General features: G+C 63.5%; 63 protein-coding genes and 2 tRNA genes (2 of these 65 only partly in view). 44 read left to right on the top strand and 21 right to left on the bottom strand.

Features of this window, described 5'->3' with window-relative positions; genetic code table 11:
• Window positions 1-196: the start of an acyl-CoA carboxylase subunit beta gene (locus Har1131_RS13845; protein WP_014039710.1), read on the bottom strand. 1,355 nt of this gene lie to the left of the window's left edge; the window shows 196 of its 1,551 coding nt (coding positions 1-196); the start codon lies at window positions 194-196; its stop codon lies beyond the left edge, outside the window.
• 141 nt (window positions 197-337) lie between these two features.
• Between Har1131_RS13845 and Har1131_RS13840 the strand changes: the two genes are divergently transcribed.
• Window positions 338-961, top strand: coding sequence for a uracil-DNA glycosylase family protein (locus Har1131_RS13840; protein WP_014039711.1), 624 nt, complete (start codon window positions 338-340; stop codon window positions 959-961).
• A 46-nt stretch (window positions 962-1,007) separates the two neighbouring features.
• On the opposite strand, the gene Har1131_RS13835 is transcribed toward Har1131_RS13840, so the two are convergent.
• Window positions 1,008-1,799 (bottom strand): winged helix-turn-helix domain-containing protein, encoded by a 792-nt coding sequence (locus tag Har1131_RS13835; RefSeq protein WP_014039712.1) that lies wholly within the window; start codon window positions 1,797-1,799, stop codon window positions 1,008-1,010.
• A gap of 224 nt (window positions 1,800-2,023) precedes the next feature.
• Here Har1131_RS13835 and Har1131_RS13830 point away from each other — a divergent pair, with 224 nt between their 5' ends.
• Window positions 2,024-3,004: a DMT family transporter gene (locus Har1131_RS13830; protein ID WP_050037653.1), complete on the top strand. Its 981-nt coding sequence runs from the start codon at window positions 2,024-2,026 to the stop codon at window positions 3,002-3,004.
• Window positions 3,005-3,520: 516 nt separating this feature from the next.
• Here the strand turns inward: Har1131_RS13830 and Har1131_RS13820 are convergent.
• Entirely contained in the window at window positions 3,521-4,858 is a 1,338-nt protein-coding gene (locus Har1131_RS13820) for a sodium-dependent transporter (protein ID WP_014039714.1), read from the bottom strand.
• Between the two features lie 315 nt (window positions 4,859-5,173).
• Between Har1131_RS13820 and Har1131_RS13815 the strand changes: the two genes are divergently transcribed.
• The gene (locus Har1131_RS13815) at window positions 5,174-5,470 is read left to right on the top strand and encodes a hypothetical protein (protein WP_008310451.1); all 297 of its coding nucleotides are present in this window, start codon (window positions 5,174-5,176) and stop codon (window positions 5,468-5,470) included.
• Window positions 5,471-5,625: 155 nt separating this feature from the next.
• Here Har1131_RS13815 and Har1131_RS13810 read toward each other — a convergent pair whose 3' ends face one another.
• Window positions 5,626-6,336, bottom strand: a complete 711-nt coding sequence (locus Har1131_RS13810; RefSeq protein ID WP_151146871.1) for an SDR family oxidoreductase — start codon at window positions 6,334-6,336, stop codon at window positions 5,626-5,628.
• A gap of 94 nt (window positions 6,337-6,430) precedes the next feature.
• Window positions 6,431-7,390: an NADPH:quinone reductase gene (locus Har1131_RS13805; protein WP_151146868.1), complete on the bottom strand. Its 960-nt coding sequence runs from the start codon at window positions 7,388-7,390 to the stop codon at window positions 6,431-6,433.
• 401 nt (window positions 7,391-7,791) lie between these two features.
• Between Har1131_RS13805 and Har1131_RS13800 the strand changes: the two genes are divergently transcribed.
• On the top strand, window positions 7,792-9,993 hold the full coding sequence (locus tag Har1131_RS13800; protein WP_151147297.1) for a methyl-accepting chemotaxis protein: 2,202 nt from the start codon (window positions 7,792-7,794) through the stop codon (window positions 9,991-9,993).
• Between the two features lie 2 nt (window positions 9,994-9,995).
• Window positions 9,996-10,706 (top strand): sensory rhodopsin II, encoded by a 711-nt coding sequence (sop2, locus tag Har1131_RS13795; RefSeq protein ID WP_151102988.1) that lies wholly within the window; start codon window positions 9,996-9,998, stop codon window positions 10,704-10,706.
• 330 nt (window positions 10,707-11,036) lie between these two features.
• Here the strand turns inward: sop2 and Har1131_RS13790 are convergent, their stop codons facing one another.
• Window positions 11,037-11,369, bottom strand: a complete 333-nt coding sequence (locus tag Har1131_RS13790) for a hypothetical protein (RefSeq protein ID WP_014039719.1) — start codon at window positions 11,367-11,369, stop codon at window positions 11,037-11,039.
• Window positions 11,370-11,512: 143 nt separating this feature from the next.
• Window positions 11,513-12,472 carry a transcription initiation factor IIB family protein gene (locus Har1131_RS13785; RefSeq protein ID WP_008310442.1) on the bottom strand — a complete coding sequence of 320 codons (960 nt, stop codon included), beginning with the start codon at window positions 12,470-12,472 and terminating at the stop codon, window positions 11,513-11,515.
• A 265-nt stretch (window positions 12,473-12,737) separates the two neighbouring features.
• On the opposite strand from Har1131_RS13785, the gene Har1131_RS13780 reads away from it, so the two are divergent.
• A complete protein-coding gene (locus tag Har1131_RS13780) occupies window positions 12,738-13,262 on the top strand; it encodes a hypothetical protein (protein WP_014039720.1) in 525 nt (174 codons plus the stop codon).
• Window positions 13,259-13,984 carry an RNA methyltransferase gene (locus Har1131_RS13775; protein ID WP_005535666.1) on the top strand — a complete coding sequence of 242 codons (726 nt, stop codon included), beginning with the start codon at window positions 13,259-13,261 and terminating at the stop codon, window positions 13,982-13,984. Before Har1131_RS13780 ends, Har1131_RS13775 begins: the two co-directional genes overlap by 4 nt.
• Window positions 13,985-13,987: 3 nt before the next feature.
• Here Har1131_RS13775 and Har1131_RS13770 read toward each other — a convergent pair whose 3' ends face one another.
• Window positions 13,988-16,462, bottom strand: coding sequence for a bacterio-opsin activator domain-containing protein (locus tag Har1131_RS13770; RefSeq protein WP_050037658.1), 2,475 nt, complete (start codon window positions 16,460-16,462; stop codon window positions 13,988-13,990).
• A gap of 300 nt (window positions 16,463-16,762) precedes the next feature.
• Between Har1131_RS13770 and Har1131_RS13765 the strand changes: the two genes are divergently transcribed.
• Both Har1131_RS13765 and Har1131_RS13760 read left to right on the top strand, forming a co-directional pair.
• Entirely contained in the window at window positions 16,763-17,251 is a 489-nt protein-coding gene (locus Har1131_RS13765) for an HTH domain-containing protein (RefSeq protein ID WP_050006915.1), read from the top strand.
• Between the two features lie 61 nt (window positions 17,252-17,312).
• The gene (locus tag Har1131_RS13760) at window positions 17,313-17,732 is read left to right on the top strand and encodes a hypothetical protein (protein WP_050037659.1); all 420 of its coding nucleotides are present in this window, start codon (window positions 17,313-17,315) and stop codon (window positions 17,730-17,732) included.
• Here Har1131_RS13760 and gatE read toward each other — a convergent pair.
• Window positions 17,729-19,600, bottom strand: a complete 1,872-nt coding sequence (gene gatE / locus Har1131_RS13755; RefSeq protein WP_050037660.1) for a Glu-tRNA(Gln) amidotransferase subunit GatE — start codon at window positions 19,598-19,600, stop codon at window positions 17,729-17,731. The two genes, Har1131_RS13760 and gatE, sit on opposite strands and share 4 nt — an antisense overlap.
• Window positions 19,601-19,688: 88 nt before the next feature.
• On the opposite strand from gatE, the gene Har1131_RS13750 reads away from it, so the two are divergent.
• Window positions 19,689-20,483, top strand: coding sequence for a hypothetical protein (locus Har1131_RS13750; RefSeq protein WP_050037661.1), 795 nt, complete (start codon window positions 19,689-19,691; stop codon window positions 20,481-20,483).
• A 34-nt stretch (window positions 20,484-20,517) separates the two neighbouring features.
• Here the strand turns inward: Har1131_RS13750 and Har1131_RS13745 are convergent, their stop codons facing one another.
• The gene (locus tag Har1131_RS13745) at window positions 20,518-20,814 is read right to left on the bottom strand and encodes a hypothetical protein (RefSeq protein WP_044951716.1); all 297 of its coding nucleotides are present in this window, start codon (window positions 20,812-20,814) and stop codon (window positions 20,518-20,520) included.
• A gap of 157 nt (window positions 20,815-20,971) precedes the next feature.
• Between Har1131_RS13745 and Har1131_RS13740 the strand changes: the two genes are divergently transcribed.
• On the top strand, window positions 20,972-21,472 hold the full coding sequence (locus tag Har1131_RS13740) for a GNAT family N-acetyltransferase (protein WP_064288312.1): 501 nt from the start codon (window positions 20,972-20,974) through the stop codon (window positions 21,470-21,472).
• Window positions 21,473-21,794: 322 nt separating this feature from the next.
• On the opposite strand, the gene Har1131_RS13735 is transcribed toward Har1131_RS13740, so the two are convergent.
• Complete coding sequence (locus Har1131_RS13735; RefSeq protein WP_014039729.1) at window positions 21,795-23,201, bottom strand: class II fumarate hydratase; 1,407 nt, start codon at window positions 23,199-23,201, stop codon at window positions 21,795-21,797.
• Between the two features lie 566 nt (window positions 23,202-23,767).
• On the opposite strand from Har1131_RS13735, the gene Har1131_RS13730 reads away from it, so the two are divergent.
• The 3 genes from Har1131_RS13730 to Har1131_RS13720 are packed head-to-tail and all read left to right on the top strand — an operon-like array spanning window position 23,768 to window position 26,915.
• On the top strand, window positions 23,768-24,832 hold the full coding sequence (locus tag Har1131_RS13730) for a carbohydrate ABC transporter permease (RefSeq protein ID WP_014039730.1): 1,065 nt from the start codon (window positions 23,768-23,770) through the stop codon (window positions 24,830-24,832).
• Complete coding sequence (locus Har1131_RS13725) at window positions 24,829-25,758, top strand: carbohydrate ABC transporter permease (RefSeq protein WP_014039731.1); 930 nt, start codon at window positions 24,829-24,831, stop codon at window positions 25,756-25,758. Before Har1131_RS13730 ends, Har1131_RS13725 begins: the two co-directional genes overlap by 4 nt.
• A gap of 17 nt (window positions 25,759-25,775) precedes the next feature.
• On the top strand, window positions 25,776-26,915 hold the full coding sequence (locus Har1131_RS13720; protein WP_050037663.1) for an ABC transporter ATP-binding protein: 1,140 nt from the start codon (window positions 25,776-25,778) through the stop codon (window positions 26,913-26,915).
• A gap of 58 nt (window positions 26,916-26,973) precedes the next feature.
• Here Har1131_RS13720 and fen read toward each other — a convergent pair whose 3' ends face one another.
• Entirely contained in the window at window positions 26,974-27,954 is a 981-nt protein-coding gene (fen, locus tag Har1131_RS13715; RefSeq protein ID WP_014039733.1) for a flap endonuclease-1, read from the bottom strand.
• A gap of 80 nt (window positions 27,955-28,034) precedes the next feature.
• Entirely contained in the window at window positions 28,035-28,592 is a 558-nt protein-coding gene (locus Har1131_RS13710) for a GNAT family N-acetyltransferase (protein ID WP_014039734.1), read from the bottom strand.
• 110 nt (window positions 28,593-28,702) lie between these two features.
• On the opposite strand from Har1131_RS13710, the gene Har1131_RS13705 reads away from it, so the two are divergent.
• Complete coding sequence (locus Har1131_RS13705) at window positions 28,703-29,116, top strand: DUF3054 domain-containing protein (RefSeq protein WP_014039735.1); 414 nt, start codon at window positions 28,703-28,705, stop codon at window positions 29,114-29,116.
• A 35-nt stretch (window positions 29,117-29,151) separates the two neighbouring features.
• Here the strand turns inward: Har1131_RS13705 and Har1131_RS21825 are convergent, their stop codons facing one another.
• Complete coding sequence (locus Har1131_RS21825) at window positions 29,152-29,319, bottom strand: hypothetical protein (protein ID WP_014039736.1); 168 nt, start codon at window positions 29,317-29,319, stop codon at window positions 29,152-29,154.
• Between the two features lie 478 nt (window positions 29,320-29,797).
• On the opposite strand from Har1131_RS21825, the gene Har1131_RS13700 reads away from it, so the two are divergent.
• Complete coding sequence (locus tag Har1131_RS13700; protein ID WP_014039737.1) at window positions 29,798-30,031, top strand: hypothetical protein; 234 nt, start codon at window positions 29,798-29,800, stop codon at window positions 30,029-30,031.
• 107 nt (window positions 30,032-30,138) lie between these two features.
• On the top strand, window positions 30,139-31,146 hold the full coding sequence (locus tag Har1131_RS13695; protein ID WP_014039738.1) for an ornithine cyclodeaminase family protein: 1,008 nt from the start codon (window positions 30,139-30,141) through the stop codon (window positions 31,144-31,146).
• A gap of 14 nt (window positions 31,147-31,160) precedes the next feature.
• On the opposite strand, the gene Har1131_RS13690 is transcribed toward Har1131_RS13695, so the two are convergent.
• The 3 genes from Har1131_RS13690 to srp19 all read right to left on the bottom strand — a co-directional run bounded on the left by Har1131_RS13690 (window position 31,161) and on the right by srp19 (window position 32,851).
• Window positions 31,161-32,273, bottom strand: a complete 1,113-nt coding sequence (locus Har1131_RS13690) for a presenilin family intramembrane aspartyl protease PSH (RefSeq protein WP_146417515.1) — start codon at window positions 32,271-32,273, stop codon at window positions 31,161-31,163.
• Between the two features lie 75 nt (window positions 32,274-32,348).
• Window positions 32,349-32,576 (bottom strand): H/ACA ribonucleoprotein complex subunit GAR1, encoded by a 228-nt coding sequence (locus Har1131_RS13685; RefSeq protein WP_014039740.1) that lies wholly within the window; start codon window positions 32,574-32,576, stop codon window positions 32,349-32,351.
• Window positions 32,573-32,851 (bottom strand): signal recognition particle subunit SRP19, encoded by a 279-nt coding sequence (gene srp19 / locus Har1131_RS13680; RefSeq protein WP_004593581.1) that lies wholly within the window; start codon window positions 32,849-32,851, stop codon window positions 32,573-32,575. Before srp19 ends, Har1131_RS13685 begins: the two co-directional genes overlap by 4 nt.
• 122 nt (window positions 32,852-32,973) lie before the next feature.
• On the opposite strand from srp19, the gene Har1131_RS13675 reads away from it, so the two are divergent.
• Complete coding sequence (locus Har1131_RS13675; RefSeq protein ID WP_014039742.1) at window positions 32,974-33,744, top strand: CAP domain-containing protein; 771 nt, start codon at window positions 32,974-32,976, stop codon at window positions 33,742-33,744.
• Between the two features lie 889 nt (window positions 33,745-34,633).
• On the opposite strand, the gene coxB is transcribed toward Har1131_RS13675, so the two are convergent.
• Window positions 34,634-35,398: a cytochrome c oxidase subunit II gene (gene coxB, locus Har1131_RS13670; protein WP_151103001.1), complete on the bottom strand. Its 765-nt coding sequence runs from the start codon at window positions 35,396-35,398 to the stop codon at window positions 34,634-34,636.
• A 142-nt stretch (window positions 35,399-35,540) separates the two neighbouring features.
• On the opposite strand from coxB, the gene Har1131_RS13665 reads away from it, so the two are divergent.
• The 5 genes from Har1131_RS13665 (at window position 35,541) to Har1131_RS13645 (ending at window position 39,846) form a co-directional block, all read left to right on the top strand.
• Window positions 35,541-36,929: a heme o synthase gene (locus Har1131_RS13665; protein ID WP_050037667.1), complete on the top strand. Its 1,389-nt coding sequence runs from the start codon at window positions 35,541-35,543 to the stop codon at window positions 36,927-36,929.
• Window positions 36,926-37,627: a hypothetical protein gene (locus Har1131_RS13660; protein WP_050037668.1), complete on the top strand. Its 702-nt coding sequence runs from the start codon at window positions 36,926-36,928 to the stop codon at window positions 37,625-37,627. The genes Har1131_RS13665 and Har1131_RS13660 overlap by 4 nt, the downstream gene beginning before the upstream one ends.
• Before the next feature lie 31 nt (window positions 37,628-37,658).
• Complete coding sequence (locus Har1131_RS13655) at window positions 37,659-37,898, top strand: SelT/SelW/SelH family protein (RefSeq protein ID WP_050037669.1); 240 nt, start codon at window positions 37,659-37,661, stop codon at window positions 37,896-37,898.
• Window positions 37,899-38,167: 269 nt separating this feature from the next.
• A complete protein-coding gene (locus Har1131_RS13650; protein ID WP_050037670.1) occupies window positions 38,168-39,109 on the top strand; it encodes an ABC transporter ATP-binding protein in 942 nt (313 codons plus the stop codon).
• Window positions 39,106-39,846, top strand: a complete 741-nt coding sequence (locus Har1131_RS13645) for an ABC transporter permease (RefSeq protein WP_050037671.1) — start codon at window positions 39,106-39,108, stop codon at window positions 39,844-39,846. Before Har1131_RS13650 ends, Har1131_RS13645 begins: the two co-directional genes overlap by 4 nt.
• 16 nt (window positions 39,847-39,862) lie before the next feature.
• Here Har1131_RS13645 and Har1131_RS13640 read toward each other — a convergent pair whose 3' ends face one another.
• Window positions 39,863-40,402 carry a dual specificity protein phosphatase family protein gene (locus Har1131_RS13640; RefSeq protein ID WP_023843156.1) on the bottom strand — a complete coding sequence of 180 codons (540 nt, stop codon included), beginning with the start codon at window positions 40,400-40,402 and terminating at the stop codon, window positions 39,863-39,865.
• A 161-nt stretch (window positions 40,403-40,563) separates the two neighbouring features.
• Between Har1131_RS13640 and cofD the strand changes: the two genes are divergently transcribed.
• The 5 genes from cofD to Har1131_RS13615 all read left to right on the top strand — a co-directional run bounded on the left by cofD (window position 40,564) and on the right by Har1131_RS13615 (window position 44,143).
• Window positions 40,564-41,556, top strand: a complete 993-nt coding sequence (gene cofD, locus Har1131_RS13635; protein WP_050037672.1) for a 2-phospho-L-lactate transferase — start codon at window positions 40,564-40,566, stop codon at window positions 41,554-41,556.
• Window positions 41,556-42,302 carry a tRNA-dihydrouridine synthase gene (locus Har1131_RS13630; protein WP_050037673.1) on the top strand — a complete coding sequence of 249 codons (747 nt, stop codon included), beginning with the start codon at window positions 41,556-41,558 and terminating at the stop codon, window positions 42,300-42,302. The genes cofD and Har1131_RS13630 overlap by 1 nt, the downstream gene beginning before the upstream one ends.
• Entirely contained in the window at window positions 42,275-43,138 is an 864-nt protein-coding gene (locus Har1131_RS13625) for a triphosphoribosyl-dephospho-CoA synthase (protein WP_151146865.1), read from the top strand. The genes Har1131_RS13630 and Har1131_RS13625 overlap by 28 nt, the downstream gene beginning before the upstream one ends.
• A complete protein-coding gene (locus tag Har1131_RS13620) occupies window positions 43,135-43,761 on the top strand; it encodes a DUF447 domain-containing protein (protein WP_014039753.1) in 627 nt (208 codons plus the stop codon). Before Har1131_RS13625 ends, Har1131_RS13620 begins: the two co-directional genes overlap by 4 nt.
• Before the next feature lie 190 nt (window positions 43,762-43,951).
• Entirely contained in the window at window positions 43,952-44,143 is a 192-nt protein-coding gene (locus tag Har1131_RS13615; protein ID WP_004516807.1) for a 30S ribosomal protein S17e, read from the top strand.
• Window positions 44,144-44,205: 62 nt separating this feature from the next.
• Here the strand turns inward: Har1131_RS13615 and Har1131_RS13610 are convergent, their stop codons facing one another.
• Both Har1131_RS13610 and Har1131_RS13605 read right to left on the bottom strand, forming a co-directional pair.
• Entirely contained in the window at window positions 44,206-45,267 is a 1,062-nt protein-coding gene (locus Har1131_RS13610; RefSeq protein ID WP_146417511.1) for an Mrp/NBP35 family ATP-binding protein, read from the bottom strand.
• A 128-nt stretch (window positions 45,268-45,395) separates the two neighbouring features.
• Window positions 45,396-45,695: a hypothetical protein gene (locus Har1131_RS13605; protein ID WP_050037675.1), complete on the bottom strand. Its 300-nt coding sequence runs from the start codon at window positions 45,693-45,695 to the stop codon at window positions 45,396-45,398.
• A gap of 218 nt (window positions 45,696-45,913) precedes the next feature.
• On the opposite strand from Har1131_RS13605, the gene Har1131_RS13600 reads away from it, so the two are divergent.
• From Har1131_RS13600 to Har1131_RS13525, 16 genes are all read left to right on the top strand, one after another.
• Window positions 45,914-45,998 (top strand) — tRNA-Ser (locus tag Har1131_RS13600).
• A 21-nt stretch (window positions 45,999-46,019) separates the two neighbouring features.
• Window positions 46,020-46,553, top strand: coding sequence for a 30S ribosomal protein S13 (locus Har1131_RS13595; protein ID WP_008310371.1), 534 nt, complete (start codon window positions 46,020-46,022; stop codon window positions 46,551-46,553).
• A complete protein-coding gene (locus tag Har1131_RS13590; protein ID WP_004593562.1) occupies window positions 46,553-47,068 on the top strand; it encodes a 30S ribosomal protein S4 in 516 nt (171 codons plus the stop codon). Before Har1131_RS13595 ends, Har1131_RS13590 begins: the two co-directional genes overlap by 1 nt.
• Complete coding sequence (locus Har1131_RS13585; RefSeq protein WP_004516802.1) at window positions 47,065-47,454, top strand: 30S ribosomal protein S11; 390 nt, start codon at window positions 47,065-47,067, stop codon at window positions 47,452-47,454. Before Har1131_RS13590 ends, Har1131_RS13585 begins: the two co-directional genes overlap by 4 nt.
• Window positions 47,455-47,457: 3 nt before the next feature.
• Window positions 47,458-48,237 carry a DNA-directed RNA polymerase subunit D gene (locus Har1131_RS13580; RefSeq protein ID WP_004963344.1) on the top strand — a complete coding sequence of 260 codons (780 nt, stop codon included), beginning with the start codon at window positions 47,458-47,460 and terminating at the stop codon, window positions 48,235-48,237.
• Window positions 48,238-48,341: 104 nt separating this feature from the next.
• Window positions 48,342-48,426, top strand: a tRNA-Leu gene (locus tag Har1131_RS13575).
• Between the two features lie 24 nt (window positions 48,427-48,450).
• Window positions 48,451-48,801, top strand: a complete 351-nt coding sequence (locus Har1131_RS13570; protein WP_004516800.1) for a 50S ribosomal protein L18e — start codon at window positions 48,451-48,453, stop codon at window positions 48,799-48,801.
• Window positions 48,798-49,235 carry a 50S ribosomal protein L13 gene (locus Har1131_RS13565; protein WP_008310363.1) on the top strand — a complete coding sequence of 146 codons (438 nt, stop codon included), beginning with the start codon at window positions 48,798-48,800 and terminating at the stop codon, window positions 49,233-49,235. Before Har1131_RS13570 ends, Har1131_RS13565 begins: the two co-directional genes overlap by 4 nt.
• Window positions 49,229-49,627: a 30S ribosomal protein S9 gene (locus Har1131_RS13560; protein ID WP_004516798.1), complete on the top strand. Its 399-nt coding sequence runs from the start codon at window positions 49,229-49,231 to the stop codon at window positions 49,625-49,627. The genes Har1131_RS13565 and Har1131_RS13560 overlap by 7 nt, the downstream gene beginning before the upstream one ends.
• A gap of 12 nt (window positions 49,628-49,639) precedes the next feature.
• Window positions 49,640-49,840, top strand: coding sequence for a DNA-directed RNA polymerase subunit N (locus tag Har1131_RS13555; RefSeq protein WP_023843157.1), 201 nt, complete (start codon window positions 49,640-49,642; stop codon window positions 49,838-49,840).
• The gene (locus Har1131_RS13550) at window positions 49,837-50,010 is read left to right on the top strand and encodes a DNA-directed RNA polymerase subunit K (RefSeq protein ID WP_004516796.1); all 174 of its coding nucleotides are present in this window, start codon (window positions 49,837-49,839) and stop codon (window positions 50,008-50,010) included. Before Har1131_RS13555 ends, Har1131_RS13550 begins: the two co-directional genes overlap by 4 nt.
• A gap of 2 nt (window positions 50,011-50,012) precedes the next feature.
• On the top strand, window positions 50,013-51,218 hold the full coding sequence (gene eno, locus Har1131_RS13545) for a phosphopyruvate hydratase (protein ID WP_050037676.1): 1,206 nt from the start codon (window positions 50,013-50,015) through the stop codon (window positions 51,216-51,218).
• Window positions 51,215-52,036, top strand: a complete 822-nt coding sequence (rpsB, locus tag Har1131_RS13540) for a 30S ribosomal protein S2 (RefSeq protein ID WP_050037677.1) — start codon at window positions 51,215-51,217, stop codon at window positions 52,034-52,036. Before eno ends, rpsB begins: the two co-directional genes overlap by 4 nt.
• A 100-nt stretch (window positions 52,037-52,136) precedes the next feature.
• Complete coding sequence (locus tag Har1131_RS13535) at window positions 52,137-52,520, top strand: DUF5518 domain-containing protein (RefSeq protein ID WP_014039759.1); 384 nt, start codon at window positions 52,137-52,139, stop codon at window positions 52,518-52,520.
• Window positions 52,521-52,578: 58 nt separating this feature from the next.
• Window positions 52,579-52,959, top strand: a complete 381-nt coding sequence (locus tag Har1131_RS13530) for a DUF5518 domain-containing protein (protein WP_014039760.1) — start codon at window positions 52,579-52,581, stop codon at window positions 52,957-52,959.
• A 70-nt stretch (window positions 52,960-53,029) separates the two neighbouring features.
• Window positions 53,030-54,286, top strand: the 5' portion of a protein-coding gene (locus Har1131_RS13525) for a cytochrome P450 (protein WP_050037678.1). Its footprint extends 81 nt past the window's final position; the window shows 1,257 of its 1,338 coding nt (coding positions 1-1,257); it begins with the start codon at window positions 53,030-53,032; the stop codon falls past the right edge of the window.

The raw sequence follows: 54,286 nt of genomic DNA, 5'->3' as shown, positions 1-54,286 counted from the left end.
TGTCGAAGTTCGTCGAGCGGTGTTCACGGAGCGAGTCGATCTCGACGAAGGTGCCGTCGTCGAGGAAGTAATCGATGCGCTCACGCGCGGTGAGTTTCCCGCGGTCGTGTTGCGCCTCGATTCGTTCCTCGCCACCACCTCGTTCGGCCTCGGCTTTTCGTTCCCGAAGGTCCTCGACACGGTCATCGTGGCTCACGCGATATCACTTCTCCCGGACCGGAGCATATCCGACTCCTTGCGGGCATCCGAGAAAAGCGTTATCAAACTTCACCATTATTTCTCGTATTCGATAACGGAAACCGGCGGAGTTTTGAGCGATGGCCCGTTGCTTTCGCGCGTGAAGAACGTCACGGCCCGCCAGCACAACCCCTTCGGCTTCGACGCACCGTGTGAGCCGTTCGTGCCCGGGTACGGCGACGCCAACGCCCACTTTCACGTCATCGGCGACCATCCGGGTGTCCACGGTGGCGAAACGTCCGGCATCCCCTTTACCGACAGCGCTGCGGGCGAACGCCTCCAGCGGGCGCTTGTCGAGGCCGGACTGCTGGCCGAAGCCGGCACGCCGCCGACCGTCGAAAAGACGTATCTGTCCTATCTGTATATGTGCGGCGGCGAACCGCCGACCGAGTCGGACTACGACGACTTGGAACCGCTGTTCGACACGGAACTCCGGGCCATCACCGCCCACGTTCTCCTACCTGTCGGCGAGCGGGCCACGCGACACGTGTTCGCGAACACGACCTCGGAGCCGACCGAGTCCATAGACATGGACGCGCGCCACGCCACGGAGGTCGTCGGGAGCGGCTGGCTCGTCTACCCCATCAAAGAGCCCGCGGAGTGGACCGCTGACGAGGAGGACGCCCTCGTCGACGCGCTGACCGCGCTGCTGGAGACGGACTACCGCCGCGAGGCGGACCTCGGGCGGTTCCTGCCGAACGACGACCCGTATCTGGTCCGGTAGCGGTTCTATTGATTCTTACAGCGGCTCCGACGATCAGAAACAGTGGCTACAGCGCCCACTCGTCCGAGAGCGGTTCCGCGGACGCCCAGTACGCGTCGAACGCCTCGATAGCCCACTCGCGGACGGCCGGCGCGGTCGTATCGATCGACGCCTGTAGAACGCCGTTGTCGTCCCGCAACAGCAGATGGACCACGTCGTCGGCGATCATCACCGCAAGTGGCACACCGTCGGTTCGCACCCGGACTGACGCGTCCGGTTCGGCACGCAGCGATTCGAGTCGTTTCCGGAGTCGGTCGTCCGCCGCCAGTGCGTCTATCGCGCCGGGCGAGAACACGCCCGAGAACCGCTGTTCGCCGGCGGTGACCCGTTCCTGAACGACTCGAATCGCCTGGTCGTTGAACGCATGGGAGAACGTCCGGACTTCCTCGGCATCTCGAAGCAGGTCGAGCAATCGCTGGACCGGCGCGTTCGGGCGCGTCTGACTTGGAACGGTTATCGTGGCGTCGGCCAGATGTTGCAGGTCGAAGGCCATCGCATCGGTGGGGAGATACTGGACGATGTCGCGCAGCCGCTGCTCGGTTTCGAGGCTACCGAGGAGGTCGGTGAACCCGTTAGCAACGATGCGGCCCGTCGCCGTGGCGACGTACTCGCCCCCTGTTCGGCGAATCCACGACCGCTCTTCGAAGTCAGCGATGATCCGGCCGAGCGTCGCCTGTGACGCGCCGGTTTCGGCCGCCAGTTCCCCGCGTGAGTGTGGCTCCGTGGCCAGAAGCCGCAACACCTCGACCCGGTTTGACGAGAGCGCGAGGAACTCGATCTCTTCGAGCGCCGATTCCATACCGCCACGTTAGGAAGTCCGTCCTAAATCGCTTTCGTAGTCTGAAATAATTTCACACCGTGCACATCCGCCACGGGTGTTCGGCCGTTTCGCGTTATGTAATATTTTCTAAACGGGCCTATAAGTATCGATACCGTACTGTAGAGTACGATGATTCAGGTTTCTCCACGCGTTCTCTCTGTCGGCTGTGCAGTCATTTCAGAACCCAAATACGAGGTGGCGGTATGATTTCGCGCCGCACCCTCGCCCTCGCTGCGGTCGCCAGCGTCCTGCTCGGCGGGACCTTCGTCGGCGCGAAGGCCGGCCTGTCGTATCTCCCGCCGCTTCTGTTCGTCGCCCTCCGATTCGACATCGCCGCCGTCGTGCTCCTCGGCTACATCGGCGTGACCCGATCACGGGACGAACTGCTCCCGCGAACCCGTGGCGATGTGCTGGCGATTCTCTCGACGGGGCTATTCGCCCTCGGCCTCGCGAACGCGCTGCTATTCGTGGGCCAGCAGTCCGCCACCAGCGCGGTCGCCGCCATCGTGTTCAGTCTCAACCCGATACTGACGCCGGTGTTCGCCGCTATCCTGCTCTCCGACGAGCGGCTCTCGGCCCGCGGCGGCCTCGGCATGGTTATCGGCCTGCTCGGCGTCGGTCTCGTCGTCAGCCCCGACCCAGCGATGCTCCTGAGCGGCGGCATCGGCAAGCTCGTTCTGTTCGCCGGCGCGACCAGCGCCGCGCTGGGCAGCGTCCTCATCCGGTGGTCCGGCGGCGGCCTGTCGAGTACAGTCCGGACCGCGTGGGCGCTCCCCGTCGCCGCTGCGCTCTGTCACGCGCTGAGCATCGGCATGGGCGAATCGGCGGCCACGGCGGTCTGGTCTCCGACTGCGATAGCGGCCCTGCTGTACGTCGGTATCTTCTCCGGGGCAATCGCCTACATCGCCTACTTCGGCCTGCTCGATGTCACCGGTGCGATCCAGGCTAACCTCATCTTCTACGTGGTCCCCGTCGTGTCGACGCTCGGCGGGTGGGCCGTGCTCGGCGAGGCTATCACCCCGACTGCAGTGGCCGGCTTTCTGACCATCTTCACCGGGTTCGCGGTGCTTGGCAGCGAGTCGGTCGATATCCACGCACTGCTCCCGGGTACCACCGACGAGGGTGACACCGCCCCCGAGAGTCTCGGGATTGCGGACGAACCGCGCGGGTTCGAATCCGACTGAAATCGGCTAGTAGGGTGTCGTATAGCTGCTGTCTAGTTTAAATAGTTAGTACACCGAGTCCACCAGTCATAGAAATTCAGCAACGCATTCATACCGCCATCATGTGTCTACAATGGTGTGAATTTCAACGAAAACGGACGCATTCGACAGCTCTTGATACCGATAGGCGGATTGGCTCTGGTCATTCAGTCGATAGCGTTTGAATCTACGTTTGAAATCGTAGAAAGTCCCGGTGTTTCCGGGACCCTCAGAGACGTGCTGAGCGGTGGTCTGTTGCTGGTGGCAACGGTCTGCCTCTTCGGTGGCGTGTATCTACGTCTACGCGAAGCGTGACAGAGACACAGCCCTATGGTACAGTCTACTCAGACTCCCGCGGCCGAAAAATACCATTCTGTGAAAGATTGTCTGGACCCGCGTCGGACCACTGCGACTGTTTTTCGCAGCAACCGCACACACTGGGCGGTCACCGCGAACTGCCGAAAAGAAGGTCCGCCGGAAACCGATACCGTACGTCGGTTATATCGGCGGGATGATCGCCGGGTCCTCGGCGAGGAACAGCGTCTGCAGGCCGAGCGCCAGCGTCAGGATGACACCGAGGATGACCACCGTTCGGACCATCCAGAGCCAGGTCGGGCCGAACGCCCGGAGCCCACCCGTTCCCTGTCGGAGCTCGGCAACTGCGCTGGAGGAGAGCACCCAGCCGACGAACACCAGAACGAGCAGCACCGACAGCGGGAGGAACAGCTTGTACGCGAGCGTGTCGAACCAGCCGAACCACGCCAGGTCCCAGGCTGACGGCAGACCCAGAGCGAACAGCCCAACTCCGAGAATTGCCGACAGCTGCACTCGCGAGTACGGCGTGTTGTCGACACCGTAGGAGACTGCAACTTCGAGCAGGCTGATCGCGGAGGAGATCGCGGCGATGAGGACAACGCCGAAGAACACGATACCGAGGAGTCGACCCCCGGGAAGCTGTGGGAACGCCGACGCCATCGCGACGAAGATGGCGGACGGGCCGCTGGTGTCGGGACTGATGTTGATGGCGAAGAGAATCGGGAACACGACGAGACCCGCCAGCACACCGACGAGCGTGTTCGTCACGACGATGATGCCACCATCGACCGGGAGGCTCTCGTCGTCACCGATGTACGAGGAGTAGGTGATCATGGCTGCCATCCCCAGCGAGAGGGTGAAAAACGCCTGTCCAACCGCGAACGGGATCAGGTCGCCGGCGTTCGCCGCCAGCGTGGAGAAGTCCGGCGAGAGGAAGTAGCTGTAGCCAGCGCCTGCTCCCTCGAGTGTGGTGACCCAGGCCGCCATCCCGATCATGAGGATGACGATGCTGGGGACCATCACCTTCGTCGCCTTCTCGATACCGTCCTCGACACCCACTGCGACGATGCCGACACAGATTAGCAGGAACAGCGCCTGCCCGGCGACAGCTTCCGGCCCACTTGAGATGGCTCCGAAGTACTCCGCGGAGTTTCCGAAGTATGCGCCCGTCGCGCTACCGAGGATATACCGCATGACCCACCCTCCGACGACGTTGTAATACGAGAGGATCCAGAATCCCGTAAAGACGCCCAGGCCACCGACGACCCGCCACTGCTTGAACCCGAGTTCTGCGAACGCGTCGACGGCATTACGGTTCGTTCGCCGACCGATGATGAACTCCGCCAGCATTGCCGGGAAGCCGATGAGCAACACGGCGGCGAGGTAAAAGACGAGGAACACTGCGCCGCCGTTTGTCGCGGTCTTGAACGGGAACTGCCAGATGTTTCCGAGACCGACTGCGCTACCGATCGCTGCGAGAAGGAACCCGAGCCGTGAGGCCCACGTTTCTCTGTCACTCATTGTGATGCGGCATATTCTTTTGGGGTATAAAAACCACCGTGATTCCGGTTCGCAATACCATCCGATAGTATGACCAGTCTGACATCATTTGCGACGGCGAACAGCAGCAGCCGAGAGGTCCACACTGACACCTCCTTGCTGGTCATTTCTCGACAGCGCGGATATGTGGCTTCGAATACACCGATCTGCCAACATCCGGGATCTGTGTCTCAAATAATCAAAAACAAATCCACGGTGAAAATTGTTGGGTTTGATTCATGTTCGCCGCGTACTGTGGAACGTAGGGACCGAACCCCCGGTTCTCGGACAACAGACATGGACTATTCAGATACAGAGCGGATTGTTGATGAATCGCTCGAGTTCCCAGCGACGCATACGGCTGTGATTGAACAGATCGGTGCCATTGAAATAACGTCTCCCTCCGGTAACTCGGTGACTATTCAGGAGACGTTAGACCCGGTCGAAGAGGAGAGTTATCTGACCGCGGATGCGCTTTACACCTCGATTATCGGCAATCTCGACGAGACATTCATTGGACGCAAGTACTATGATGATCGCGGGGGGATTGCAATCGGAACTGAGATCAGAGACGAATCTACCGTCTCCTTCTGACGATTGCTCCCGCTCATCCGGACCCCCGGTCGTCGTTCTGGACACGATATCGGTGGGTGACCAGGCAATCGCACTGATACCCTAAATAGTCAAACGTGAGTGGAGTGGTTCGTGCTGTCGGTGGAAGACGCTGTCCGACGGTCTAGCTAACAGTATCAGACCTCGCCGTACACCGGCACCGCTGCGCCGCTGGTCACGGTGGCGGCGTCCGAACAGAGGAACAACATCACGTCCGCGATGTCTTTCGGGTCGACCCACGTTTCGAAGTCGGAGTCGGGCATCATCTCGCGGTTCATCGGGGTGTCGATGACGCTCGGCATCACGGCGTTGGCTCGCACGGCCCCGAGGTTCTCCGCCGCGATGGTCTCGGTCAGGAGTCGGACACCGGCTTTCGATGCGCGGTAGATACCGTCGCCGTCACCGCCCTCCAGTGACGACCGCGCGGAAACTGAGACGATTGCGCCCTTGGTCTCCCGCAAGTGTGGAACCGCGTGTTTCGACGCCAGAAACATCGTCTTCAGGTTCACGTCGAACAGGAAGTCGAACGTGTCCACGTCCGTCTCGTGGATCGGTGTGCCACCCCGCCACGTTCCGGCGATGTTCAGCAAGTAGTCCAGTCGCCCGTGTTCGTCAACGACTGCGTCGACAGTCTCGGCGACAGCCTCCTCGTCGCTGAAGTCCGCCTGGTAGAAATCCACGCTGTCGGGATCGGACAACAGGAAGTCCTCGGTGTTCGGTTCGATGATGTCGCTGCCACAGACGGTCGTCCCGGCTTCGAGGAACGCGTTTGCGACCGCGCTGCCCAGCGCCCCGCCGATACCCGTAACCAGTGCTACCTCGCCGTCGAAATTAAACTCTGCTGACATACATCTGTCAACGGATAGCGGGGGGATAAATGCCCATCCCCGGAAACGCGAGGGCCGGGCCGGTAAACCGACGACGGGGTCCGCAGTAGCCGGTCTACGGCGTGACGACGAGTTTGCCGAGGAAGCTGTCGTTCAGTACGTCGTCGTGGGCGGCCGGGACGTCGTCGAGGTCGTACCGGCGGGCGACGACCGGCGTCAGGTCGTCGTCGTCGGCCATGAGCGTCGCCAGCCGGGAAAGCACCGCGCCGAACTCCGGCGTGTTGAACATCGAGACGTGGTGGACGCTGAGGGCTTTGGCCCGGCAGCGCGGGACGTTCTCGAACGTCGCCGCGAGGTCGGTGTTCCCGATAGCGGCGATTCGCGCGCCCTGGGCGGCAACCTCGGCGTCGAACGCGAGGTAGTCGTCGAGCCGGTGGTCGAGAATCACGTCCGGCGCGCCGGCCTCGACCACCGCGTCGGCGAGGTCGTCCCGGCTGTAGTCGAACACGTCGTCCGCGCCGAGGTCGGCCAGTTGGTTGTGGTAGGCCGGCGATGCTGTCGTCGTCACCTGCGCTCCGTTCGCCGCAGCCAACTGGACTGCAACGTGGCCCACGCCGCCGCTCCCGCCGTGAACCAGCGCCCGCTCGGCCGGCTCCAGCGAGCAGGCGTCGACGAGCGTCTGCCAGGCGGTGACGCCGACGAGCGCGACGGCTGCGCCCGCCTCGGCGGACACCCCGTCGGGGAGTCGCGCCAGATGCGACTCCGGAACAGTGACGTACTCCGCGCAGGTCCCCTGGAGCCAGTTCCCCAGTCCAGTCGCGAACGCCCGGTCGCCCTCGGTGACGGTGGCCACGCGCTCGCCGGTCGCGGCGACGGTCCCGGCACAGTCGGAGCCGGGTATCCAGGGCAGTTCGCCCGGCTCGTAGTCGCCGCTCCGGAAGTACGTATCGACCGGATTGACCGCCGCTGCCTCGACTTCGAGCAGGACCTCCTCCGGACCTGGTGTGGGTCGTTCGATGTCGTCGACGCGGAGCACGTCCGTCCCGCCGTACTCGTGGAATCGTACAGCACGCATTGGGGTATGCGTCAGGTGGTATCGGGAAAACCTTTCCCCACAGACTGAGCGGCCCCGAATACGCTTCTCAACATATCGCGGTATGTTGAGTGACAGCGCCGACAGCGAACGAGTTGGGTCAGTACTCATATCGGCGACTACGGAAGATATTATCAGAAAAACACAACTAACCAACGTTAGCCGTGCTGGGGCCGAAGGGTGTCCACAGTTGGTAGTAGCGTTTATCATCGGTGAAAATTGCGTAACAACCCTTTATTAGCACGTTTGCGTAGCACTGGATGATGGAATCAGATAGGGACTCGCCGCTCCCGAGTTTTATTGCTGGCAGTTACGCTGCTAGACTCGGGTTGGCGCTTTCATTCGCGATAATTGTTATTATCGCCGCCGGGGTCCTGACAAGCGTGCAGGCGTCCGCCACTCTCGAGGAAGACGTTGCGGACGACATCACGGCGCTGTCAGAGACGCAGGCCGCACAGTTGGACGAATGGTTGACGACATCGCAGCGGGATGTCCGATCAACGTCGCGACTCCCCGTGTTCACTGACGGGACGAACACGGAGAAACAGCAACGGCTGGAGGAGTTACGGTCCAACGAGGAACTCCCGCCCGGTGTCGTCGCAGTGCACTACTTCGACACCGAGACAAACGAGATCCGTGCCAGTTCGAATCAGGACTTCATCGGGGTCAACGCTGCCGAGCAGGGCGCACCGTTCGCTACGGACCCGCCGCAGTTCGACGGTCCCGACGACACGCATGTGACGGAGCCGTTCTCTGTCTCGGTCGTCGACCATCCGATAGTTGCCGTCGTTTCGCCGGTCCCCGGTGACGAAGACAGAGCGCTCGTGTACATGATCGACCTCCGGGAGAAGGCCGATCAGATATCGAACCAGCGCGATGGGTCGTTTACCACGGTCGTCAACACTGACGGCGAGTTCGTCTCCCACCCCAACACCTCGATGATCGGGTCGACGGCACCGATCTCGGAGATGGAGTCGAACCCGCTGGGGACGCTCGAACCCGGCGAGAGCGCCTTCCACGAAACGGACAGTATGCTGATGGGACTGAACCGACTCGAATCACAGGACTGGGTCGTTATGGTCCACGCTGATCGCCAGAACGCGTACGCCCTGAGCGACCAGATCAACTCCGACCTCATCGGGCTCATTTTGCTTGCCGTCGTCAACCTCGGACTCATCGGAGTCACGATCGGCGGAAACACGATCGCTTCGCTGCGACGGCTTTCGGTGAAGGCCGAAGCGATGGCCGAGGGGGAACTCGACGTCGACCTCAGCACGTCACGCGAGGACGAGTTCGGAACGCTGTACGCCGCCTTCGACAATATGCGGGCGAACCTCCGGACGCAGATATCCGAAGCCGAAACCGCACGGCAGGAAGCCGAGGAGGCCAAAGAGCAGGCACAGACGGCCCGTGAGGACGTCGAATCCGAACGCAACGAGATGGAGGCGCTGACCGGCCACCTCGAACTCAAGGCACAGCAGTACAGCGACGCGCTCGCCGCCGCCGCTAACGGTGACCTCACCGCACGGGTAGATACGGACAGTATGAACGAGGCGATGGCGGAGGTCGGCGAGGACATCAACACGACGCTGGATGCGCTCGAAGACACCATTGCCGACATGAAGGCGTTCGCGGCCAACGTCATCCAGTCCAGCGACCGCGTCAACTCGAACGCGGAGCGGGTCGACCAGGCCAGCAAGCAAGTGTCGAAGTCGATAAACGAGATCTTCGAGGGGACGACAGAGCAAAACGAGGGGCTCGAATCGGCGGCCGCCGAGATGCAGAACCTCTCGGCGACCGCCCAGCAGGTCGCCTCCTCGGCCCAGCAGGTCGCGACCACCTCCCAGTCGGCCGCCGAAGTCGGTGAGGACGGCCGCGAAGCCGCCCAGGAGGCCATCGCGGAAATGAGCGCCATCGAGGACGAGACCGGCGAGACCGTCGAAGAGATCAACGCGCTCGACGACGAACTCGACGAGATCGGCGAGATCGTCGGCGTCATCACGAGCATCGTCGAGCAGACGAACATGCTCGCACTGAACGCCTCCATCGAGGCCGCCCACGCTGACGGTGACGGCGAAGGGTTCGCCGTCGTCGCGGACGAGATCAAGGGCCTCGCAGAGGAGACCAAAGAGGCCGCCGCCGACATCGAGCAGCGCATTGCGGGCATCCAAGAGCAGGCCGGCGACACGGTCGAGACGATGGAGTCGACCAGTAACCGGATTACTGAAGGCGTCTCGACGGTCGAGGAGACCGTCGACGCGCTGGAGACCATCGTCGAGTACACGGAAGAGGTCGACACCGGCATCCAGGAGATCGACCGGGCGACCGAGGAACAGGCCCGGACCGCACAGGACGTGATGGGTACCATCGACGACCTGACGACGATCAGTCAGCAGACGGCGACGGAGGCAGATACTGTGGCTGGCGCGGCACAGGACCAGTCCGCGTCCATCGACGAAGTGTCGGACTCCGCGACGGAACTCAGGCAGCGGGCTGACGACCTCGAATCGCTCCTGGACCGCTTTACGGTCGAAAACTCGGCCGGGACGGACACCGACAGCACGGCTGTGGTGGGGGACGACTAACAATGGCAACCATAACGACCTGGTTCACGCTGGGACTACTGGGTGAACTGCTCGGGACGGCCGTGCTGGCATACGGCTACACGCTCGTCCCCGAAAAGACGCGGAAGCGGTACCTGCTGTTGATCGCCATCCCGGGTATCGCCATCGTCGCCTACGCCCTGATGGCGCTTGGCTTCGGCTCGATACAGAGTGGCGGCCACACGGTGTACGTGATCCGCTACATTGACTGGCTGTTGACGACGCCGCTCAACGTCTGGTTCTTGGCGCTCCTCGCCGGTGCAAGTCGGGAGGACACGGTGAAACTCGTCGTCCTGCAGGCGTTGACTATCGTCTTCGGGTTCGCCGGCGCGGTCACGCCATCGCCGATTAGCTACGCGCTGTTCGCGGTCGGCGCAGCGCTGTTCGGTGGCGTCATCTACCTCCTCTACCGGAACATTGCGGCGGCTGCGAAGTCGACCCTGTCCGACATAGAGATCAGCCTGTACCGCACGCTCCGGAACTTCGTCGTCGTCCTCTGGATGGTGTATCCGGTCGTGTGGCTGCTCGGTGCGGCAGGAGTGGGCCTCATGGACGTCGAGACTGCGACACTCGTGATCGTGTACCTCGACGTGGTCACGAAAGTCGGCTTCGGCGTCATTGCCTTGCTGGCAATGATGGACCTCGGCTCAGTCGGCGAGAGTGCCGAGGAGCCGACGGCGGTTGCAGGGGACTAGCGAGGGGCGCGAACGAAGCGAGGGGCGCGAACAGAGTGAGCGGCCCTCGTTGTCGCGAGCGGGGAGGAACGATCCGCGAGCAGTGAGCGGCCCTCGTTGTCGCGAGCGGGGAGGAACGATCCGCGAGCAGTGAGCGGCCCTCGTTGTTGCGAGCGGCGACGGAAGGAGCCGTGAGCACTGAGTCGCCCTCGAAAATGCGAGCGGGGAGAGCGACCCGCAAGCACTGGGTCGGCCTCGTTGACGCGGTCGGCGGCGGAAAACCCGCGAGCGGTCCCGACTTTGCGAGAAACTCACGGCACGTCGTTGTGTCGCCTCAGCAGTGCCGGTCTTTCAGGACCGGTCCTCATTGACGCCACCAGACGGTTCTGCTTCGTCAGTCGCGTCGGTTGCCTCGGTCTCGTCTACGCTATCGAGTGCCTCCGGAAGCTGGTTCTCAATCAGCCAGAACGTCAACCGGTAGACGCCGTAGCCGAGCAGGACGAACAGCACTAAGTCGATGAGATACAGTTCGACGAACTCGAGGAGCGAGATTTCGCTGAGCGCGAGGTCACCGGACAGGATAAGAAACTCCAGCGTGGCGACGACGAACAGCGCGGGTGCAAAGAGGATCACGAGTCCGATAACGAGAATTGCGAGCCGTTTCTGTGCGGGCGAGACAGGCATACCTACGGTATTGGCGTCCAGACAGATAGTTCTGCACGCCTACCCAGCCAGTACCGGGCGGCTACGTTACACGACAGCTGTCAGCGCAGCGAATAAACGGCGACCAGAGAACGACGCTACTGCACAACAGGGAACGCGCCCGGTCAGTGGATGCCCATCGCTTCGATCTGCTCCTGATACCGGTTGCGGATGGTGACCTCTGTCACTTGGGCCACGTCGGCGACCTCGCGCTGGGTCTTCTTTTCGTTACACAGCAGCGAGGCGGCGTAGATGGCCGCGGCGGCGTAGCCGGTGGGTGATTTCCCCGAGAGCAGGCCCTGCTCGGCGGTGGTGTCGATGATCTCGTTGGCCTTGGACTGGACTTCCTCGGAGAGTTCCAGTTCGGAGGCAAAGCGGGGCACGTACTGCTTGGGGTCGACCGGCTCCATCTTCAGTTCGAGTTCCTGGGCGACGTACCGATACGTCCGCCCGATCTCCTTCTGCTCGACCCGGGAGACGTCCGAGACCTCCTCCAGGCTCCGTGGGATACCTTCCTGTCGACAGGCCGCGTACAGACAGGCCGTGGCGACGCCCTCGATGGACCGACCGCGGATGAGGTCCTCGTTGAGCGCGCGTCGGTAGATGACCGACGCGACCTCTCGAACCGACCGTGGCACACCGAGTGCGCTGGCCATGCGGTCGATCTCCGACAGCGCGAACTGCAGGTTCCGCTCGCCGGCGTCTTTGGTTCGGATGCGTTCCTGCCACTTCCGGAGGCGGTGCATCTGGCTCCGCTTCTCCGAGGAGAGCGACCGACCGTAGGCGTCCTTGTCCTTCCAGTCGATCTGTGTGGTCAGCCCCTTGTCGTGCATCGTCTGGGTCGTGGGGGCTCCGACGCGTGACTTGGACTGGCGTTCGGAGTGATTGAACGCCCGCCACTCCGGCCCGCGGTCGATGTTCTCGTCCTCGATGACGAGGCCACAGTCCTCGCAGACGAGTTCACCACCGCCGTCGCTAGATATGGACTCCGACTCACACTCGGGGCAGGTCTGCTGGCCCGTGCTCTCGGACTCCTCCTCGCGTTCCTCCTGGTCAGAATCCCGCTGGCGCGTCGGCCGTTCCATGTGTTCTTTTACGGAGAAAAGCCAATCACGTATAAATGTTTGGGCGAGACCAACAGTTTTGCCTGATCTGGATGCTGGCCGCGGATGCTAGCTGGAATAATCATGTTAAATTTAGCTAGAACTGTCTATGTTTCGAACGAGCGGTGGGTGTAACCGGCTGACACACCCGGTTCACACTCCGCGATGATGCTGGAGCGCGGACGGATCGGTAGCAGTCGACCGGCATATCGCGCTCTTTTAGTCCGGGACTCTCCCACTCTGACGTATGAGCAAGGTCAATATCGGGCTTCGTGGCTGGCGCTTCGACGAGGACGTACTCGGGCCGGACGGACGGGTCCGGCCGCTCAAGACGATGGAACCGGAAACCCGCCAGCGGCTGCTGGTGCTCGCAGAGCGGGTCGTCGACCCCTGTGACGCCTGCTGGCTGATTCACGGCGACGAAGACATCGAGCAGTGCAACGTCGCGGATGCTATTTACGGGGAGCCGATGGGCGAGGTGGTTGTCTGTTCGGACCACGAGACGGATTTCATCTACTGGTTCCGCGAGGAGGGCGGCGAGGCCCACGCTGGAGAGACGGACCTGGCCTCGGCCTTCCACGAGTGGTTCCTCGACGGGAACCGCGCCCCCGAGGGATATGTCGGCCTCGAACACGTCGAGGAGGACCCGACAGCGCTGCCGGAGGCCCCCGACAGGGACGAAGCGATTCCGGGACTCGAAGAGGAAGTCGAGCAGATGGACGAGGAAGACCTCGACACGATCGATATGGACCTCAGCGACCTGGACGTATGATATCGGTCGCCGTCGTCGACGCGGAGACGCCGGGCAACGTCGGCACCATCGCCCGGTCGATGAAGAACTTCGGCCTGTCGGAACTGCTGCTCGTCGACCCGCCGGAGCTAGACCCAGACGGCGAAGCGTATGGCTTTGCTGGCCAGGCCCGTGACGACATCCTGCCGAACGCCCGGACGGTGACGTTCGACGACATCGTCGAGAACTACCACACCGTCGCCTGCACGGCGACGACGAACGAGGACCCCGCCAACCACGTCCGGTATCCGGCGACGACACCGGCCGACCTGGCCGACTCGCTCCGGGACGTCGAGGGCGATATCTGCGTCGTCTTCGGCCGCGAACGGGTCGGGCTCTCGAACGACGAACTCGCACGGCTGGACGTCATCTGCTCTATCCCGGCCAGCGCGTCGTATCCGGTGTTGAACCTCGGCCAGGCGGCTACAATCGTTCTCTATGAACTGCGTGAGCTAACTGTTGCCGAGACCCAGCACCCCGAGGAGCTGCATACGCTCGCCGAGACGCCGGCGGTCGAGGGCCTACACGAGGAGTTCGACCGATTCCTCGGCGCTATCGGTCACCCCGAAGAGAAACAACACAAGGCCCGGCGGCTGTTCCGGCGGGTGCTCGGGCGTGCGCAACCGACCGGCCGGGAGACGAAGACGCTTCGCGGCCTGTTTCGGCAAGCCCGACAGCGAATCGAGCGTGCCGAAGACGACTGAGGGTCAGTCGAGCTTTTCAGACCCAGTGTCGGAGTCGAACAGCGAACCGATGACGGCGTCGTGGGCCTTCCGCAACCGGTAGTGCAAGGTCGGCGCGGAAATGTCGAGTGTCGCAGCCAGTTCCTCCGCGGAGCTCCCTCGCGGCCAGTCATAGTAGCCGCGTGCATAGGCAGTCTTGAGCGCGGCGGCCTGTTTCGGCGTCAGCCGGTCGCGTATCCGCGTCTGGAAATCCGTGGCCGTCGAGACTGGCTGGTCGACGTACTGCTTGCTCCGCAGTTCTGTCCCGGGCGCGATCTCTTGAATCGCCTCGACGACGGCGCGGACGTTGATGTCCGGTGCCATCTCCGCTGTGAACCGCAGGTCGCCGTCCGCTGCGACGGCCCGCCGCACGGCCCCGCCGTAATCTGCGAGCGTGTCGAGCGGCGATGCGGATATCTCGTCGAGCGCGACTTCGAGCAGGGGCGCTCGGTTCTCCGCCGCCGTTTCCACGACGGTACAGGACTCGACCGAGGGCGTCTCAGTGAGCGCCTGACACACCCGGTCAGTGTCCACACCGCTGATGCGAACGTAGTGGAGGCAGTTCCCGGAACTGGTCGGGACGCGCCGTTCGAGCGTAAACGAACAGTCGAGCATCGCTGAGAGGCCGGCGAAGGCGTCATCGGAGTCCGGCGTCAGGAATTCGAGTTCGACCGTTGTCGCCGCCAGCAGTGACTGCTGACTGTGGACTCGCTGGATAGAAAGCGCGATAAGTCGCCCTAGATCGGCCAGGATACTCGACTCACGACAGCCAATCGTGGCTTCTGTCGATGCATACACCATCAGGACGCCGTACGTGGTCTCGCCAGTTGTCAGGGGAACAGCCGCGACGGAGCAGCGGTCTGCGAGTAGTGGGCGGTCCATCCCGGTGTCCGAGGGCGTCGACACGTCGGTGATATCCTCGACGACCTGTACCTCGCCGGTGTCGATGGCATCGATGGCGAGACTGTGCTCGCCGGGCGAAATATGCTCCGGCGTTGCCGTGTCAATCCCAGCGGCGGCACTCAGTGTTATCCTCGTGGCACTCCCGCGGCTCCCGGCCCACACGGCCTGGTACAGGTCCGATTCAGTGAGATGCGTACACACTGCCGATTCGATTTCCTCACGCGTCTGTGTGTCCTGTAGCGCCTTCGCGATCTCTCTGCCCAGCACGTTGAGCCGCTGTGTCTGTTCGAGTTCGTCACGCTGTCGTTCGAGTTCGGCCTGTCGGTCTTTGTGCGCAGTGATGTCTCGGGCGACGAAAATGACGGTATCGAGGTCGTACGTGCGGCTTTCCAGCGGCGCGACCCGCGCCTCGAACCACCGCTTGCCACCGGGAAGCTGCAGTTTGTACTCCACAGATTGGAACGACCCGGTCCGCAGGGCTGCACGAACGGTCGCCAGTAGCGAATCAGCGGTGTCGTGGGGAAGAAACTCGTGTAGCGTCTGACCGACAAGCGTGTCCGTATCGTCGACCGTCACCATCGTCTCGGGATCGGTCGGACAGTCGAGAAATCGCCCTTCCGCATCAATGATGAAACTGGGGTCTGGGAGGGCAGTATTCAACGCGCTTCGCTGTTCCGTGTGGCGCTGTCGTTCGAGTTCGTAGCCCGCCCAGTCCGAGAGCAACCGGACGAACGTCAGATCCCACTGCGTGAACACTGTCTCGCGTGGTTCCAGCCCGTAGAAGCAGAACGTCCCGTACACGGCCCCATCGACGACGACGGGCGCGCCGATGTAGTTCGCGATTCCCCACTCCGGGTCAGCGAGGTCCGGCGCGTCCGCAGCAACGTCACTGATCGCGAGCGGTTCGCGGTGTTCGACGACGTGTCTGCAGTTCGGGAGGTCCTCGATGCTGGTCGTGCTGCCGGCTTCGAGGTCGGCAGTCGCCGGTGCAGTGACTGCCTCGAACACGTACTCGTCACCGTGGACCCGGGAGAGCGTCCCAAACGACGTATCGAGCGTCTCACAGCCGAGTTCTAGCAGCGCGTCGAGTTGTTCTGTGAATGTCCGGTTCGCGTCGGTACAGATATCGTAGGCCGCTTCGAGCACTGACTCCCGTTGCTTGCGGGCCGTGATGTCGATATGTGCGATGGACGCATACGTCTCCCCGTCGATAGTGAACGGGGCGGCGTACAACCGGAACCACCGTTGCGATGACGGGGCGTGACATGGATATTCAAGTTCGAACGTGGGTTGTTCGCCAGCGAGGACGGTTCTGATCCCGTCGGCTGCCTGTTGCCCGGTCGCGTCGTCAGCCATGTCAGCGACGTCGAGGTAGTTCACGCCCAGCGTATTCGGTGTCAGCTCTGTTCCGTTTGCCCGGCCGAACTCGCTCCACGTCTCGTTCGTCGAGAGGATCACCCCGGACTCGTCTACGATCGCAAACATGAGTGGTAGTGTATCCATGGCTGGCCCGTACAGGGCTGGGATATCATGGCCATCCATGACACTTGGGACCATGAGTCAAAGTGTGGCGGCGAGCTACTTAACGCCCGGTGTCTAGTTAGAATAGTAATATTTTCTCGGGGAACACGTCTGTGGTGAATACTATGCAGAAATCGAACTCCAGAGCTCTATTCGGGCTGATTTGAACACAAACTTGGCAAAACAACTACCAGATATTCACATACTAACCAATTACCGATTGACCCAGATATATCACCCATGAATCCGATTCGTCCCGATTTATTCTAGGGGCCTAGAGAGAGTGCTTAGGACAGTTACCGCTGTATCGAGGCACAGGATACTCAACATCTCACTATGGATTCCACTGCCAATCCGGTTCGCGTCGAACTGTTCGTCCGGTCCCTCTGTCCGGGAGATGCAACGCAACAACAGAACTACCTGATTGACCGGTTACAGGCTCTCGAGGACGCGGGCTATATCGAGGATCTGTCGATATTAATCTGGGGGCGCCGGATCGAACCGCGGCTCGCACAGCGGACTGCGGAGGGACGACACCTGTTGGAGCGGCTTTCCATGTTCGAACAGTGGGAGCGCGACGCCGATGCCTCGCTTGCCGCCTTCGACTGGGAGCACCCGCTGACGAACATGGTTTCTGACGAATCGGTCAGCGTGATCACGCTGCCGACGCTTGCCCTCGCCGAATACGTTGATGATGACCTCACGCACGTCGCCCCCTGTACGCGGGATGGAACGGTCCACCGCGTCACCGACCGTGTCAACCGTCTCGCGGATGCCGCAGACCTAGCCGACGAACTCGAGCACGAGCGTACCGTGGTACAATAGCGTTCGAACCGCCCCAAACCTGCCACGATAGCTGTCCCCATCCAGCACCATACCAATCAAAATGAATACGAAACAAACTGAGATCCCCGACTCGCTTCCGCTGGACGACCGACTGTCGCTCCTGTCGTCGCACTACCGGCGGTACCTCCTGTACGGGCTTTCACAGTACACGACGCCGGTTTCACTAGCCGTACTCACGGATACGGTGACCGAATTCGAACACGGGACACCGGCCGAACAGCACCGCGACGAGCGACTCAAGATTTACACGGCCCTCTATCACAACCACCTTCCGCGGCTGGTCGATGCCGGTGTCGTCCAGTACGACCAATCGGAAGATATGGTCGATATCGGGCCGAACGCGCCGGCCCTCGTCCCGTTGCTCGAGTCGACGATCGAACACGACCTGTCCGCGAGCGGTAATGGCCTCTCATCGAACGCCGTCGATATCGACTCTTTACGCCCCGAACGGAGCAATTAAGCCCGCTTCTGTATCTCCGAGCGCAACACGTCGCTAACTGTATCGCCGTCAGCTTTGCCACGGAGTGCGCCCATGCACTCGCCCATCAGCGCCGAGAACGCCCCCATCCCCTCTTCGGCGATCTGGTCCTCGTGGCGCTCGACGACCTCGACAACGGCGTCCCGGACCTCCGACTCGTCGACGCCGCCCAGTCCTTCCTGCTCGACGGCTTCCTGGGCCGTCAGCGACGGGTTCTCTGCGAGGGCTGTCAGGAGGTCCTCGATCCCCTCACGCGGCACGTCTCCGCCATCGACCAGCAGGATTGCGCCCCACAGGTGCTCGTCGGTGAGGTTCCCGACGGGCACGTCGTCGCGGCGGAGTTCGGTCAGCGTCGACTCCAGCGTCCCGGCGGCCAGCGTCGGGTCGACGCCCTCGCCTTCCACAAGCGCCTCGAACAGCGGCCACCGCTGGCCGTAGGCGACCTGTTCGGCGAGGCCGGAGCCGAGGTCGAACTCGCTCTCGTACCGGTCGACCTTCTGGGTGAGTAGCTCCGGAGTCTCGACTTCGGTCACGTCGGGTTCGACCGGTGGCACGTCCGTCTCGGGGTACATCCGGGCCGCGCCGGGGAGCGGTCGGAGGTACCGCGACGTGGCGTCCTCGTTCGCGTCCCGCGTCTCCTCGGGGACGCCTTCGAGCGCGGTCTCGGCCCGTTCGGCAACGGCGTCGATAGCCAGTTCGGCGGTCTCCGGGTCGTCGGCGACGATGGCGACAGCGTCCTCGGGACCTGCGCCGACGGCGTCCCGAAGTGCCTCGACTTCCGCCTCGGTGACGCCGTAGGCCGGGAGTTCGTCGGTGTGGAAGATGCCGCCCGCGCCGTGGCGCTTGGCGTGGTCGGACAGCTCCGTCCCGAGCCGGCGGTCGGGCTGAATCTCGCGGCCGACCAGGCCGTCGAAGCCCGAAAGCAGGAGGCCCTGTACCTCGCCGCCCGAGGAGAGCGCGCCTTCGATGACGCCCGACTCCGTGTCTTCGAACACCCCGGTCACGTCCTGTGGCTCGCCGACGGCGGCGTCGCGTCCGGCGAGTTCGTCGGCGATGTCCAGCAGTTCGACCTGCCGGCGGACCTCGTTGCGGACGAGGTCGTCGATGTCGTCGAGGCTCTGGACGCCCTTCAGTTCGATTCGTGCGCCCTCCTCGATGGAGACGTTCACGTCCTGTCGGATGGTCCCGAGGCCGCGCTTGACCTTCCCGGTCGAACGGAGGAGCATCCCGATTCGCTCGGCGGCCTCGCGGGCCTGCTCGGGCGAACTGATGTCCGGCTTCGTGCCGATTTCGACCAGCGGAATGCCGAGCCGGTCGAGCGAGAACCGGACACCGTCGGCGGTCTCCTCGACGCGCTGGCAGGACTCCTCCTCCAGTAGCATGTCCTCGATACCGACCGGGCCGGCGCTCGTCTCGATGGCCCCGTCGTTAGCGACCAGCATCGACCGCTGGAACCCCGTGGTGTTCGACCCGTCGACGACGATCTTGCGCATGACGTTCACCTGGTCGACGACGGACATATCCAGTAGCTGGGCGATTTCCAGCGTCGTCTCCATCGCCTCGCGGTCGACGCGGTGGGGTGGCTCGTCGTCCTCCTCGACGAGGCAGGTCGTGTCGTAGGCCAGGTACTCGAACTCCCGGTCGACCATGCTCTCCTCTAAGGCCGCCTGGTCGATCTCCCCGAGCTCGCTCTTTGTCGGGTGCAGATAGCGGGTAAAGGAGCGCTCGCTCTCCTCGGGTTCGCGGATCGTCGTCGGACAGTCACAGAACAGCTTCGTCGCGGTGTCGAGTTGCTGGTGGATCTCTAAGCCGGCGACGAGCCCCAGCTCCTCGTAGTCGTACTCGGTCATTGTCGAGGTGTCCGGGACCGGGGGCCAAAAAACGCACCCTTCCCGCGCTCGCCGCCGTGCTTTTGACGCTCTCTCCCTCACTGTCAGTATGCGCTGGCTGTCGACAGCCGCGGTGGCCGTTCTGCTCCTGACAGCCGGCTGTAACGCCTTCGTCGGCGCTGACACCGCCGATCAGGGTACTGTCACGCCGGCCCCGGTCCCGACAGCAGCGGAGTCGGACACGGCAACGATGCTGGACCCGCCGCCCGGCGTTACCACGGAGCGCCTCGAAAACGTCGCGCTCCTGTCCGCCGCCCACCGGCAGGCACTCAACGGCACTACCTACACTCTGAACGAACGCTACACCGAGCTCACAATCGGGAACGACAGCAGCTCCGTCCGGCGCACCGAGACTGTCGCCGTCGAATCACCGACGCGGTATCGCGACGAGATGGTCAGACTGACGACTGACTCGAACGGGACCGTCGAGCGGTACGAGCAGTCGACCTACGCCGACGGCACCAACTGGTACGAACGACGGGACGACGGCACCGTCGAGCGCCAGCGCGGCGAGGTCCGTTTCAGCCGCGACAAGTACGCTTACCGGACGGCGTTCTACCTGAATCGCTACGCCGTGGTCAACCAGAGTTCTACGACCGTCGTCACCAGTGACGGCAGCCAGGCCTACCGGATTCGCGGTTCGGGCGGTGAGATTCCGACTACAGAACGGCTGGAGGAACTCCGAATTGAACTGCTGGTCGAACCCGCGGGCCTCGTCCGCCGATTCAGCGTTTGGTATCGCACCGAAGACCGCATCGTCGAATACAGCTTCTGGTACGAGGACATCGGCGAGACGACGGCGGAGCGGCCGGCGTGGCTCAACGAATCAACGCCGATGAACTGAGTCGGGCCAGCACGCGGCACCGCGCATCCAGCGGCTAGAGACGGTCCGTTTCCGTTCGAACTTCGTCGGTTCCGGACGTGCTCCCGGCCCGGTCGTCGTAGTACTTCCGGCCGATGAAATCGTCGTCGAGGTTCCCGACGAGGGAGTTATACAGCCCCTCTGCGGACTGGTACGTGGCTTCGCTGGTCCGAGCCAGCACCTCACTCATTTCGACGGAGTCGCCGTTCTGGGCGACCAGCTCGACGTCGCCGAGCTGGTGGACGATAGTGGTGTGGTCGGCGGGGAACTCACAGGCCTGGTCGAACAACTGCAACGTTTCCGAGTAACGCATCTGTATCACATACTCCGTTTCATAATTAAAAAACATTATGAATTTGGATTGTTCGGTGATCACCCTCGCCGACCAGATCCGGTTGTTGAGGCGAGACCTGATATTTCGATCCACTTGCGCGGGAAAACATATCACACACCGTGACATACGTTTCCATATGACAGTCAGACCGGCAACTCCGGATGATGTGACGGCAATCAACCAGGTTGCGACGGCTGCCTGGGAGACGGATTACCCGTTGCTCACCCAGGAAACAGTCGAAGACGGCGTTGGCGACTGGTATTCGCCCGAGCAGATCGAATCGGAACTGGTCGAATCGCAGACGCTCTTGTTCGTCGCCGAGCGCGAGGGACGCGTTGTCGGGTTCGCACACGCGACGTGGCACGAAACCGACCGCGTGGGGTACATTCTCCGGCTGTACGTCCATCCCGACTACAGGCGCGAGGGAATCGGCCGGACCCTGCTAGAACGGACCTGCGAGGAACTGTTCGAGCACGACATCGACCGGATCAACGCGATGGTCCTTTCGGCGAACGAGCCCGGGGCCGAGTTCTACAAGGGGTTCGGGTTCGAGTTCGCCGACGAGAGCGAAACCGAAATCGGCGGCGAGCGCTACCCCGAGAGCCGCTACGTCCTTGCGGACGAGTCGCGGGTCTAGAAGCATCAGCCGTGGTGGCCCAATGCTGTTTCCCGCGGTGACGGCTGTCCGTCGGCACAGAACCGACCAGAAAACAGAGACATAACAGGGGTCGTGCCACCCCGCGGCTCTGTCAGTCGTTCCTCGCGTTTCGGGGACCGGGACCCTCACAGCGCCGTTCCGGTACGAGAAATCTCACTCCGTTCGGCTCTCGCTGCTCACGGGTCGTTCCTCCCCGCTCGCCTATCCGAAGGCTTCGCTTCGCTCAGCCTTCGCTACTCCATCACGGCTCCTCACGTCGCCGTTCCGGTACGAGGGCCGCTCACTCCGTTCGCGCCCCTCGCTACTCGTCGCCGAGGATACCACGCTTCGTCATCTTCTCGGGGTCGAGCACGTCGTCGACCTCGTCCTCGTCGAGGTACCCCTCTTCGAGGACGACCTCGCGGATAGTCTTCTCCTCGGCGAGTGCTTTCTTCGCGACCTTGCTCGCCTTGTCGTAGCCGATGGCGGGGTTGAGCGCCGTCGCCAGCGCCATGCTCTGCTCGACGCGTTCGGCGCAGTGCTCGGCGTCGGCCTCCAGTTTGGCGACGAACTTCTCGCCGAACACCGCGCTGCTGTTGGCGATGAGCTTGGCCGACTGCAGGAAGTTCGAGGCCAGCACGGGCTTGTAGAGGTTCAGGTCGATCTGGCCCTCGGCAGCGCCGGCCGAGACGGCGGCGTCGTTGCCGACGACCTGCTTGTGGACCTGATTGACCGCCTCGGCGACGACGGGGTTGATCTTCCCGGGCATGATCGAGGAGCCGGGCTGGTTCTCCGGCTGGTCGATCTCGCCGAGGCCGTTGCGGGGCCCGGACGCAAGCAGTCGGAGGTCGTTTGCGATCTTGTTCAGCGAGCCGGCGACCGTCCGGAGCGCACCGTGGGCCTCGGACATCGCGTCGTGGGCGGCCTGGGCCTCGAAGTGGTTGTCGGCCTCGCGGAACTCCAGGCCGGTTTCCTCGCTGATGTACGCCGCCGCTTTCGCCGGGAACTCGGGATGAGTGTTCAGGCCGGTCCCGACCGCGGTTCCGCCGAGGGCGAGTTCGGCGAGGCGACCGTGCGTGTCCTGCACCCGGGAGATTCCCTTCTCGACCTGCGTGCGGTAGCCGCCGAACTCCTGGCCCAGCGTCACCGGGGTCGCGTCCTGGAGGTGGGTTCGACCGGTCTTGACGACGTTCTCGAACTCGTCTTCCTTGGCTTCGAGTTCGTCGCGAAGCGTCTTCAGGCCGGGAATCACGTCCTTCTCGACGGCCTCCAGCGAGGCGACGTGCATCGCCGTCGGAATCACGTCGTTGCTGGACTGACCGAAGTTGACGTGGTCGTTCGGGTGGATCTCGCGGGTCCCGATGTCGCCGCCGTACAGCTCCGTGGCGCGGTTGGAGATGACCTCGTTGGCGTTCATGTTCGAGGACGTGCCTGACCCGGTCTGGAACACGTCGACGGGGAACTGGTCGTCGTGTTCGCCAGCGATGACCTCGTCGGCGGCCTCGACGATACAATCCGCCTTATCTTCCGGTATCGTTCCGAGGTCGCGGTTCGCCTGCGCGGCCGCCTTCTTGACGACGCCGAGCGCTCGGATGAACCGCCGCCCGAAAGTCACGTCGCTAATCGGGAAGTTCTCGACGGCGCGTTGCGTCTGTGCGCCCCAGTACGCGTCGGCTGGCACCTGCATTTCACCCAGACTGTCCTGCTCTGTCCGGTACTCGTCGGTCATACGTCCGGGGGGTGGTCCGCCCGGTCGTAAAACCCACCGGTACGAGTCGGGACACCACTCGGCACAGGCCTGGGGCTGCCGGGACAGTCGCTCACTGCGCACCACGGGTCCCCGGTCGGACAGCGGAGACCGTAGGGCTCAGAACCCGTGACCTGGATAAACGTGTATTATCATTCGGAAATATTAAGTAGAATCTCTCTCCACTTACCATGAGTTCGACGCCACAGAGACGTTCATGACTGATGCCCCCACAATGTCCGGTGACGGCGGTGTGTCGCTGCCGTCGTCGGCTGTCGGGGCCCGATGGGACACCGACGGACGTAACACATCGCGAACACTCGCAGCCGGTGTACCCGCCGCGTTGCAACCGCTCGCCCGCTCGGCACGACGACGGGATGGCACACCCGTCATCTGACGGTACCACGCCGCCTGCCAGCCTGTGTTGGTGCGACAGGCTGGCCGGGTCGCGTGGTTACGCGCGTGCTGGCTGGCGAGACTGTGTGACTGACGACACATCCGTCGGGACGATGGACGGCGAACTCACGTCGGCGAACCACTGAACAACCATGCGCGAGATACTCAGTAGACTCCTCGCCACCGGGGGTAGGCTCCGGTCGGCGGTATCGAGAGACGAATCGGACGGCGACCAACTGGCAACAGACGGGGGGGCGACCGTGAAGACGACCCGGGGCGACTCGCTCCGGAACTCACTGCCGGTCGAGTGGGAACTCGTCGAATCCGCCCCGTTCTGGCTCCCACCAGTCCTGTTTGCGGGCTTTTTCGTCTACGGCGCTATCGCCTGGAACTTCCTCCTGTCGCTGACCGATTACAACGGCCTCGGCGGTGCACAGTACGAGACCTTCGACCTCAGTATGTACAGCCGTATGCTGAACGACGGGGCGTTCTGGCAGGCGGCACAGAACACGGTGGTGTTACTCGTCGTGTTCACCGTTCTCTGTCTGGCGCTTGGCCTGTTCGTGGCCATCCTCATCGACCAGCAGATACGCTTCGAGAACACGTTCCGAACGATATACCTGCTCCCAATGAGCCTCTCGTTCGTCGTCACAGCGACGATGTGGGCGTGGGTGTACAACGCCCGCAACGGCGTGCTCAATCAGCTCCTCCGAGTGTTCAATCTCGAAGGTGCCATCGTGGGACTACTCCGTCCGGCCGGGGTCAACGCCGAGGTCATTCAGTGGCTCTCCTGGAACACGACCGCCTTGGCGGCGGTCATCTTCGCGCTCATCTGGCAGTTCAGCGGCTACGCGATGGTCGTCTTCCTCGCCGGCCTTCGAGCAATTCCGACCGAACACTACGAGGCCGCGCGGGTCGACGGTGCGTCGACGGTTCGGATGTATGCGCGGGTAATCATCCCGCAACTCCGTGCCTCCGCGGTGTCCGCGTCGGTGGTGCTGATGGTGTTCGCGCTGAAGGCGTTCGACTTCATCTACGCGCTCCGTGGCTCACAGCCGGGGGCGAACATGGACATTCTGGCGACGATGATGTATCGGGTCGCGTTCGACAGCCTCCAGTGGGCGTACGGGTCAGCCGTCGCTATCGTGCTGTTTGCCCTCGCGCTGCTGGTCATCGGCCCGTACCTCTACAGCGAATACCGACGGGGTGAACTATGAGTATCAGAGGCGGCAATTTCATCGACGAACTCCGCAGTACAGAGAACAGTCGTATCGGCCTGTATGCCCTCCTGCTGGCGGGTATCGCCTTCTACCTCTTCCCGGTAGAGACGGCCGTGATGACGATGTTCAAGACCGAGAGCGCGTTCGCCCGGACGCTCCCGTTCGCGCCGCCGGGCACTGACGGCTTCACGCTTGAAGCGCTCAGCACCGCCTGGAACACGCTCCGGCCGGGACTTATAAACTCGCTGTTGATGGCGATCCCGGCGACGATTATGTCTGCGCTGCTTGGAAGCCTGACCGCGTACGGACTGACGACGATTAGCTGGCGCGGCCAGGTCGGCGTGGTCGTTCTCATCATCGCGGGCATCTTCATCCCCTACCAGGCCGTGCTGGTCCCGCTGGCACAGTTCTGGTTCCAGGTGTTCCCCGGACTAGTCGAGGGTTTCGTCAACACTCTCTTCGGCTTTATTACGGGCGGCAGTTGGCAGTATCCGAGCCGTAACGGCTACGTGCAGTTGCTGCAGCTGTCGGTGACCCACGCTGCGTACGGGATTCCGATCTGTACGTTGCTGTTCCGGTCGTACTACCAGAGCATCTCCGAGGAGATGATCGAGGCCGCTCGCCTCGACGGCGCGAGCGCGTTCAGCATCTACCGCAACATCATCCTCCCGCTGTCGCTGCCGATGTTCGCGGTGACGCTCATCTACCAGTTCACGCAGGTGTACAACGACCTGCTGTTTGCGCTGGTGCTCATCAACGAGCCGGCCTCGCAGGTGGCGACCCAGCGCCTCGCGGCGCTCACTGGCGGGGTCGTCCAGTCGTTCAACACCACGATGGCGGGCGCCATCGTCGCAGCACTTCCGACGCTGCTCGTCTACATCGTGTTCGGCGAACAGTTCGCGAAAGGCGTCGCTGGAGAGTAATCACGGAGGTATTCACAATGGCACAACTCACACTGGACGAGGTAACGAAGACGTTCCAAGACGACGACGGCGAAATCATCGCGGTTGACGAGGTATCGGTCGACATCGAGGACGGCGAGTTCCTCTGTGTCGTCGGCCCATCGGGCTGTGGGAAATCGACGACCCTGCGGATGATCGCTGGGCTCGAAGACATTACGCGCGGCGAGATCCGGCTGGACGGCCAGATAATCAACGACCAGCCGCCGGCCCGCCGGAACGTGGCGATGGTGTTCCAGTCCTACGCCCTGTACCCGCACATGACCGTGCGGGAGAACATGGCGTTCGGGCTGGAGGAATCGACGGACATGCCCGACGACGAGATCAACGAGCGCGTCGAGAAGGCGTGCAAGGATATGGGCATCTTCGAACTCATCGACCGCAAGCCCGGAGAACTCTCGGGCGGCCAGCAACAGCGTGTCGCGCTGGGGCGGGCTATCGTCCGGGACCCCGAAGTGTTCCTGATGGACGAGCCGCTGGCGAACTTAGACGCGAAGCTCAAAGCCGAGATGCGGACTGAACTGCAGGAGCTCCAGCAGGATCTCGACGTCACCACTGTCTACGTCACCCACGACCAGACGGAGGCAATGACGATGTCCGACCGCATCGCCATTCTCAACGACGGCGTCCTCCAGCAGTGTGCGACGCCGCTCGAGTGTTACCACGAACCGAACAATCTCTTCGTCGCTGGCTTCATCGGCGAGCCGTCGATGAACTTCTTCCCGACGACTCTGGAGGGGTCGACGCTACGGGGCGAGTGGTTCGAGTACGAACTCAGCGACGAGACGGTCGCCGAAGTCGAGGGGACGACCGACATCACGCTCGGCATCAGACCCGAAGACATCGAGTTCGTCCAGACTGACACCGGCCCGAACGTGTTCGATTCCACGGTCAACGTCGTCGAGCCACGCGGGAACGAGAACACGGCCCACCTGCAGTTCGACGAGTCGATGGACGACCAGTTCATCGCGACGGTCGGCGGCATGAAACAGCTCAAGGCCGGACAGCGCGTCAAAGTCCGGTTCCCCGAGAACGCGATTCACCTCTTCGACACGGCCAGCGGTGAAGCCATCCGGAACCGCACGCTCGACGAGATCGAAACGGTCGAGTCGGTCGTCTGAGCTGAAATCGTCCGCGGTCGTTTTTAGTGCGCTATTGGTCAGTCGTGGGTTTTCGCTGTCACGCCCAGCGGTCTAGCCCCGTCTGGACGACCGACTCGTCGATGCGCTCGAACCCGCGAGCGACCTCGTCGGCGTCGACCTCCCACTTATCGGTGACGAACGCGCGGGCGGCGTCGACGTCCGGCTCGATGCTGTCCGGAATCTCGTAGTCGTCGGTGACTTCGGGGTCGAGAAACAGGTTCCGGATGCGGTCGGCGTGGTCGATGTGTTCGTCCCGGGCTTCGAGAACGGCGTAGAGGTCGCCATGCTCGTGGAGTTCCGTCACGGCGGTCTTGGGACCGATACCGGAGATCCCCTCGTTGAAGTCCGTCCCCATCAGGATGGCGGCGTCGACCAGTTGCTCCCAGGTGAGGTCGTGCTGTTCGAGTGTCGCCTCGAAGTCCATCAGCTCGGGGTCGCCCTTCGACGTAATCTGGCGGAGCGTCATCGGCGCACCGAACAGGAGCGCGTCATAGTCCTCCGTCCCGACGTAGTCCACGTCGCCCCGCCGGGCCATCACCGACGCCTGCCCTTCGCCTTCAGCGGGGGCGTCGACGATAGGCACGTCGAGCAGTTCCAGCAGGTCCCGCGTCGTGTCGACGATGGTATCGGTCAGCCGCTGCGTGCGGGAGTCAAGCTTGGCGACGCGGGTGCTGTCACCCGCTTCCCGGGCTGCCTCCAGTTCGGACTCGTACTTCTCGCGTTGCTCGCGGCGTTTCTCGACCTCGTCGTCTTTGAGGTCCGTGACCGCGCCGTCGAAGACGAACACCGGCGTGAGGTCGTGTTCAAAGAACTTCGGTAGCCCCTGGATGACGCCGATGAGGTTCGCCACTTCCTCGCCGTCACTGGTGGTGTACTTCGACTCGCTGGTGAACTTCACCGTCGTCGTCAGATAGCGATAGAGCCAGTTGTGGGCGTCTACGGCGACGACGCTCCCGCCGAGGTCGCCGAACGACACGTCCGACAGCGCCGCGAGCGACCGTAAATCAGCGTTTCCCATTGGCAGGCCTTTGGCCGACAGCCGCTTGAATCTCTCGGAGATGGGACGACTCTACAGGCCAGTCGACTCGATCGGGCCGATCAGCCTGATGTGGTTGTCCGTCCGGACGGCGGTTCGGCCCAGTCGTCGAGGACCGACGGCGGGTCGGCGTCGGCCTTCGCCGCGAGAAACGACTCTTCCTCTGGCGAGAGATCGCGCTCCCGAAACAGGTCCAGACCGGCCTGATACCGTTCGGTACTGCGGTCGCCCGGCCAGACGAGGTCGAGTTCGGCCATCCCCGACTCCGCGCCGCTGAAGCAAAACCCGGCCCGGTAGGCGGCCTGGTAGGAAAACGGATTGTTGACACCGATGGACACGCGCTCGAAGCCCCGCTCCGTAGCGCGGTCCCGAACGAACCGGAGGAGGCGGGCACCGAGCCGGTCGCCCTGCCGGTCCTGCCGAACGGTGATATACCGGACACAGAGCGTGTCGGGGTCGGTCCGGTCGGCGTCGAACGCGGCCGCGGCCACCACGCCATCGTCCCCGACGACGGCCTTCCCGGTCGAGGTCATCACGAACTTGCCCGCGTACGCGAACTGCTCGTGATCTAGCCGGAGCCGGTGGCCGTCCTCGGGCCAGCCGAGCAGCGTGAACTCCATACACCGACACTGGGGCCGCCCACTGTAATCAGTGCTGGTCCCTGTTCTAAGGCACCAACCGCCGTCGTCGAATCCGGGAGAGCGAAGTGGCCGGAGCCGGAACTACCTGTATGAGCGTCTCGACGGTGGGGAACGGTCGTATCGAACTGTCCGCCCGGACGGCGCTGGTGGCCGTCGGCGACCTGCTGGCGATTGCCCTGTTCGTCGGTATCGGTGAGCTGACCCACGGCATCAATCCGATACTGAGCCCGGCTCGATTCGCTGGGACGCTGACGCCATTTTACGTCGGCTGGCTCCTCGTCGCCGGACTCGGGGGGCTGTACACCGCCGCGGCGACCGGAACGGTGCGGGCGGCTCTCGGCCGCACTATCGTGGGGTGGGTACTGGCAGTCGGTATCGCGCAGGGGCTCCGTTCGACGTCGATGTTCCCCGGCAATGCGGCAGTGACGTTCGCGCTCGTCTCCGTGCTCGTCGGTGGCACACTGTTGCTGTGCTGGCGCGGTGCGATTGCAGTCGCAAAATAAGCGGCCTGTAACAGAGCTGCGGTGTCGCTGACGGACTATCGCAGGTCGGCGACTTCGAGCGATTCTGTCGACTGAATCCATGCCTGGTGGTTCTCCCGGTCGTAGATTACGAACTCTTCGTCGCCGATGTTCAGTTCTGCGTATCGTCGTTCTTGCTCGTCGGTCGCGGCGTCCGTCGTGTTGTCCGTTGCGTTCGTGCTCATTGTCTCGTTTGGGAATCGGCGTTCCGTTTTTCTCCGATTCAACGTATCTTGGCGTACCTAATAAGCACATGGACCCAGTTATCATCGGAGAAAATAGGGGGCATTACCACACCATGAATCACCTAATCCAGTTCTCAAATTCTGAAAACAGGTGAGTCGGTGGGCTCTATCCCGAGAAACAGATAACCGTCACAGCAGACATCGCATCCCGGCCGGCAAACACCGCATTCCAGCTTTGTGGTGAAATATCATATCCTGCGTACGGCTGCGGGCCAGCAACAACAGGTCGTCCATGCCCTTATATTGTGAACCGTCCACAAGAATAGGCATATATTAATCTTTCCCCAAAATCCAACTCATAACTTATGAGTTTGTTACTCAGCGGGTACTGAATAAATTCTCAGGGGCCATTGAGTGTATTATCCCGTATTTTAGGGAAACATTCATATACTCCGCTATCGTAGACTGATTCATACTTATGACGGGATATTACGACATCATTCTTGGACTCATTCCGCTCGCCATGGCCGGCATCACCGCCTCTCTGTTCGTTGTCGGCTTCGAACTGACGACGGCGATTCCGCTGGCCTCTGTCGTAACAGTCGGCCTCATCGGCCACGCGATGTTCGTCCGTGCCCCCGTCGACCCGGTTCCAAACGACACGTCGACCCAACAGAGCCCGCAGTCGGACCCGCTACAGACTGCGGACTAGGCGCTTTCCTGTCCGTCTACTCTCCCGTTTTCGATAGATATCCGTAACCGGTCGTACAGATTGGCACCGCCGGGCAGTATAAGAGTCGGTCGCCCAAACGACGGAGTATGACGACAGATGCGACAGCGCTGTTCCTGCAGAGCGACGAAGTAGCTGACCTCGCTGAACCCACCGAGTACGTCGACGCCGTCAGAGAGGGGTATCGCCAGCGTGGCGAAGGTGCCCCGGCGACTCCCAGAACAACGCTGTTCTCGGACGAGCCCGCGGGAATGTTGACGGGCTATCTCGCGATTCTCCCCGACACCGGTGCGATGGGCGGGTACACCTACGCAGCCGGTTTCAGCGGGCAAGATGCACACTTCACGCTCCCGATTTTCGACGCCGACAGCGGTGACCCGCTTGCTGTCCTCGACGGTGCGAGCATGAACCCCCACAAGACTGGCGCGGCCGGGGCGGTCGGTGTCGACGCACTGGCCCGTCGGGACGCCAGCGACCTCGCAGTCATCGGCAGTGGCGCACAGGCTCGCGGCCAGGTCCGTGCGACGGCGACAGTCCGAGATTTCGACCGCATCGAGGTGTACTCCCCGACGGCCAGTAGCCGCGAGTCCTTCGCCGCGGAGATGAACGACGCGCTGGACCCGACAGTGGCTGCTGTCGCGTCCCCGGCCGCAGCAATCGAGGGGGCCGATGTCGTTATCACGGCGACCAGCGCGAGCGAACCGGTGTTCGACGGCGATCTACTCGAGCCGGGAACTCACGTAACCGCGATGGGCCAGTACCACCCCGAGAAGAACGAACTGGACGCGACGACGATCGAACGCGCCACGTACGTTCCGGACTTGCGCGAGCGGGTGACACAGGACGCCGGGTCGTTCATTAACGCCCTCGATGCGGGCGTCATTGACGAGGACCACGTCCACGCCGAGCTAGGTGATATCGTCGCCGGCAACGCGCCCGGGCGGCAGTCACCCGAGGAGATTACAGTCTTCGACTCCGGCGGCACAGCCATCGAAACCGTCGCCGCGGGCCACATGCTGTACGAGCGGGCGAAGGCAGAAGGCCGGGGTGAGGAGATCGATTTCGCGCCCGCGAGCAAGGCCCTGACCGGACGGTAGCGGCTGCAGGAGAATTAGAGGTACGGGGCGAGACCGAGGGCGTCTATCAGACTAATACCGGCGGCGAGTGCGCCGACGATGTAGCCGGCGATGGTTCCACCGTTCAAGAGCGGGAGTCCTGCGTGTGCGCGCCCCTTCAGCACCATCCACAGCAGTATCGCCAGGCCGACGTAGGACCCGAGCATCGCGGTCAGCGCCGGCAACGGGACGCCGAACACTGACAGTACGTCCGACGAGGCGAAAAAGGCGGCGCTGGCGACGAGTATCGACGGGATGATGGCGTCACCGAGCCCGATAAACAGCGCGTCGCGCTCTAGCGGGTCGGCGTGAACGTCAGCAGTTTCGTCTGCTTTGCCAGTCTCTGTCGCGTCGTCGGGACGCTCCGCCGGCTGGCTCCCATCCGCAACCGCCGGACCGTCCGCGTCGGCTCCGTGTTCTGTGGTCGCCGGCTCCTCGGCCGCGTCGTCCGCCGCCGTTGCGTCGTCGTCAGTCTCGTCTTCTGCTACCGAATCCGCCGCCGTTGCGTCGAGATAGGAGTACGACAGCGTCATCGGGATCACGAGGACGACGGGGACCTTGAGGTCCATGACGCCCGAGGCCAGCGTGAGCATGTGCTCAGTCCCGTAGACGCTGATCGCATCGTACACGGCGAGTACAGTCAGCAGGACGAGCGCTGGCAACACCCCGAAACTGATGCCAAACAGGCCGGCTGCGGCAGCACCCATCACCGCACCGGCGGCGTCGATGACGTACCACTCGGGATAGACCAGCAGTGCCGTCCCCAGGCCCAGCGCCAACAGGACGGCAACGACGTTGAGGCCGGCGTACGTGAGCACCGGCGGCACCAGCACCTGGAACACGTATAGAGAGAGCCAGGCCGAGGAGAAGACAATGAGCCCGCGAATGAGCTGGTCCACGTCGTAGCGGAAGGCAAGCAACATAACTGCCGTTGCGACCAGGATCGCCCCGACGTACATGAGGCTGTTCGTGGGGTCAGACGGGTCTTCGACGGCCTGGTACCCAGCCGATTCGAAGGGCTGGACCAGCGCCAGCGCGCCGAGTTGGACGAACAGGAAGATACCAGCGATAAGGCCACAACCGCCGAGGATTCGCCACCGTCGCTCCATGCACACACGTCCTGCAGGAACCGGTTTGAGCGTTACGAAGCAGATGTTGACAGACGTCGGCGGTTCGGAGGGCTCTTACCGCGCGTACAGGACTGTGCCGACCAGCGCTGGGAGATGCACGCTGTCGTTCGGCGAGACAGCGAGATACGGGCGCTCGACCGGACCGAACACGTCGACGACGGAGCCAACCGTCTGGAGTTCCTCGTCGACCACGTCGGTTCCCACGGACGCGTACTCGTCGTCGGGTGCCCGGACGACGGCCAGTCCCTGTGCGACCCGCGAGACAGTGCCGATGCGTTTCATTCACGTAGCGCCTGCATGTAGGCCGCCACAGCCCCGAGCAGGTCGCTTTTCGTCGCGTCGTCCGCGTCCTTGACGACGACTCGCCCGCGGGCTTCGTACTCGCGTGGATACGTCTTGTCCCGCTCGATGACCGCGTCGTAACCGACCTGCTGGACGGCTTTAGCGATCTCGTCGACAGTCGGGTCCTCGACGGCCAGATCCAGTGACACGCGACGCCCGTCGCTGCGCGAACGGTTGGCGTCGAGTGCCGCCGGCCAGATAACGTTCTCGACCATACCGGCAGTGGCCGCCCGTGGCATATATGGGTTATCGTCACCGGCGACAGTAGACGAAATGAAAATCAGATGAAGTATATGAAGAATCAAGCTTACATACCTCTGTAATCTATCCGTTGTATATGGTAAAGAAAGGGTTACTCGCTATCGCCGCCGTGGTGCTCCTCGTGGTCTTGGGGACGGGAGTGCTTGTCGGAGCACAGTTCGCAGGCGGGACAGCGGATACGACGACACAGACAACTGACTCACAGAGCGACGACGGTAGCGGTGGCTCAACGACGACGGCGACGGCGGGCAATAGCACTACGCCAACACCGACGCCAGGAGCAAACGGGACGGCGACACCGGCCGAGACTGCGACCCCGAAACAGGAGTCGATCCCGGCACGGAAGTTCAATGAACAGAACGTCTCCGACTACGTCCGGCAGTTCCTCAACGAGGAACGCAAGGCTGCAGGTGTCCCAGCGTTCGAGTCGGGACTCCGGACTGAAGAGGATCTGAACGAGATGGCAAAGGGCCACAGCGAGCAGATGGCCGTCGAAGGGCAGGCGATCCACAAGATCGACGGTGTCTCCAGCAAAGACCGATACGAAAACACCGGGCTCTATGACCGGTGTACGTTCGACTCTGCGGAGGGTGAGTACATAGAGCAACCGGACCGAAACCGGTTCGAGGCGGTTGAGCAGACAGTCGCCGGACAAACGTACGAAGAGGACGGCAAAGAGCGGTTCCACGCCACCGACAAGGAAGTCGCCAGAAAGATCGTCGACGACTGGATGGCGTGGCCGGACTACCGCGAACGGCTCACGCTCCGCAACGCTAATCTCGTCGGCATCGGCGTGGAGATAACCGATACCGGCAACGTGTACGCGACTGCCAACATCTGCGGATAGCGGTCGGACTGGACGACCGACGCGGCAATTGTTCTGACCACCGGGCTGCTCGTGAGTGCTGTCTTGCTGCCACCGTCCTCTCTCTGTTCAGATTCTACGCTTTTCGTCCAAATGCAAGCAGCGCCGTCGCTGTCTCGTTGTTCTCTGTGGTCGGGGAATCGCTGGTGGCAGTACTCAATCCGTCTATAGCGTTCCCCGGCATGCTGCTGCCCCTCATAGCGTGGCTAAACCAGTGGCTGTTCTCCTGCCCCTCACAAGACCCTTACACAACCGGTCTCACCAGCTATCATGCATCGCCAACAGTTCCTCTCAATCTCAGCACTTTCCAGCTCTCTCTCCGGTTGTGTTGAGTGGAATTTTGACGGTACTACCGAAAACAACTCTTCAGCACCGAAGGCGACAGAAACGCCGAACGACACTGCCACTGAAACCGGGACGCCGCCTTCCGATGTATCGACACCGGAATGTTGGCCGTCGATGTGTGCCGGATCGAAACTCGTGGCAGTCCAAGTCGCAGGTGATTTTTCGGGCGACGTTGTGCTAACTGCCACCTGTCAGAACAAGGAGTTTTCAGTTCAACCAGGCGAATCAGTCCGGATCAACCGCGAGGCGGACGCTGAGGTCTGTGGAATCAGATTATATATCGACGGCAAGCACGCATTCAGTGATAGGGTTAGCAGCCACCAAAGCCTGAACCTGACAGTTGATTCGAGTGGCGAAGTGACTGAAAGATGGGTCGTTCAGTAACGGACTGACAGGCCGCTTCAGCGCGGTACTTCAATCTGACCGTGACTCCCATTCACCCTGCCGGAAATTCGTGATCTGCTGGCTGAGAATAATCTTCCGTAACCCGGCAGTTCTCGAAGGGAAAAGACGCCCAGTTACCGCGCTACTCGTCGCTGCCTTCGGAGTCGTCGCCGCCGCTCTTTTGCTCTGCCAGCCAGTCCTCGTACTCGTCCTGTGGGACGACCTCAACGGTCCCGAGCATCTGTGAGTGACCAGAGCCACAGTACTCGGCACAGTAGAGCTGGTACGTGCCGGTGTTACCCGCGTTGGTTCGGAGACGGTTGTACTGGCCGGGGAACGCGTCGGATTTCAGTCCAAGTCCGGGAACGTGGAACGCGTGTAGCCAGTCAGTCGACGTAACCCGCAAGGATACGTCCTGATTAGCCGGTATCTTCATGTTCGTCGTGGTGGTCACCTCCGCCTGGCCATCCCAACTCGATTCGTTGTAGTAGAACGTCCAGCCGTATCGCTGAGCTTCGACGGTAATGAGTTCGGTGTCCTGTTCCTGCAGTGCGGCCTGGTCACCGGCCTCGGCGGTGACGTACGGGCTCGCCATCACCTGGTAGGAGGCGACCCCGACGAACAGGAGAATGATCGCCGTCGCGATGGTCCAGGTGACTTCGAGTCGGCGGTTCTCCTGCGTGGGAAGCGCCTCTTCCTGATTACGGAACCGCCAGACAGTGTAGATCAGAATCCCTTCGACGAGGACCGTAATCGGGAGAGCGACGTACAGGAGGTTCATGTTCAGCCCCCAGATGAGGCTATCCGTCGTCGAGTCCTGAATCTGTGCGGCGGCGGCCGGCTCGGCGGCGAGCGCGAGCAACGCAGCACCGAACAGCGCGACCAGACCGGCGCGTTTCCGGGTCATGGATGCGGCTTAGGATTTCGGGGATAAATAACTGCTGTCTTCGCCGCAGGCTCCCGATTTGTAGCGATAGGGCAGCGGAACGGCTCCGGACGGAGACAGCGGAATCGCGAGGTCTAAGTGGCCAGCATCGAAGGATACAATAATGGCAGAGAGCCGGACCTTCACCGGGCTGCTCGCCGCGACCGCCGTCGGCGTGTACTTGCTAGTTCTCGCCGGCGCGACGACAACGCTCACCGATGCGGCAGCAGCCTGTACTACATGGCCGCTGTGTGACGGACCGGTCGACGTGACGAACACGGCCCTGCTGGTCGCCTGGGGACACCGACTCGTCGCAGCCGCCGTCGGACTCTTCGTGGTGGCTGTGGCCGTTATCGGGCTCCGATCCAGCTGTCGCGGCCGCGTCAAGGCAGCTATCCTCCTCGGCACCGCGCTGTACCCGGTCCAGATAGCGCTCGGTGCCGTCGTCGCGACGAGCACCGAGACGGCGCTCCCCGGCGCCCACCTCGCTCTGGGGATGGGCATCTTCGGCTCGTTCGTGCTGGCTCTGGCGTGGCACCTCGAAGCTGAGACGGGCAGTGATGACGAGACCCCCGTGAAGAACCCGACACTCGCGCCGGAGCCAGCCGACGACGGTCCGGCACGGTCGCCGACGCTTTCCACCCGCGAGCGCATCGTCGAGACCGCATCGGCGTACTTCCGCCTGATGAAGCCCCGGCTGATGTGGCTCCTGTGTCTGGTCGCCGCGGCCGGGATGGCACTCGCCGCCGGGCAGACGCTCACTGTTCGGACGGTGTTGCTCACGCTCGGGGGTGGCGTCCTCTCTATCGGCGCGTCGGGGACGTTCAACCACGTTCTCGAACGGGACATCGACAAGCGGATGGACCGGACCTCGGACCGTCCCATTGCGACCCATCAGGTTCCGGTCCGGAACGCACTGACTTTCGGCCTGCTCCTGTCGCTCGCCTCGCTGTGGCTGTTCTGGCAGGTGAACGCACTCGTAGCGGTCCTCGGATTGACCGCGATTGTGTTCTACAGCGTCATCTACACGCTCGTACTGAAGCCCAACACCGTCCAGAACACCGTCATCGGCGGGGCCGCCGGCGCGCTGCCGGCGCTCATCGGCTGGGTCGCCGCTGACGGGTCGGTCGGCCTCCCGGGAATCGTCCTCGCCGTCGTCATCTTCCTCTGGACGCCAGCGCACTTCTACAATCTCGCGCTCGCGTACAAGGATGACTACGAGGCGGGCGGCTTCCCGATGATGCCGGTCGTCCGCGGCGAGACCGAGACGCGCAAGCACATCGTCTACTATCTCGGGGCGACGCTCATCGCAGCAGGTGTTCTGGGCGTGCTCACGCCGCTTGGCTGGCTGTACGCCGTCACGTCGGTGTTGCTGGGTGCAGTGTTCCTCTGGGCCGTCATCCTGCTCCACCGCGAGCAGACCGAAGCGGCGGCGTTCCGGGCGTTCCACGCGTCGAACGCCTACCTCGGGGCGGTCCTGATCGCCATCGTTGTTGATGCACTCGCACTATGAGTACCACGACAGCAACCTTCAGGGATGTAATCCCGGACACACGCTCGCTGGTGACCTGGGCAGCCGTATTGAACGCGGAGGCCATCCTCGTTCTGGGCTACGTCCTCAACACGGCCCAACCCGCAACGGACCCGTTCCTGCTGCTGTTCCCGTTCATCTGGCTCAACATCGCCGGTCTCGTTGTCCTGCGGGTACGCCCAGAACTGACAAGCCGCCGGCGAACACTCGGCAGTGCGGTTCTCGCCCTGGGCTACCTGCTCGTGCTGGGGTACGTCGGCGGCGTGTACGGCACAGGCGGTCAGGGAACTGGCCTCCGGCTGGTCACACAAGCCCCGCCCGGGTTCTCGCCGACGGTCGTGTTCAGCGGCGCAACCCTGAGCGTGGTGCTCATCCCGTGGAAGATCGCCGGCTATCTGGCGCTTTCGTACCTGGTGTTCGTGACTGCTGTCGATGCAAGTGGCGGCGCAGTGGGCGGCATCGTCGGCCTCTTTTCGTGTGTCTCCTGTGTCCTCCCGATTATCGCGTCGATACTGGGCGGGTTCGTCGGCGTCGGGGCGACGCTGTCACAGGCGGCACTGTCCCAGTCGTACGGCCTCTCGACGGTAGTGTTCATCACCTCGGTCGGACTGCTGTACGGCGTCCACCGCTTTGACGTGACGCTCGTCGGTCGGCTCCGAACGCTGGTCGACCGACCATAGAGCTTTCACGCAGACAGCCGTGAAAGCCGGTATGAGCTCTGTCGAAATCGAATACTGCGTCCCGTGTGGGTTCCGCGAGCGAGCAGTAGATGTTCAGCAGGCGATTTTATCCGGACTGGAGCTGGAACTCGACAGCGTTCGGCTCGTCATGGGCGACCACGGCGTGTTCAGAATCAGTGTCGACGACGAGACCGTCTACGACAAAGCCGAGGCCAGTGAGGAGTTCGACGTGGACGCTATCGTACGCGAGGTCCGGTCGCACGTCATGTAACAGGGTATCGTGATGTCAGTGGAATCCCGTGCCGGAGCTGCCATCGGTTTGCGAAGATCTACCGCACAACAACCTATTTATTGTTCTGCCGTGACATATTCGGCAAATGGCGACGAAAACTGAGTTCTGTGATCACTGCGAAGACACCCAACCAGTCGTCACGGACAAGCCGTGGCTTCCGGCCGTCTGTCTGAGATGTGGCCGTAACGTGTAGCCGATAGTCGCGCGAGAACGGAACTGCTTTCGGCCACCCGACCGGACGAGGGCGCATGGACGAGGTACTGGTCGCGTCGGATGTCGGGCGGCGCTACGGCGATACGGTTGCACTCGACGGCGTTTCGTTGACGGCGACCACCGGAGAGGTGCTCGCGCTGGTCGGTCCCAACGGGGCTGGCAAGACAACGCTGGTACGGGCGTTGACCGGAACGACAGACGCGACCGGCGAGGTTCGGCTGTTCGGCCAGTCGCCCAGAACGGTCGCCCGCGACCGAATCGGTCTGCTGCCACAGTCGTTTTCGCCCCACGAGCGGCTGACGGCGCGGGAGCTGCTGGAATACTACGCCGGTCTGTACGATGACACTCGCGATGTCGAAGCCGTCCTTGACGATGTCGGTCTGACCGACACTGCCAGCACGACATACGAGAACCTCTCGGGTGGCCAGCAGCGACGGGCCTGCGTCGCGACGGCGCTCATCAACGACCCGGACCTCCTTGTGCTGGACGAACCGACCACCGGCATCGACCCGGCCGGTCGGCGTGACCTCTGGCGACTGCTGGAGGGGCTTGCCGACCGCGGCGTGACGATACTCGTCACGACCCACTACATGGAGGAGGCCCAGCGGCTCGCGGACCGCGTCGGCCTCCTCGCCGACGGGACACTCATCGCACTCGACTCGCCGGACCAGCTCGTGGCCGAACACGGCGGCGACAGCCAACTCATCGTCGACGGAACCTTCGACGAGGCCGCCGTTTCAGCCATCGACTACCCGGCGGAGACAGCGATCCGGAACGGCCGGCTGGTCGTCTACGGCATCCGCCCGGAGTCCATCGGCAACATCACCGAGCAACTGGGCCAGGCGGGCATCGAGTACGACAGCCTCACCTGGAAACAGCCTGACTTAGAGGACGTGTACCTCGAACTCACCGGAACGGCTGTCGGCCAGCGCGGTGAACCGCGCCGGACAGAGCCGGCGGCAGGTGGTGTCCAATGAGCCGACTGGGGCGACTCGCATCGGAGACGCGCGCGGCGTCGCTGGCTTTCCTCCGGCGACGGACAGCCGTCTTCTTCACCTTCTTCTTCCCGGTCATCATTGTCGTCATCTTCGGCGTGCTAGTCCAGACCCAGCCGGGCGGCGGCGGGCTGTTCACAGAGCCGCCGAGCTTCTACGCGCCGGGCTATCTGGCCGTCGTCGTCCTGTTTACGCCACTCTCCCGCGTCGGTAGCGAGGTGGCGCGGCATCGGGACGGCAACCGCTTCGAGAAACTGGCAACGACGCCGCTGACCCGAACCGAGTGGCTACTGGCACAGACGTTTGTCAACGTCGTCATCATCGGCATCGCCGGCCTCATCATACTCGGCATGATGGTGTGGCTGACCGGCGCGACCATCCGCCCCTCTGTGCTCCTACTCCCCTTTGTCGGCCTCGGCGTCGCGCTGTTCTGTGCCGTCGGTGCGATGCTGGGCAGCCTTGCGGACTCACAGGACGGCGTCATCGCGGCGAGCAACGGCCTCGCGCTCCCGCTGCTCTTCCTCTCGGAGACGTTCGTCCCACAGACCCTCCTGCCCGCGTGGCTCCCGACCTGGCTCTCGCCGCTGACGTACTTCTCGCGTGGCGTCCGTGCGGCGACAACCGGAACCGGTGAAGCACTCGCCCCACTCGCCGTTCTCACAGTCTGTGCCGTCGTCGGCTTTGCCGTCGGTGCGCGGCTCCTCCCGCGGACGGACTGAGCACCGACGGGGCCTTTTACAAGCGTGCGACCGACGACAGCAGACTGGACAGCTCCGCTTCAGTCGCGTTCCCCGATTCGATAGCGTCTTGCGGGTCACGGCCCATCTCTTGGACAGTTTCGATGGCGCGGTCGGGGCCGTAGTCGTAATGATACACCAGCCACGCGGCGAGTACCTGTCCGGTGCGGCCGATGCCGGCCAGGCAATGAACGACGACCCGCTCTTCTGTCTCACAGGCGTCAACCAGGAACGGCAGAATATCGTCGTGGAGGCGGTCTTGGGGGATGAGTTGGTGGTCGGGAACCGGTACGTGGCGGACTGATGACGCTCCGAAGGCCTCCCGATAGCGCTGGATGTTGGCCCCAGCGTCGTCGAGCTGTTGTCCGGGAAGCAGACAGCAGACCCGCTCGATGTCGTGTGCCTGCATATGTGCGATCCAATCGTCGAGAGCGTCCTGATGCGTGGCGGCCGAATGCCAGCCCGGCGCACAGGACCCGTAGACGTACTCTTCGTTGGAGGCTGCAGGCGCGAAGCGGTGTGGATTCACGATGGGCATAGCACCCGTTACCCTGCCTATCCTACCGATACCCTTCACTCTACCCACCCAATTCTCAGCTGTGATTCTCTGAATAGAACACTGTCTCCGCCAGACTGCTTTCCAGCTCCGACCAGTTTCAGTGGCCACGTTTATACTGTCAGTTCCCCCTACGTCGAGACATGGTGACGTTTCTCGCCGGCGGGACGGGAACGCCGAAGCTCCTCGCCGGTGCCGACGACGTGTTTTCGCCGGCGGCGACGACTGTCGTCGCCAACACCGGCGACGATATCGAACTGGGAGGCCATCTCGTGTGCCCGGACCTCGATACCGTCCTGTTTCTCGACGGTGAGGTCCTCGACCGGGAGACCTGGTGGGGTATCGCCGACGACACCGCCGAGACACACAGTGAACTGACGCGGCTCGCCGACGCCGCCGGGCTGGATAGTGGTCCTCGATACCTCCCCGACGACGCGCAGACTGAGGGCCGAAGTATTGCCCGCTGGCGCCGCTTCTCCGGCGTTGCGGAGTTCATGCACATCGGCGACCGGGACCGCGCGGTCCACGTCACGCGCACCTCGCTCCTAGACGAGGGCCAATCACTCACAGCCGTGACGCGGACGCTCGCCGACGCGTTCGGGTTGGACCGGACACTGTTACCGATGAGCGACGACCCGGTCGCTTCCATCATCCACACGCCGAGCGGTCCGATGCACTTTCAGGAGTGGTGGGTCGGTCGGAACGGGGAGCCGCCGGTCGAAGATGTTGAGTTCAGGGGCGCAGAACGGGCCAGCGCGACGGATGCCGTCCTGACCGCACTTGACGATACGGTTGTCATCGGCCCGTCGAACCCCGTGACCTCGCTCGGGCCGATGCTCGCCATCGATGAGTTCGAGCAGGCGCTACACGAGACAACGGTCGTCGCCGTCTCGCCGTTCATCGAGGACACGGTGTTTTCCGGGCCGGCGGCGGACCTGATGGCCGGCGTCGGGCTGGAGCCCAGCACTGGCGGCGTGGCCGAGGCGTACCCCTTCGCTGACGCGTTCGTACTGGACGACGACGATTCCACGCTGCTCGACGTGCCGGTCGTCAGAACCGATACGACCCTCGACGACGCGGCCGACGCTGAACGGGTGAACCGTGCCGTCGAAACAGCTCTCTCGGAGGTGGCCTGATGTTCGAGCCGCGACTCGCCCTCGCGAGTCTGAGCGGCGAGGCCGACGCGTCGTGGGCCCGCACGGTCGAGTCCCACGTCGGGTGTGCGTTCCTCGGCGGTATCGCGCTCGACGACCGGACCCGCGAGGCCGCCCGAGCGATGACGGACCGCGACCGCTCCGAGTTCCTGCCCGATGACCCGGTCGCGTTCGTCGACGACCAGCTCGGCGCGCTTGCGGACGCACCACTGCGCCCGGCGTTCAACGTCCGGAGCGCGACGCTTGGCCCCGTCGAGCGTGTCGCCGCCGTCTGTCAGCGCCACGACGCCATCATCGAGATCAACGCCCACTGTCGGCAGGACGAGATGTGCGCCGCGGGTGCCGGCGAGGCGCTGCTCCGGGAGCCGGAACGACTGGCGGCGTTCGTGGAAACAGCAGCGTCGACAGGGGCGACGGTGTCGGTGAAGGGCCGTGCCGAACTTGATGGCGTCTCGCTCCCAGCTGTCGCTCAAGCCATCGAAGACGCTGGTGGAGACCTGTTCCACGTCGACGCGATGGACTCCGAGTCGGTCGTCGCCGACGTGGCCGACGCCACCGACCTGTTCGTCGTCGCGAACAACGGCGTTCGAGGGAGAGAGACGGCACGGGAGTACCTTTCGTACGGCGCTGACGCCGTCAGCGTCGGTCGCGCGAGCGACAAGCCGGAGACGCTCGACGAGATCCGAGCGACGACAGCGGAGTGGTTCGCGTCGGAGGTGCCACTGTGAGCGAACGGTCGGTTGCACAGAACGCCCAGCTTGCACTGCTGCTGGAGGTCTCCGGGACGCCGAAGCCCGGCAACGTCGACCGCGAGCGGGAGTACGATGACCTGCGGTTCGAGCATTTCATGGCCGGGGCTGTGGGGGCGCGTCCGGGGCTTGACCGCGCGGCCGCGGGCGACCCGGTTGGTCCCGCGTTCGAGGCCGCCGTCGACGGGATGGCGGACCAGTCCGGCGGGAACACCCAGTTCGGGGCCCTGATGGTACTCACACCCCTTGCCGCCGCGGCCGCGGACGGGCGACTGTCACCATCCGATGTCGATGCTGTGGTTCATGAGACGACCGTCGAGGACGCGGCGGCGTTCTACCGCGCCTTCGAACATGTCGACGTGGCCGTCGACGACCCGCCGGACGGACTGGAACCGCTCGACGTTCGTCGCGGGAGCGACGCCGTTCCGGACCTCCGGGCGCGCGGGCTGACGCTGCTCGACGTGATGCAGTCCAGCGCGGATGTCGATGGCGTGGCCGCCGAGTGGGTGTCCGGTTTCGAGCGCGTGTTCGAGGCCAGCGAGTGGCTACTGGACGGATCCGGTCCGGTCGCCGACCGCGCATCGGACGTGTTCATCGAACTGCTCGCGGCGGAACCGGACACCTTCATCGTCACGCGGCAGGACCGCGAAACCGCTGAGGAGGTCCAGCGACGGGCACAGGCTGTCCTCGAGGGTGCGGAAACCGCGACCGGCCTCGCCGAGGAGTTCGTCGAGCGGGACATCAACCCCGGAACGACTGCTGATCTCGTTGCGGGCGCGCTGTTCGTCGCGCTCGAACGGGGGCTCGAAGTGTGACCAGGGATTCCTCTGGAGATGGCGGCCCGGACTCCGGTGGCTCCGGGACGGAGTGGCCGGTCGCCCTTTCCGGCGTCTCCGAGACCGTCGTCACTACGCTTGGACCAAACGACCGCTGGAACGTCGCCGCACTGGGTGTCCATGCGCCGGACGGCGACGGACCAGCCACGGCGACGACGTGGGGCCGGACCCGGACCTGGCGGAACTTCCGGGAGCGTGGGGGCGGCTACGTCCAGTTCACGCGCGACCCGGTCGACTTCGCCGAGGCGGCGCTGTCGGTCCGCGAGGAAGACGTCCCTGTCCTCGATAGCGTGGACGCGTGGGTCGAAGTCGATGTGGAGCGGCGTGACTCTGGCTCGAAGGGGGACACCCAGTGGGTCGAATGGGCGCTACACCCCGTCGACAGCGCCGTCACGCGGCGGGTCGTGCCGACGACGAACCGCGGCCACGCCGCCGTCGTCGAGGCGACCGTCGCGGCCTCGCGACTTGACGTGCCCAGCTACGACAGCGAGACGCTGCTAGACCGTCTCGCGTACTTCGAGTCCGTGGTCGAAACGGCCGGCGGCGAACGCGAGCGAGCGGCTTTCGAGCGCGTACGCGACCTGATCGATGCCGAGTGGTAGGGACGCCGCACGGAATGAGGGGCACACAGGCGACACACGACGACCCGTGACAGACTGTGTCGCACTCTCGCGGACCCTGCCACGGCGACGTTCAGCGCACGGTAACGGATCGTTCCACCCCTACTGATAAACGTTCGCGTGCGTGGTCCGTTCCGAACCCTTTTTGAGTGCGACCAAGCAAGTAGCGCGCATGGCAATCAAACCCGCCTACGTCAAGAAGACCGGGACGCTCCTCATGGAGCGATACCCTGACGCCTTCGGTGCAGACTTCGAACACAACAAAGACGTCGTCGAGGAACTGACCAACATCGAGTCCAAGGGTGTCCGCAACCGCATCGCCGGCTACGTCACCCGGAAGATGAACAACCCGGTCGAAGCGTAATTCGGTTCTTTCTCTCTGTTTCTTGCCGGTGACTGAGCCGCTGCTGTATCGGCTCTGAACCCTTACTGCTCTGGCTGGGCGCGCTGGCTGTCGCTCTGTCGCTTTCGGTGGATAATGCCCTGCATGTTGGCGGTGCGGGCGGCGATGTCGCGGAACGACTCGCCGACGTCGCTGTCCTCATCAAGGACGAGCGGTTCCCCGGTCGCGCCCCCTTCCCTGACTTCGGGGTCGAGCGGAATCTCGCCGAGGAACGGCATCTCCGTCTCGTCGGCGAACTCGCGGCCGCCGCCGCTGCCGAAGATGTCGTGCGTGCCGCCACAGTCGGGACAGACGAACGATGACATATTTTCGACGATGCCAAGCACTGGCGTCTCGTGGCGACCGAACATCCGGAGTCCCTTTCGGGCGTCATCGAGGGCGACTTCCTCCGGCGTGGTGACGATGACAGCCCCGGAGACGGGCACCTGCTGGAGCATCGTCAACTGCGTGTCGCCGGTTCCCGGCGGCAGGTCCACGACCATGTAGTCGAGTTCGCCCCAGAGCACGTCGTCCCAGAGCTGCGTGAGGACGTTGTCGACCATCGGCCCGCGGAAGATGACCGGGTCGTCCTTGCCGACGAGGAAGTCCATGCTCATCAGCTTCATCCCGTGTTTCTCGACGGGGATGATCTCCTCGTCCTCGGTTGCGCGGGGCGATTCGTCGGCGTCGAGCATCCGCGGGACGTTCGGCCCGTACACGTCGGCGTCGAACAGGCCGACGCGGGCGCCGAGCCGCGAGAGGCCGGCGGCGAGGTTCACCGCGACGGTGGACTTGCCGACCCCGCCCTTCCCCGAGGCGACCGCGATGACGTTCTTGACCTTCGGCAGTGGGTCTTCGGCCTCCGGGACACCGCGGTCGACGCTCGCGGAGAGGTCTATCTCACGGTCGATGTCGCCCATCGCCTCGCGGACCTCGTTCGCGATGCTCGTCTCCGTCGGCGAGTACGGCGCACCGAGCGCCAGGTCGATGCTGACCTCGTCGTCAGTCACGTCGATGCTGTTGATCAGCCCGAGTGAGACGATGTCGGCTCCCAGATCCGGGTCCTCGACCGTTCGCAGGCGCTCGCGTACGTCGTCTGTATTCATGCACAGGAGTAGGTCCCGGAGGTGCGATAAGGATTGTGACCCGTCGAATGCGGGCAGCCCGCTGCCCCGGCCCCGCAACAGCGGATAAGTTCTAAGGTCACTCTCGCGTGCGCGAAGAACACATCTCTCTATGGATGTCGAAACACGTAGACGCTCTCCCCGTCCAACTCGGCGCGCAACTCGCCGCTGTCGTGGTCGAACACGAACCGCTCCGGCGTCCCGGCAAACGAGTGGAGCGGCATCCCGGTGTCTATCGTACCATCGGGAGCCACTGCGACGTGGGTTCGGCCGCTGAAGTCGGCCCGGAGCGTGCCGTCGTCCGTTTCGGTAACCGTGCCGGACCCTGCGAACCGTTCCAGGTGGTCACGGACCGCTGTTCGGTCGGTCGGGTCGACGCTGTTGCCGCCGTCAGTGATGCACCGACGCATACGCCGACATGGGCGCCTAGCGACGAATGTGTTGTGCTGGCACCTGACAAGTGCAGCGATGCTTGCGATTCCATGTCTCTGTGGGTATGTCCCGAAGTCACGCTGTCGGGCCCCTTCGTTGCGTTTAAATACAACCCCGGAATAGAATCGGATAGACTCGTGTAGGGGGACCGGCCCCCGAGTCCGCGTGCTGCGGGCGCGAGTGTCATAGAACGCGTGTCGTGGTAGCCAAGCCTGGCCCAAGGCGCAGGGTTGCTAACTCTGTGGCGTACAGCCTCCGGGGTTCGAATCCCCGCCACGACGCTCACCCATCAGTACCTACATATGAGTGCAGAAGACCCCAACGCGGGCGAGGACGCGGATGCCGAAGAGGAGGAGGACATCCGCTATTTCGTCCGTATCGGACAGACAGACCTCGACGGGACGAAATCCGTCGAGCGAGCACTGACAGAACTGAACGGTATCGGCCACCGGGCCGCCCGAATCATCACCCAGAAGGCGGACGTGGACCGGCGCGCGGTCTTCGGCAAGCTCGACGACGACGTCATCGAGCGCGTCGTCGACCACGTCGAGAACTTCGCCGACGAGGTGCCCGAATGGATGGCCAACCACCAGAAGGACTACTTCACTGGTGAGACCACCCACGAGACTGGCAACGACCTCCAGCTCACCCGCCGGCAGGACATCAACCGCATGAAGATGATCGACTCCTACCGCGGTGTCCGCCACAAGCGCGGCCAGAAGGTCCGTGGACAGCGTACCAAGTCCACCGGCCGGACGGAGGGGACCATCGGCGTCAACGTCGAGGCGATCAAAGAGGAGCAGGCTGAGGAAGCCGCCGCGGAGGATGACGAATAATGGCGCTTGGTTCGAACACGAAGTTCTACGAGACGCCGAATCATCCCTTCCAGGGCGAGCGAATCGCCGACGAGGCCAACCTCATCGGCCGCTACGGCCTGAAGAACAAAGAAGAGCTCTGGCGCGCACAGTCCGAGCTTCGTGGCTACCGCCGTGAGGCCCGGAAGCTGCTGGGCAGCGCCGGCGAGCACGAGACCGAGTCCGAGGAGTTCCTCGCTCGGCTCAAGCGCTACGGCATCCTCAACGAGCAGGACCAGCTCGACGACGTGCTGTCGCTCGACGTGACCGACGTGCTTGAACGTCGCCTGCAGACGGTCGTCTACCGCAAGGGCTACGCGAACACGCCCGAGCAGGCCCGCCAGTTCATCGTCCACGGCCACATCGTGCTGGACGACGCTCGTGTCACCCGACCCGGCATGACGGTCGAGACCGCCGTCGAGAGCTCGGTCGGCTTCGACGAGCACAGCTCGCTGTCGGACGAACTCCATCCTGAGCGCGCGGAGGCCCAAGAATGAGCGAAGAAACCGAAGACATCTGGGGCATCGCCCACGTGCACGCATCGTTCAACAACACGATTATCACCATCACCGACCAGACCGGCGCTGAGACGCTCGCGAAGAGCTCCGGCGGGACGGTCGTCAAGCAGAACCGCGACGAAGCGTCGCCGTACGCGGCGATGCAGATGGCCGAGGTCGTTGCGGAGAAAGCCCTCGACCGCGGCGTCGAGGGCGTCGACGTTCGGGTCCGCGGTCCCGGCGGCAACCTCCAGACCTCGCCCGGTCCGGGTGCGCAGGCGACGATCCGCGCACTCGCCCGAGCGGGCCTGGAGATCGGTCGCATCGAGGACGTCACGCCGACCCCGCACGACGGCACTCGTGCACCCAAGAACTCCGGATTCTAACCAATGACACAGGACTACGAGGTTGAGTTCGTCGAACGCGGCGAGCGCGAGGCCCGCATCCTCGTGCGCGGCATCACGCCGGCATTTGCCAACGGCATCCGGCGAGCGATGGTCGCGGACGTGCCGACGTTCAGTATCGACACCGTCCGCGTCATCGAGAACACCAGCGTGATGTTCAACGAGCAGATCGGTCTCCGACTGGGACTGGTCCCGCTGACGACCGACCTCGACGACTTCGAGATCGGCGACGAGGTGACGCTGTCGCTGTCCGTCGACGGGCCGAGCACGGCCTACTCCAGCGACCTCGTCTCCTCGGACCCGATGGTCGAGGCGGCCGACGACAACATCCCGATCATCGATCTCAAGGAGGGCCAACGTCTCGAAGTCGAGGCCGACGCCGTCCTCGACACCGGTCGGGAACACGCCAAACATCAGGGCGGCGTGGCCGTCGGCTACCGACACCTCCAGCAGGTGGAGGTCGTCGGCGACCTCGGCGAGTTCGAGGACGACGACCCGAACATCCTGCGTGGCGTCATCGAAGAGCAGGCGGCCGAACACGCCGCCGGCGACGCCACCAACGGCGAACTCGTCGCGACAGACGAGTTCGACAACGACCTCCGGAACCGCTACCCCGGCAAAGACGTCGAGGTCTCGGACGTGCCGAACGCGTTCGTGTTCCACGTCGAGACGGACGGGTCGTTCACCACCGAGGAACTGGTCCTGCGCGCGGTCGAGACGCTGCGTGACCGCGCGACCGAACTGAAAGACGCAGTCCAACTGTAACGACACAATGCCCCGACACACCCCACCACTACCGATGACCGCCCGCTCCCCGAGCGCGAGGACCGAAAGGGGTTTTACGGGGCACGCAAAACGAACAATCGCACGCAGGGATAGCCAAGTTTGGCCAACGGCGCAGCGTTCAGGGCGCTGTCCCGTAGGGGTCCGCAGGTTCAAATCCTGCTCCCTGCACTTTTCCCACAACGGAGGAATCATATGAGTAAGACGAACCCGAGACTCAGTAGTCTCATCGCCGACCTGAAGTCAGCCGCCCGCAGTTCGGGCGGTGCTGTCTGGGGCGACGTCGCCGAGCGCTTAGAAAAGCCACGGCGCACACACGCGGAAGTCAACCTCGGCCGTATCGAACGATACGCCCAGGAAGACGAAACCGTCGTTGTGCCCGGCAAGGTGCTTGGCTCCGGTGTCCTGCAGAAGGACGTCACCGTCGCCGCTGTCGACTTCTCCGGAACCGCCGAGACGAAGATCGACCAGGTTGGAGAGGCTGTATCACTCGAACAGGCAATCGAAAACAACCCAGAAGGCTCCCACGTCCGGGTGATCCGATGAGCGTCGCAGAATTCGACGCGGATGTCATCGTTGACGCCCGCGACTGTATCATGGGCCGCGTCGCATCACAGGTCGCCGAACAGGCTCTCGATGGCGAGACGGTCGCCGTCGTCAACGCCGAGCGCGCTGTGATCACCGGCCGAGAGGAGCAGATCACAGAGAAGTACAAGAAACGTGTCGACATCGGTAACGACAACGGGTACTTCTACCCCAAGCGACCGGACGGCATCTTCAAGCGCACCATCCGTGGCATGCTGCCCCACAAGAAGCAGCGTGGCCGCGAGGCGTTCGAGAACGTCCGTGTCTACCTCGGCAACCCGTACGACGAGGACGGCGAGGTCCTAGACGGCACGTCGCTTGACCGACTGTCGAACATCAAGTTCGTCACGCTGGGCGAGATCAGCGAAACGCTTGGAGCGAACAAGACATGGTAACGAACACGTCTGGCAAGAAGAAGACCGCCGTCGCCCGCGCGACCGTTCGCGAGGGCGAGGGCCGCGTGCGTATCGACTCGCAGCCGGTCGAACTCGTCGACCCCGAGCTGGCGCAGCTCAAGATGCTGGAACCGTTCCGCATCGCCGAGGACGACCTCCGCGGCGAGGTCGACGTCGAAGTGTCCGTCGAAGGTGGCGGCGTCATGGGGCAGGCAGACGCCGCCCGAACCGCCATCGCTCGCGGGCTCGTCGACCACACCAACGACGCCGAACTCCGTGACGCGTTCATGGAGTTCGACCGCTCGCTGCTGGTCAACGACGTTCGCCAGTCCGAACCCAAGAAGTGGGGCGGCCCCGGTGCGCGGGCCCGCTACCAGAAATCGTACCGCTAAGGTGATACAGGTATGATGGTACCGGTTCGGTGTTTCACGTGCGGTAACGTCGTCGGCGAGCACTGGGAAGAGTTCAAAGCACGCACCCGCGAGGCCGAGGAGCCCGAGAACCCGGAGAAGGTCCTCGACGAACTCGGCGTCGAGCGGCACTGCTGTCGCCGGATGCTCGTCTCACATAAAGACCTCGTCGACATCGTCTCACCCTACCAATGAACGCACAGGAAAGCCGCTACGAGAAGGCCCGCAAACTCGGCGCACGAGCGCTGCAGTTGGCTCACGGTGCTCCCGTGCTCATCGAGACGGAACACACCCAGCCGATACTCATCGCCGCCGAGGAGTACGACGCTGGCGTCCTACCGTTCACGGTCAACAGGAGTGATTAACGATGACGCTCATCACTGACATCCGACTCCGCCGCGTCCTCGACTCCCGCGGGAACGCGACTGTCGAGGCCGACGTTCTCACTGAGAGTGGGGGCTTCGGTCGTGGCAAGGCACCGAGCGGCGCAAGCACGGGCGAGTACGAGGCCATCGAACTCCCCGCTAACGAGGCCATCGCCAACGCCCGTGAGGATGCGCTCCCGCGGCTCATCGGCGAGGTCCACGCTGGGAACCAGCGTGACGTCGACGCGGCGCTCCACGCCGCCGACGGTACCGACGACTTCTCCGGCATCGGGGCCAACAGCGCGGTCGCCATCTCGATGGCGGCCGCAAAGGCCGGTGCCGACGTGCTGGGCGCACCGCTGTACCAGCACCTCGGCGGCACGTTCCGGGGCAACGAGTACCCGACGCCGCTGGGCAACATCATCGGCGGCGGCGAACACGCCGCGGATGCCACGAACATCCAGGAGTTCCTCGCGGCCCCCGTCGGCGCGCCGAGCGTCGAAGAGGCCGTCTTCGCCAACGCCGCGGTCCACCAGGAGGTCCACGACATCCTGGCCGACCGCGACCTGCCAGCGGGCAAGGGCGACGAAGGAGCCTGGGCACCGTCCGTTTCGGACGACGAAGCGTTCGAGATTATGGACGAGGCCGTCGAGACCGTCGCCGACGACTTCGGCTTCGCTATCTCGTTCGGCCTCGACGTCGCCGGCGCAGAACTCTACGACGCTGACGAGGACGGGTACGTCTACGATGACGGCGTCAAGTCCACCCAGGAGCAGATAGAGTACATCGCCGGGAAGGTCGAGGAGTACGACCTCGTCTACGTTGAGGACCCACTCGACGAGAACGACTACGAGGCATTCGCCGACCTGACCGCACAGGTCGGTGACCAGACGCTCGTCTGTGGCGACGACCTGTTCGTCACGAACGTCGAGCGCCTGCAGGCCGGTATCAACGCCGACGCCGGGAACTCCATCCTGATCAAGCCGAACCAGATCGGGACGCTCACCGACGCTGTCGACGCCATCGAACTGGCGACGGCAAGCGGCTACGAGTCCGTCGTCTCCCACCGCAGCGGCGAGACGGAAGACACGACGATCGCACACCTCGCTGTCGCCACTGACGCACCGTTCATCAAGACCGGCGCGGTCGGCGGCGAGCGCACAGCCAAGCTGAACGAACTAATCCGTATCGAGGACAACGCAGTATGAGCGGCAACGAAAAAGAAGGTCTCGACGCGTCCGATTCCGACTTCGACCCGTCCGACGAGGACGACGAAGCGGTCGACGCGGAGACCGAAACGGAAGCCGAACAGCCCGCCGACGACGCCGCAGAGGCGACAGAGGCCGAACCAACCGATGCCGACACGGAGGCCGACGAAGCGGCCGACGCCGACGAGGCCGCCGGCCCACAGCTGGACGAGGACGTCATGCCCGACGAGCAGTCGGAGGCCGACCTCCTCATCCCCGTCGAGGACTACCTCGGCGCCGGTGTCCACATCGGGACCCAGCAGAAGACCCAGGACATGGAGCGGTTCATCCACCGCGTCCGGACTGACGGGCTCTACGTGCTGGACGTCTCGATGACCGACGAGCGCATCCGCACAGCCGCGGACTTCCTGGCCAACTACGAGCCGGAGCAGATCCTGGCCGCGTCGTCGCGCCAGTACGGCCGGTTCCCGGCCGAGAAGTTCGCCGAAGCGATCGGCGCGCGCGTCCGCACCGGCCGGTTCATCCCCGGCACGCTGACCAACCCCGACTACGACGGCTACATCGAGCCTGACATCGTGGTCGTCACCGACCCGATCGGTGACGCCCAGGCTGTCAAGGAGGCCATCACGGTCGGCATCCCGGTCATCGCGATGTGTGACTCCAACAACACCACGTCGAACGTCGACCTGGTCGTCCCGACGAACAACAAGGGGCGCAAGGCGCTGTCGGTCGTCTACTGGCTGCTGGCCAACGAGACGCTCGACCGCCGCGGTGCCGAGCCGACGTACGGACTCGACGACTTCGAGTCCGACATCTAACGTCGCTGAACTGTTTCGTTTTCTCGCTGTCGAAGTGCGAGTGGCGATGCCAGTATCGCCAACACAAGACCTACCACAAGCCCCGGAGTAGGGCTGGCAAATGGCAGAGGGAGACACACTCGTTAACGCGATTATCGGTGCCGTCGCAACCGCTCTGCTGAGTGGATTCGTCCCGCTTGCGCCGCTACTCGGTGGTGGCATCGCCGGCTATCTCGAAGGCGGCGAGCGAGACGACGGCGTCCGTGTCGGATTGCTGTCCGGCGCCGTCGGGCTGGCGATATCGCTGGTCTTCTTCGTGGTCGTGTTCGTCTTTCTGGCCGCATTTCTGGCATTTGTGCCCGAAGCACTGGGCGTGTTCGGCGCGGTGGGACTGCTCGTGCTCGTCCTCGGAACAGTCATGACGGCCGCGTATTTCCTCGGCTTGAGCGCGCTCGGCGGCTGGCTGGGTAACTACGTCAAGCACGACACGACCATCGGCGACTGACTGGCCAGCCGCGCTGTCGGTAACTACATCACGGGGGACGCCACTACCGAGAACGCATATGCGTGAGTCGGTGACCAACGCCGGTATCGGGGCGCTCGTCACGGTTGCGCTGTCGTTCGTTCCCTTTTCGTCGGTGGCTGGGGGTGCCGTGGCCGCGGCGAACCACGGCGGCAGCTACCGGACGGGGCTCTGGCTGGGAACGCTGGCCGGCGTCTGCGCGATGGTTCCCTTGCTTGCCCTCTTTCTCCCAGCGCTGTACATCGCCGGCCTCCTCGGGTTCGGGATTCCGCCCGGCGCACCGGGGTACGACTTGTTTCTGGCGCTCGTGTTCACGTTCTTTCTGCTGTACACTGTCGGTCTCAGCGCTCTCGGTGGTCTCGGCGGCGTCTGGATATCGGCACACACCGACTGGGACCTAGACGCCAACCGCTGGCTCTGAATGCACGTGAACCGCCCGCTGCCCGACATTTGGCATGCCATTCAAGCGTGTCCGACACTAACGTCAGCCGATGTCAAAGACGCCGCCCGGACCGAAGGGCGAACCGCTGTTCGGCAGTAGCCGCACGTACGCTCGGGACCCGTTCCGGTTCATCTCGGCGCTGGAGCGAGCATACGGCGATGTCGCCCGCTTCGACATGGGGCCGATGGATACGGTCATGCTGTGTGATCCGACGGCAATCGAGCGCGTACTGGTCTCGGAGGCCGACCAGTTCCGCAAGCCCGACTTCCAGGGCGACGCGCTGGGGGACCTGCTAGGTGACGGACTGCTGTTGAGCGAAGGGGAGACGTGGGAGCAGCAGCGAAAGCTCGCCAACCCCGCGTTCTCGATGGCTCGGTTGTCGGGGATGGCCGACCGCATCACCGACCACGCGGAGGACCGGATCGCCGACTGGTCCCACGGCGACGTCATCGACGCCGAGCAGTCGATGACCCGGGTCACGCTGGACGTAATTCTGGACCTGATGATGGGCGTCGAGCTTTCCGAGCAGCGAGTCCGGACCATCGAGGAACAACTGTTGCCGCTTGGCCAGCGGTTCGAGCCGGACCCTATCCGGTTCGCCATGCCCCAGTGGATGCCGATGCCCGACGACGCCGAGTTCGACCGCGCCGTGCGGACGCTGGACGAGGTGCTGGACGACATCATCGCGGTCCGTGAAGAATCGCTTGGGACGGCTGAGGACGGCCCGATGGATTTCCTGTCGGTGCTCTTGCGTGCACGCGACGAGGGGAACCAGTCGCCCGAGCAACTGCGCGACGAGATGATGACCATGCTGCTTGCCGGTCACGACACGACGGCGCTGACGCTGACCTACACCTGGTTCCTGCTGTCGGAACACCCCGAAGTCGAACAGCGGGTCCACGAGGAACTCGACGACGTCATCGGCGACGACCGGCCGGGGATGGAGCACGTCCGCGAACTGGACTACCTCGAATGGGTGATTCAGGAAGCGATGCGGCTCTACCCACCGGTGTACACCATATTCCGGGAGCCGACCGAGGACGTGACGCTGTCGGGCTACGAGGTCGAGGCGGGGACGACGCTGATGGTTCCTCAGTGGGGCGTCCACCGCTCCGAGCGGTTCTACGACGACCCAGAGACGTTCGATCCGGAGCGCTGGAAGCCCGAACGAGCCAGCGAGCGCCCGCGGTTCGCCTACTTCCCGTTCGGTGGTGGCCCGCGCCACTGTATCGGAAAGCATCTTGCCATGCTCGAAGCACAACTCATCACCGCGACGACGGCTAGCCAGTACCGACTGGAGTTTCAG

It is taken from the genome of Haloarcula sp. CBA1131 (assembly GCF_008728975.1).
Classification (GTDB): Archaea; Halobacteriota; Halobacteria; order Halobacteriales; family Haloarculaceae; genus Haloarcula; species Haloarcula hispanica.
Note: the sequence above shows the minus strand (reverse complement) of the source record. Positions and strands in the feature narration are given on the sequence as shown.

Coding starts and splice junctions, on each gene's coding strand:
- Har1131_RS13835 (WP_014039712.1), bottom strand. CDS start 1,799: ATGGAATCGGCGCTCGAAGAGATCGAGTTCCTCGCGCTCTCGTCAAAC.
- Har1131_RS13830 (WP_050037653.1), top strand. CDS start 2,024: ATGATTTCGCGCCGCACCCTCGCCCTCGCTGCGGTCGCCAGCGTCCTG.
- Har1131_RS13820 (WP_014039714.1), bottom strand. CDS start 4,858: ATGAGTGACAGAGAAACGTGGGCCTCACGGCTCGGGTTCCTTCTCGCA.
- Har1131_RS13815 (WP_008310451.1), top strand. CDS start 5,174: ATGGACTATTCAGATACAGAGCGGATTGTTGATGAATCGCTCGAGTTC.
- Har1131_RS13810 (WP_151146871.1), bottom strand. CDS start 6,336: ATGTCAGCAGAGTTTAATTTCGACGGCGAGGTAGCACTGGTTACGGGT.
- Har1131_RS13805 (WP_151146868.1), bottom strand. CDS start 7,390: ATGCGTGCTGTACGATTCCACGAGTACGGCGGGACGGACGTGCTCCGC.
- sop2 (WP_151102988.1), top strand. CDS start 9,996: ATGGCAACCATAACGACCTGGTTCACGCTGGGACTACTGGGTGAACTG.
- Har1131_RS13790 (WP_014039719.1), bottom strand. CDS start 11,369: ATGCCTGTCTCGCCCGCACAGAAACGGCTCGCAATTCTCGTTATCGGA.
- Har1131_RS13785 (WP_008310442.1), bottom strand. CDS start 12,472: ATGGAACGGCCGACGCGCCAGCGGGATTCTGACCAGGAGGAACGCGAG.
- Har1131_RS13780 (WP_014039720.1), top strand. CDS start 12,738: ATGAGCAAGGTCAATATCGGGCTTCGTGGCTGGCGCTTCGACGAGGAC.
- Har1131_RS13775 (WP_005535666.1), top strand. CDS start 13,259: ATGATATCGGTCGCCGTCGTCGACGCGGAGACGCCGGGCAACGTCGGC.
- Har1131_RS13770 (WP_050037658.1), bottom strand. CDS start 16,462: ATGGTCCCAAGTGTCATGGATGGCCATGATATCCCAGCCCTGTACGGG.
- Har1131_RS13765 (WP_050006915.1), top strand. CDS start 16,763: ATGGATTCCACTGCCAATCCGGTTCGCGTCGAACTGTTCGTCCGGTCC.
- Har1131_RS13760 (WP_050037659.1), top strand. CDS start 17,313: ATGAATACGAAACAAACTGAGATCCCCGACTCGCTTCCGCTGGACGAC.
- gatE (WP_050037660.1), bottom strand. CDS start 19,600: ATGACCGAGTACGACTACGAGGAGCTGGGGCTCGTCGCCGGCTTAGAG.
- Har1131_RS13750 (WP_050037661.1), top strand. CDS start 19,689: ATGCGCTGGCTGTCGACAGCCGCGGTGGCCGTTCTGCTCCTGACAGCC.
- Har1131_RS13745 (WP_044951716.1), bottom strand. CDS start 20,814: ATGCGTTACTCGGAAACGTTGCAGTTGTTCGACCAGGCCTGTGAGTTC.
- Har1131_RS13740 (WP_064288312.1), top strand. CDS start 20,972: ATGACAGTCAGACCGGCAACTCCGGATGATGTGACGGCAATCAACCAG.
- Har1131_RS13735 (WP_014039729.1), bottom strand. CDS start 23,201: ATGACCGACGAGTACCGGACAGAGCAGGACAGTCTGGGTGAAATGCAG.
- Har1131_RS13730 (WP_014039730.1), top strand. CDS start 23,768: ATGCGCGAGATACTCAGTAGACTCCTCGCCACCGGGGGTAGGCTCCGG.
- Har1131_RS13725 (WP_014039731.1), top strand. CDS start 24,829: ATGAGTATCAGAGGCGGCAATTTCATCGACGAACTCCGCAGTACAGAG.
- Har1131_RS13720 (WP_050037663.1), top strand. CDS start 25,776: ATGGCACAACTCACACTGGACGAGGTAACGAAGACGTTCCAAGACGAC.
- fen (WP_014039733.1), bottom strand. CDS start 27,954: ATGGGAAACGCTGATTTACGGTCGCTCGCGGCGCTGTCGGACGTGTCG.
- Har1131_RS13710 (WP_014039734.1), bottom strand. CDS start 28,592: ATGGAGTTCACGCTGCTCGGCTGGCCCGAGGACGGCCACCGGCTCCGG.
- Har1131_RS13705 (WP_014039735.1), top strand. CDS start 28,703: ATGAGCGTCTCGACGGTGGGGAACGGTCGTATCGAACTGTCCGCCCGG.
- Har1131_RS21825 (WP_014039736.1), bottom strand. CDS start 29,319: ATGAGCACGAACGCAACGGACAACACGACGGACGCCGCGACCGACGAG.
- Har1131_RS13700 (WP_014039737.1), top strand. CDS start 29,798: ATGACGGGATATTACGACATCATTCTTGGACTCATTCCGCTCGCCATG.
- Har1131_RS13695 (WP_014039738.1), top strand. CDS start 30,139: ATGACGACAGATGCGACAGCGCTGTTCCTGCAGAGCGACGAAGTAGCT.
- Har1131_RS13690 (WP_146417515.1), bottom strand. CDS start 32,273: ATGGAGCGACGGTGGCGAATCCTCGGCGGTTGTGGCCTTATCGCTGGT.
- Har1131_RS13685 (WP_014039740.1), bottom strand. CDS start 32,576: ATGAAACGCATCGGCACTGTCTCGCGGGTCGCACAGGGACTGGCCGTC.
- srp19 (WP_004593581.1), bottom strand. CDS start 32,851: ATGGTCGAGAACGTTATCTGGCCGGCGGCACTCGACGCCAACCGTTCG.
- Har1131_RS13675 (WP_014039742.1), top strand. CDS start 32,974: ATGGTAAAGAAAGGGTTACTCGCTATCGCCGCCGTGGTGCTCCTCGTG.
- coxB (WP_151103001.1), bottom strand. CDS start 35,398: ATGACCCGGAAACGCGCCGGTCTGGTCGCGCTGTTCGGTGCTGCGTTG.
- Har1131_RS13665 (WP_050037667.1), top strand. CDS start 35,541: ATGGCAGAGAGCCGGACCTTCACCGGGCTGCTCGCCGCGACCGCCGTC.
- Har1131_RS13660 (WP_050037668.1), top strand. CDS start 36,926: ATGAGTACCACGACAGCAACCTTCAGGGATGTAATCCCGGACACACGC.
- Har1131_RS13655 (WP_050037669.1), top strand. CDS start 37,659: ATGAGCTCTGTCGAAATCGAATACTGCGTCCCGTGTGGGTTCCGCGAG.
- Har1131_RS13650 (WP_050037670.1), top strand. CDS start 38,168: ATGGACGAGGTACTGGTCGCGTCGGATGTCGGGCGGCGCTACGGCGAT.
- Har1131_RS13645 (WP_050037671.1), top strand. CDS start 39,106: ATGAGCCGACTGGGGCGACTCGCATCGGAGACGCGCGCGGCGTCGCTG.
- Har1131_RS13640 (WP_023843156.1), bottom strand. CDS start 40,402: ATGCCCATCGTGAATCCACACCGCTTCGCGCCTGCAGCCTCCAACGAA.
- cofD (WP_050037672.1), top strand. CDS start 40,564: ATGGTGACGTTTCTCGCCGGCGGGACGGGAACGCCGAAGCTCCTCGCC.
- Har1131_RS13630 (WP_050037673.1), top strand. CDS start 41,556: ATGTTCGAGCCGCGACTCGCCCTCGCGAGTCTGAGCGGCGAGGCCGAC.
- Har1131_RS13615 (WP_004516807.1), top strand. CDS start 43,952: ATGGCAATCAAACCCGCCTACGTCAAGAAGACCGGGACGCTCCTCATG.
- Har1131_RS13610 (WP_146417511.1), bottom strand. CDS start 45,267: ATGAATACAGACGACGTACGCGAGCGCCTGCGAACGGTCGAGGACCCG.
- Har1131_RS13605 (WP_050037675.1), bottom strand. CDS start 45,695: ATGCGTCGGTGCATCACTGACGGCGGCAACAGCGTCGACCCGACCGAC.
- Har1131_RS13595 (WP_008310371.1), top strand. CDS start 46,020: ATGAGTGCAGAAGACCCCAACGCGGGCGAGGACGCGGATGCCGAAGAG.
- Har1131_RS13590 (WP_004593562.1), top strand. CDS start 46,553: ATGGCGCTTGGTTCGAACACGAAGTTCTACGAGACGCCGAATCATCCC.
- Har1131_RS13585 (WP_004516802.1), top strand. CDS start 47,065: ATGAGCGAAGAAACCGAAGACATCTGGGGCATCGCCCACGTGCACGCA.
- Har1131_RS13580 (WP_004963344.1), top strand. CDS start 47,458: ATGACACAGGACTACGAGGTTGAGTTCGTCGAACGCGGCGAGCGCGAG.
- Har1131_RS13570 (WP_004516800.1), top strand. CDS start 48,451: ATGAGTAAGACGAACCCGAGACTCAGTAGTCTCATCGCCGACCTGAAG.
- Har1131_RS13565 (WP_008310363.1), top strand. CDS start 48,798: ATGAGCGTCGCAGAATTCGACGCGGATGTCATCGTTGACGCCCGCGAC.
- Har1131_RS13560 (WP_004516798.1), top strand. CDS start 49,229: ATGGTAACGAACACGTCTGGCAAGAAGAAGACCGCCGTCGCCCGCGCG.
- Har1131_RS13555 (WP_023843157.1), top strand. CDS start 49,640: ATGATGGTACCGGTTCGGTGTTTCACGTGCGGTAACGTCGTCGGCGAG.
- Har1131_RS13550 (WP_004516796.1), top strand. CDS start 49,837: ATGAACGCACAGGAAAGCCGCTACGAGAAGGCCCGCAAACTCGGCGCA.
- eno (WP_050037676.1), top strand. CDS start 50,013: ATGACGCTCATCACTGACATCCGACTCCGCCGCGTCCTCGACTCCCGC.
- rpsB (WP_050037677.1), top strand. CDS start 51,215: ATGAGCGGCAACGAAAAAGAAGGTCTCGACGCGTCCGATTCCGACTTC.
- Har1131_RS13535 (WP_014039759.1), top strand. CDS start 52,137: ATGGCAGAGGGAGACACACTCGTTAACGCGATTATCGGTGCCGTCGCA.
- Har1131_RS13530 (WP_014039760.1), top strand. CDS start 52,579: ATGCGTGAGTCGGTGACCAACGCCGGTATCGGGGCGCTCGTCACGGTT.